Annotated in this window: 58 protein-coding genes and 1 tRNA gene (1 of these 59 cut by a window edge); 49 read left to right on the top strand and 10 right to left on the bottom strand. The window is 46.8% G+C overall.

Translation table 11 applies throughout. The annotated features are described in order from the left end of the window. The 4 genes in view from BUC50_RS07625 to BUC50_RS07610 are tightly spaced (at most 36 nt apart) and all read left to right on the top strand, a layout consistent with a single transcriptional unit that may run on beyond the window. Window positions 1–1,123 carry the 3' portion of a murein hydrolase activator EnvC family protein gene (locus BUC50_RS07625; RefSeq protein WP_273015352.1) on the top strand. It extends 92 nt beyond the left edge of the window, so the window shows 1,123 of its 1,215 coding nt (coding positions 93–1,215); the start codon falls outside the window, past its left edge; it ends in the stop codon at window positions 1,121–1,123. Between the two features lie 36 nt (window positions 1,124–1,159). Further along, window positions 1,160–2,368, top strand: coding sequence for a S41 family peptidase (locus BUC50_RS07620; protein ID WP_286677306.1), 1,209 nt, complete (start codon window positions 1,160–1,162; stop codon window positions 2,366–2,368). 15 nt (window positions 2,369–2,383) lie between these two features. Further along, window positions 2,384–3,415 (top strand): divergent polysaccharide deacetylase family protein, encoded by a 1,032-nt coding sequence (locus BUC50_RS07615; RefSeq protein ID WP_013048835.1) that lies wholly within the window; start codon window positions 2,384–2,386, stop codon window positions 3,413–3,415. A 2-nt stretch (window positions 3,416–3,417) separates the two neighbouring features. Continuing rightward, complete coding sequence (locus tag BUC50_RS07610) at window positions 3,418–4,704, top strand: adenylosuccinate synthase (RefSeq protein WP_013048834.1); 1,287 nt, start codon at window positions 3,418–3,420, stop codon at window positions 4,702–4,704. Window positions 4,705–4,846: 142 nt separating this feature from the next. Here BUC50_RS07610 and BUC50_RS07605 read toward each other — a convergent pair. Then, window positions 4,847–4,921 (bottom strand) — tRNA-Val (locus BUC50_RS07605). Between the two features lie 99 nt (window positions 4,922–5,020). On the opposite strand from BUC50_RS07605, the gene BUC50_RS07600 reads away from it, so the two are divergent. Together BUC50_RS07600 and BUC50_RS07595 are read left to right on the top strand one after the other, a co-directional pair. Then, window positions 5,021–5,446: a hypothetical protein gene (locus BUC50_RS07600; RefSeq protein WP_013048833.1), complete on the top strand. Its 426-nt coding sequence runs from the start codon at window positions 5,021–5,023 to the stop codon at window positions 5,444–5,446. Window positions 5,447–5,516: 70 nt separating this feature from the next. Beyond that, window positions 5,517–7,139 carry a carbon starvation CstA family protein gene (locus tag BUC50_RS07595; protein ID WP_013048832.1) on the top strand — a complete coding sequence of 541 codons (1,623 nt, stop codon included), beginning with the start codon at window positions 5,517–5,519 and terminating at the stop codon, window positions 7,137–7,139. Between the two features lie 48 nt (window positions 7,140–7,187). Here BUC50_RS07595 and BUC50_RS07590 read toward each other — a convergent pair whose 3' ends face one another. Further along, on the bottom strand, window positions 7,188–7,364 hold the full coding sequence (locus BUC50_RS07590) for a TFIIB-type zinc ribbon-containing protein (protein WP_013048831.1): 177 nt from the start codon (window positions 7,362–7,364) through the stop codon (window positions 7,188–7,190). Window positions 7,365–7,501: 137 nt separating this feature from the next. Here BUC50_RS07590 and BUC50_RS07585 point away from each other — a divergent pair, with 137 nt between their 5' ends. Genes BUC50_RS07585 through BUC50_RS07575 form a run of 3 tightly spaced genes read left to right on the top strand, consistent with a single transcriptional unit; the run spans window position 7,502 to window position 10,715 of the window. Further along, window positions 7,502–9,247, top strand: coding sequence for a 2-oxoacid:acceptor oxidoreductase subunit alpha (locus BUC50_RS07585; protein ID WP_013048830.1), 1,746 nt, complete (start codon window positions 7,502–7,504; stop codon window positions 9,245–9,247). Then, the gene (locus BUC50_RS07580; RefSeq protein ID WP_286677305.1) at window positions 9,244–10,104 is read left to right on the top strand and encodes a thiamine pyrophosphate-dependent enzyme; all 861 of its coding nucleotides are present in this window, start codon (window positions 9,244–9,246) and stop codon (window positions 10,102–10,104) included. The genes BUC50_RS07585 and BUC50_RS07580 overlap by 4 nt, the downstream gene beginning before the upstream one ends. 32 nt (window positions 10,105–10,136) lie before the next feature. Beyond that, on the top strand, window positions 10,137–10,715 hold the full coding sequence (locus BUC50_RS07575) for a redoxin domain-containing protein (RefSeq protein ID WP_213701000.1): 579 nt from the start codon (window positions 10,137–10,139) through the stop codon (window positions 10,713–10,715). Between the two features lie 50 nt (window positions 10,716–10,765). On the opposite strand, the gene BUC50_RS07570 is transcribed toward BUC50_RS07575, so the two are convergent. The 4 genes from BUC50_RS07570 to BUC50_RS07555 form a co-directional block, all read right to left on the bottom strand. Next, window positions 10,766–11,521: a hypothetical protein gene (locus BUC50_RS07570; RefSeq protein ID WP_286677304.1), complete on the bottom strand. Its 756-nt coding sequence runs from the start codon at window positions 11,519–11,521 to the stop codon at window positions 10,766–10,768. 19 nt (window positions 11,522–11,540) lie between these two features. Then, window positions 11,541–12,032, bottom strand: a complete 492-nt coding sequence (gene folK / locus BUC50_RS07565; protein ID WP_013048826.1) for a 2-amino-4-hydroxy-6-hydroxymethyldihydropteridine diphosphokinase — start codon at window positions 12,030–12,032, stop codon at window positions 11,541–11,543. Beyond that, window positions 12,032–13,255 carry a dihydropteroate synthase gene (gene folP, locus BUC50_RS07560; RefSeq protein ID WP_013048825.1) on the bottom strand — a complete coding sequence of 408 codons (1,224 nt, stop codon included), beginning with the start codon at window positions 13,253–13,255 and terminating at the stop codon, window positions 12,032–12,034. Before folP ends, folK begins: the two co-directional genes overlap by 1 nt. 86 nt (window positions 13,256–13,341) lie before the next feature. Further along, window positions 13,342–13,992, bottom strand: coding sequence for a histidine phosphatase family protein (locus tag BUC50_RS07555; protein WP_013048824.1), 651 nt, complete (start codon window positions 13,990–13,992; stop codon window positions 13,342–13,344). 179 nt (window positions 13,993–14,171) lie between these two features. Here BUC50_RS07555 and hrcA point away from each other — a divergent pair, with 179 nt between their 5' ends. From hrcA to BUC50_RS07415, 28 genes are all read left to right on the top strand, one after another. After that, window positions 14,172–15,191 carry a heat-inducible transcriptional repressor HrcA gene (gene hrcA, locus BUC50_RS07550; RefSeq protein WP_273312488.1) on the top strand — a complete coding sequence of 340 codons (1,020 nt, stop codon included), beginning with the start codon at window positions 14,172–14,174 and terminating at the stop codon, window positions 15,189–15,191. A gap of 20 nt (window positions 15,192–15,211) precedes the next feature. Next, on the top strand, window positions 15,212–15,823 hold the full coding sequence (locus tag BUC50_RS07545; protein ID WP_013048822.1) for a nucleotide exchange factor GrpE: 612 nt from the start codon (window positions 15,212–15,214) through the stop codon (window positions 15,821–15,823). Window positions 15,824–15,881: 58 nt separating this feature from the next. After that, the gene (gene dnaK, locus BUC50_RS07540) at window positions 15,882–17,705 is read left to right on the top strand and encodes a molecular chaperone DnaK (protein WP_273312490.1); all 1,824 of its coding nucleotides are present in this window, start codon (window positions 15,882–15,884) and stop codon (window positions 17,703–17,705) included. Window positions 17,706–17,718: 13 nt separating this feature from the next. Beyond that, complete coding sequence (gene dnaJ, locus BUC50_RS07535; RefSeq protein ID WP_213700031.1) at window positions 17,719–18,861, top strand: molecular chaperone DnaJ; 1,143 nt, start codon at window positions 17,719–17,721, stop codon at window positions 18,859–18,861. 103 nt (window positions 18,862–18,964) lie between these two features. Further along, a complete protein-coding gene (locus BUC50_RS07530) occupies window positions 18,965–19,831 on the top strand; it encodes a 50S ribosomal protein L11 methyltransferase (RefSeq protein ID WP_013048819.1) in 867 nt (288 codons plus the stop codon). After that, window positions 19,828–21,132 (top strand): tRNA (N(6)-L-threonylcarbamoyladenosine(37)-C(2))-methylthiotransferase MtaB, encoded by a 1,305-nt coding sequence (mtaB, locus tag BUC50_RS07525; RefSeq protein ID WP_286677303.1) that lies wholly within the window; start codon window positions 19,828–19,830, stop codon window positions 21,130–21,132. The genes BUC50_RS07530 and mtaB overlap by 4 nt, the downstream gene beginning before the upstream one ends. A 184-nt stretch (window positions 21,133–21,316) precedes the next feature. Beyond that, window positions 21,317–21,658, top strand: a complete 342-nt coding sequence (locus BUC50_RS07520) for a histidine triad nucleotide-binding protein (RefSeq protein ID WP_013048817.1) — start codon at window positions 21,317–21,319, stop codon at window positions 21,656–21,658. 34 nt (window positions 21,659–21,692) lie between these two features. Next, window positions 21,693–21,881, top strand: coding sequence for a 30S ribosomal protein S21 (gene rpsU, locus BUC50_RS07515; RefSeq protein ID WP_013048816.1), 189 nt, complete (start codon window positions 21,693–21,695; stop codon window positions 21,879–21,881). A 6-nt stretch (window positions 21,882–21,887) separates the two neighbouring features. Next, on the top strand, window positions 21,888–22,352 hold the full coding sequence (locus BUC50_RS07510; protein ID WP_013048815.1) for a GatB/YqeY domain-containing protein: 465 nt from the start codon (window positions 21,888–21,890) through the stop codon (window positions 22,350–22,352). A 71-nt stretch (window positions 22,353–22,423) separates the two neighbouring features. Further along, a complete protein-coding gene (nrdR, locus tag BUC50_RS07505; protein WP_013048814.1) occupies window positions 22,424–22,885 on the top strand; it encodes a transcriptional regulator NrdR in 462 nt (153 codons plus the stop codon). Window positions 22,886–23,018: 133 nt separating this feature from the next. Continuing rightward, window positions 23,019–24,152, top strand: coding sequence for an ABC transporter substrate-binding protein (locus tag BUC50_RS07500; protein WP_013048813.1), 1,134 nt, complete (start codon window positions 23,019–23,021; stop codon window positions 24,150–24,152). A gap of 95 nt (window positions 24,153–24,247) precedes the next feature. Then, window positions 24,248–25,141 (top strand): branched-chain amino acid ABC transporter permease, encoded by an 894-nt coding sequence (locus tag BUC50_RS07495; protein ID WP_013048812.1) that lies wholly within the window; start codon window positions 24,248–24,250, stop codon window positions 25,139–25,141. Then, window positions 25,141–26,187: a branched-chain amino acid ABC transporter permease gene (locus tag BUC50_RS07490; protein WP_273015326.1), complete on the top strand. Its 1,047-nt coding sequence runs from the start codon at window positions 25,141–25,143 to the stop codon at window positions 26,185–26,187. Before BUC50_RS07495 ends, BUC50_RS07490 begins: the two co-directional genes overlap by 1 nt. Continuing rightward, window positions 26,184–26,972 (top strand): ABC transporter ATP-binding protein, encoded by a 789-nt coding sequence (locus BUC50_RS07485; RefSeq protein ID WP_273312497.1) that lies wholly within the window; start codon window positions 26,184–26,186, stop codon window positions 26,970–26,972. The genes BUC50_RS07490 and BUC50_RS07485 overlap by 4 nt, the downstream gene beginning before the upstream one ends. Further along, entirely contained in the window at window positions 26,965–27,684 is a 720-nt protein-coding gene (locus tag BUC50_RS07480; protein WP_286677302.1) for an ABC transporter ATP-binding protein, read from the top strand. Before BUC50_RS07485 ends, BUC50_RS07480 begins: the two co-directional genes overlap by 8 nt. Window positions 27,685–27,810: 126 nt before the next feature. Beyond that, window positions 27,811–28,380, top strand: a complete 570-nt coding sequence (gene pgsA / locus BUC50_RS07475) for a CDP-diacylglycerol--glycerol-3-phosphate 3-phosphatidyltransferase (RefSeq protein ID WP_286677301.1) — start codon at window positions 27,811–27,813, stop codon at window positions 28,378–28,380. Window positions 28,381–28,396: 16 nt separating this feature from the next. Continuing rightward, window positions 28,397–29,653 carry a M20 family metallo-hydrolase gene (locus BUC50_RS07470; RefSeq protein ID WP_273015322.1) on the top strand — a complete coding sequence of 419 codons (1,257 nt, stop codon included), beginning with the start codon at window positions 28,397–28,399 and terminating at the stop codon, window positions 29,651–29,653. Window positions 29,654–29,702: 49 nt separating this feature from the next. Beyond that, a complete protein-coding gene (gene secA, locus BUC50_RS07465; protein WP_286677300.1) occupies window positions 29,703–32,378 on the top strand; it encodes a preprotein translocase subunit SecA in 2,676 nt (891 codons plus the stop codon). A 25-nt stretch (window positions 32,379–32,403) separates the two neighbouring features. After that, window positions 32,404–34,227 (top strand): hypothetical protein, encoded by a 1,824-nt coding sequence (locus BUC50_RS07460; RefSeq protein ID WP_286677299.1) that lies wholly within the window; start codon window positions 32,404–32,406, stop codon window positions 34,225–34,227. Between the two features lie 21 nt (window positions 34,228–34,248). Next, entirely contained in the window at window positions 34,249–35,925 is a 1,677-nt protein-coding gene (gene argS / locus BUC50_RS07455; RefSeq protein WP_013048804.1) for an arginine--tRNA ligase, read from the top strand. A 4-nt stretch (window positions 35,926–35,929) separates the two neighbouring features. Then, on the top strand, window positions 35,930–36,235 hold the full coding sequence (locus BUC50_RS07450) for a hypothetical protein (protein ID WP_013048803.1): 306 nt from the start codon (window positions 35,930–35,932) through the stop codon (window positions 36,233–36,235). 78 nt (window positions 36,236–36,313) lie between these two features. Beyond that, complete coding sequence (gene rpsF, locus BUC50_RS07445; RefSeq protein WP_013048802.1) at window positions 36,314–36,598, top strand: 30S ribosomal protein S6; 285 nt, start codon at window positions 36,314–36,316, stop codon at window positions 36,596–36,598. 12 nt (window positions 36,599–36,610) lie between these two features. Continuing rightward, window positions 36,611–37,102 (top strand): single-stranded DNA-binding protein, encoded by a 492-nt coding sequence (locus tag BUC50_RS07440; RefSeq protein ID WP_013048801.1) that lies wholly within the window; start codon window positions 36,611–36,613, stop codon window positions 37,100–37,102. A gap of 15 nt (window positions 37,103–37,117) precedes the next feature. Continuing rightward, window positions 37,118–37,381 (top strand): 30S ribosomal protein S18, encoded by a 264-nt coding sequence (gene rpsR, locus BUC50_RS07435; protein WP_013048800.1) that lies wholly within the window; start codon window positions 37,118–37,120, stop codon window positions 37,379–37,381. A gap of 90 nt (window positions 37,382–37,471) precedes the next feature. Further along, complete coding sequence (locus tag BUC50_RS07430) at window positions 37,472–38,425, top strand: YybS family protein (protein WP_013048799.1); 954 nt, start codon at window positions 37,472–37,474, stop codon at window positions 38,423–38,425. A gap of 2 nt (window positions 38,426–38,427) precedes the next feature. Next, on the top strand, window positions 38,428–38,874 hold the full coding sequence (gene rplI, locus BUC50_RS07425; protein WP_013048798.1) for a 50S ribosomal protein L9: 447 nt from the start codon (window positions 38,428–38,430) through the stop codon (window positions 38,872–38,874). A gap of 2 nt (window positions 38,875–38,876) precedes the next feature. Further along, window positions 38,877–40,229, top strand: a complete 1,353-nt coding sequence (gene dnaB, locus BUC50_RS07420) for a replicative DNA helicase (protein WP_013048797.1) — start codon at window positions 38,877–38,879, stop codon at window positions 40,227–40,229. 87 nt (window positions 40,230–40,316) lie between these two features. Beyond that, entirely contained in the window at window positions 40,317–41,975 is a 1,659-nt protein-coding gene (locus BUC50_RS07415; protein ID WP_169302815.1) for an O-antigen ligase family protein, read from the top strand. A 49-nt stretch (window positions 41,976–42,024) separates the two neighbouring features. On the opposite strand, the gene BUC50_RS07410 is transcribed toward BUC50_RS07415, so the two are convergent. Further along, on the bottom strand, window positions 42,025–44,136 hold the full coding sequence (locus BUC50_RS07410) for a glutamine synthetase III family protein (RefSeq protein WP_013048795.1): 2,112 nt from the start codon (window positions 44,134–44,136) through the stop codon (window positions 42,025–42,027). A 322-nt stretch (window positions 44,137–44,458) separates the two neighbouring features. On the opposite strand from BUC50_RS07410, the gene queD reads away from it, so the two are divergent. The 11 genes from queD to BUC50_RS07355 all read left to right on the top strand — a co-directional run bounded on the left by queD (window position 44,459) and on the right by BUC50_RS07355 (window position 54,052). Next, window positions 44,459–44,827, top strand: coding sequence for a 6-carboxytetrahydropterin synthase QueD (gene queD, locus BUC50_RS07405; protein ID WP_013048794.1), 369 nt, complete (start codon window positions 44,459–44,461; stop codon window positions 44,825–44,827). Beyond that, window positions 44,820–45,605 (top strand): GTP cyclohydrolase FolE2, encoded by a 786-nt coding sequence (gene folE2, locus BUC50_RS07400; RefSeq protein ID WP_013048793.1) that lies wholly within the window; start codon window positions 44,820–44,822, stop codon window positions 45,603–45,605. The genes queD and folE2 overlap by 8 nt, the downstream gene beginning before the upstream one ends. After that, entirely contained in the window at window positions 45,602–46,576 is a 975-nt protein-coding gene (locus BUC50_RS07395) for a 2-hydroxyacid dehydrogenase (RefSeq protein ID WP_013048792.1), read from the top strand. The genes folE2 and BUC50_RS07395 overlap by 4 nt, the downstream gene beginning before the upstream one ends. Before the next feature lie 3 nt (window positions 46,577–46,579). Next, the gene (locus BUC50_RS07390; protein ID WP_013048791.1) at window positions 46,580–47,509 is read left to right on the top strand and encodes an HlyD family efflux transporter periplasmic adaptor subunit; all 930 of its coding nucleotides are present in this window, start codon (window positions 46,580–46,582) and stop codon (window positions 47,507–47,509) included. Beyond that, window positions 47,503–48,207, top strand: coding sequence for a YggS family pyridoxal phosphate-dependent enzyme (locus tag BUC50_RS07385; RefSeq protein ID WP_013048790.1), 705 nt, complete (start codon window positions 47,503–47,505; stop codon window positions 48,205–48,207). Before BUC50_RS07390 ends, BUC50_RS07385 begins: the two co-directional genes overlap by 7 nt. 26 nt (window positions 48,208–48,233) lie before the next feature. Continuing rightward, entirely contained in the window at window positions 48,234–48,635 is a 402-nt protein-coding gene (gene sepF, locus BUC50_RS07380; RefSeq protein WP_013048789.1) for a cell division protein SepF, read from the top strand. After that, window positions 48,628–49,095, top strand: coding sequence for a DivIVA domain-containing protein (locus BUC50_RS07375; protein WP_013048788.1), 468 nt, complete (start codon window positions 48,628–48,630; stop codon window positions 49,093–49,095). Before sepF ends, BUC50_RS07375 begins: the two co-directional genes overlap by 8 nt. 5 nt (window positions 49,096–49,100) lie before the next feature. Continuing rightward, window positions 49,101–51,188: an ATP-dependent DNA helicase RecG gene (recG, locus tag BUC50_RS07370; protein WP_013048787.1), complete on the top strand. Its 2,088-nt coding sequence runs from the start codon at window positions 49,101–49,103 to the stop codon at window positions 51,186–51,188. Further along, window positions 51,185–51,619 (top strand): regulatory protein RecX, encoded by a 435-nt coding sequence (locus BUC50_RS07365; protein ID WP_213700735.1) that lies wholly within the window; start codon window positions 51,185–51,187, stop codon window positions 51,617–51,619. The genes recG and BUC50_RS07365 overlap by 4 nt, the downstream gene beginning before the upstream one ends. Window positions 51,620–51,709: 90 nt before the next feature. Continuing rightward, a complete protein-coding gene (gene rny / locus BUC50_RS07360; protein WP_273015114.1) occupies window positions 51,710–53,251 on the top strand; it encodes a ribonuclease Y in 1,542 nt (513 codons plus the stop codon). A gap of 12 nt (window positions 53,252–53,263) precedes the next feature. Next, complete coding sequence (locus BUC50_RS07355) at window positions 53,264–54,052, top strand: TIGR00282 family metallophosphoesterase (RefSeq protein ID WP_213700733.1); 789 nt, start codon at window positions 53,264–53,266, stop codon at window positions 54,050–54,052. A 70-nt stretch (window positions 54,053–54,122) separates the two neighbouring features. On the opposite strand, the gene hypE is transcribed toward BUC50_RS07355, so the two are convergent. The 3 genes from hypE to BUC50_RS07340 are packed head-to-tail and all read right to left on the bottom strand — an operon-like array spanning window position 54,123 to window position 56,447. Further along, window positions 54,123–55,049 carry a hydrogenase expression/formation protein HypE gene (gene hypE, locus BUC50_RS07350; protein ID WP_352397012.1) on the bottom strand — a complete coding sequence of 309 codons (927 nt, stop codon included), beginning with the start codon at window positions 55,047–55,049 and terminating at the stop codon, window positions 54,123–54,125. Window positions 55,050–55,069: 20 nt separating this feature from the next. Further along, entirely contained in the window at window positions 55,070–56,248 is a 1,179-nt protein-coding gene (gene hypD / locus BUC50_RS07345; protein WP_273311874.1) for a hydrogenase formation protein HypD, read from the bottom strand. Further along, complete coding sequence (locus tag BUC50_RS07340) at window positions 56,205–56,447, bottom strand: HypC/HybG/HupF family hydrogenase formation chaperone (protein ID WP_013048781.1); 243 nt, start codon at window positions 56,445–56,447, stop codon at window positions 56,205–56,207. Before BUC50_RS07340 ends, hypD begins: the two co-directional genes overlap by 44 nt. 333 nt (window positions 56,448–56,780) lie before the next feature. On the opposite strand from BUC50_RS07340, the gene BUC50_RS07335 reads away from it, so the two are divergent. Next, window positions 56,781–57,251: a sodium-dependent transporter gene (locus BUC50_RS07335; protein WP_502686064.1), complete on the top strand. Its 471-nt coding sequence runs from the start codon at window positions 56,781–56,783 to the stop codon at window positions 57,249–57,251. The last annotated feature ends 74 nt before the right edge of the window (window positions 57,252–57,325 follow it).

Here is a 57,325-nt window from a genome sequence, read left to right as displayed (position 1 = left end):
CACTCAGGAGCTTGAACAGCAGATAGCAGAAGAAGAGCGGCGTATGACGATTATTGAACGGAGAGCTGCTTATTACGAAGACCTCATTAAAAAAGCAGGAGAAAAGGAGAGGGGCATCCTCGGCCAGATTACCCAATACGATCAGAAAAAGCAAAAGACAGAACAGCAGATCAAGGTTTTGGAATTAAAGCAGGCCAAGGCACAGCGAAGAATAAAGGAACTGAACGAAGACATAAAAAAAACAGATGCTCGAATAGAGGAAATAAAAGGATATTTGAGAGAGCGTTTTGTTGCCATCTACAAATACGGAGGAATGGCAGAAATAGATCTTCTTTTAACAGCATCAACGGCTCATGAAGCTATGTCTACTTCTATACTTCTTGGTAAAATAGCCAGAGAAGATGAAAAAATGATCGATGACCTGGCCCTTAGCCGGGAGAAAATAGAGGCATCTAAAAAGGAACTTGAGGAACAGAAGGCCCTTTTTGAGTCTCAGGAGAAAAAACTGCAGGGCGAACGGAAGCGTTATAAGGCAGAGATAGAGAAAAGAAATGCCCTTTTGGGAAAGTTAAGGAAGGAAAAAGCTCTTCATGAGCAGGCGGCCCGGGAACTTCAGCAGGCCCAGCAGGAAGTAGGAAATACGATTCGCCGTCTTATGCGTCAGAAACAGGAGCTTATTGCCAAAGAACGCGAACGTAATGAGAAGCCTACAAGAGTTATTGCCTATGTCCCTGTCGGGGGACGGCTGGATTGGCCTCTTCGAGGAGAAGTCTCAGAAACCTTTGGCAAGAGGGTTCATCCTGTTTTTAAAACAACGACTATGCATACGGGGATCGATATCAGGGCACCAAGAGGAACAGCGGTAAGAGCAGCAGGTCCCGGAGAAGTTCTCTATGTTGGGTGGCTTCGAGGCTACGGACAGATCATTATTATAGATCATGGCAGGGATTTGAGCACTGTATATGCCCACCTATCCAGCACAGGTGTAGATGAAGGACAGGGAGTGTCAAAGGGGCAAGTGATCGGCCATGTTGGAAGTACCGGGGTGAGTACGGGGCCCCACCTCCATTTCGAAGTGCGTGTTAATGGCGACGCGCGGGATCCGATGAAATATTTGCAATAACCATCTCAGTAACGAGAAAAGGAGCAAAGACATAGCATGTTCAAACGATTAAGAGGCGTTGCCTTCGGACTGATTTTAGGGGTAGTTCTTACAGGAGTTCTTTTGGGAGCCCATGCTTCAGACTTGGAGGATCTGGCCCGTTTCGTGCCTTTCAAACTTGAAAGCCTCTGGCTTATAAAGCAGGCCCGGGCTATTATAGAAACTTACCAGATAGATAGCGAAGAAAAGAAAAAAGAAGAAAGGGACCTTGTCTACGGTGCAATGAAAGGCCTTGTTCAGGCCTACGGCGACCCTTATACCCGATTCGTAAGCCCCGAAGAACTGAAGGAAGAAGAGATTGAAATGGAGGGTGAATACGGGGGACTCGGCATTTATCTTGGTCATAGGGATGGAAAGACCTTGGTCATTAGCCCCATAGAAGATACGCCTGCTGACAGGGCCGGATTGAAGCCGGGAGACGAAATAGTCAAGATAGGCGAAGATGTTATTATTGGCTGGGAATCCCAGCAAGTGGTAAAACGTCTTCGTGGCGCGGCAGGTACCTCTGTGATTATCTGGGTGCGCCGCGAGGGCGAAGAAAAATTGCTTCGTTTTGATTTGATGAGAGAAAACATTAAGCTTGTTTCCGTCCGTTCGGAAATGTTTGAAAAAGACACAGGATATATAAGACTTTCACAGTTTAAGCAGAAAACAGGGGATGAAGTGCGATCCGCCATTGTTGAGCTTGAGGGAAAGGGCGCTAAGGGGCTGATCCTTGACCTTCGCAACAATGGTGGCGGCCTTCTAAGCGCTGCAGTGGATGTAAGCGATCTTTTCCTCGATGGGAGCCTGGTGGTGGGAATGGAAGGCCGTGTAGAACGGGCGAACGATAAGCTGTATGCCCGGCCGGGGGTATTGACAGAGCTCCCTCTGGTTGTGTTGATCAACGAAGGCAGTGCGAGCGCATCCGAAATAGTGGCAGGAGCCCTTATGGACCATGAGAGAGCAGTGGTCGTTGGAAAGAAGAGCTTTGGGAAAGGGTCTGTACAAACCCTCTTCAACCTGTCAGACGGTTCGGGGCTTTATGTTACCATAGCTCGATATCACACTCCTTCAAATAAGGTGATAGACAACATCGGCTTGACCCCTCAGATTGCTGTGGAGGGGGAATACAATCCGGATCGCAAAAAGGACGTGCAGTTGAAACGTGCTATAGAAGAGCTCGTGAAGCTTGAAAAAGGAACGTCTCCTTTTTTGAAGAAGTAATCAGAGGAAAAATTTATGGTGAAAAAAAGATGGAAAAAAAGGGGGAGGTCCATTGACCTCCTCTTTATCCTGTCTAGCGTTTTTGTTTTATTTTTAGCTCTTTTTCTTTTAACATCGACTAAACAAGAGAAAAAGCATGATGTGCGGCAAGTGCCGATCCCTATATCATCAGAAAAGAAGACTGAGCCTCTGTCTGCTGATCTATGGAAAGACAAGAAGAGCGTGATGGAATCACAATCTGAGCCTGCATTTGGTTCTGCCTCTAGTGGTGATATTGTTACACACTCTAACTTTGACCGCGAAAAAGAGATTAATACAGAAATCAAGGCAGAGGCAGAAGGTGAGAATAGAGATGAGGGGGAGCCGCTTCCTGTAATTGCTATCGTAATTGATGACTTTGGTTTTTCCTATTCGCTGGCAGAAAAAATTGCGGCTATAGATCTCCCTGTTACGTGGGCCATTATTCCCTATCAACGATTCACTCATGAAACAGCCCGGCTTGCCGCGTCAAAAAATATTCCTTATTTAGTGCACATGCCTATGGAAGCATTGGCAGACAAGTCCCAGGGAGCCTCACTTATAGGAGTTGGTATGTCGGCTCCGGCGCTCTCTAAAGTGGTGCGGGACGTTTTTGCCCTTTTGCCAGGTGCAGTGGGGATGAACAATCACAGAGGCTCGAAAGCCACAAGTGATAAGAAAACAATGGAAGCCTTGATGGAAACCCTTAGGCCATTAGAAAAGGTTTTTGTTGACAGTCGCACCTCTTCGTGTTCTGTTGCCTATGATATGGCCCTTTGTTATGGGATTCCAGCAGTGTATAATTCAGTGTTTCTTGACCATGAAAAAGATATTGAATTTATGAGAAAACAATTTCAGAGGGCGATTACTATCGCGAAGAGAAGAGGATGGGTTTTGGCAATATGCCATAACAGACCTGATACAATCCCTTTTTTACAGGAACTTTGCGATTCTAATATAAACGTCGTAAAATTTGTAACGGTGCCTGAACTTCTCGAAGAAGAAAAGGGCACGATGAGGAGGCCTTGAAAGTGAAAGGACGAGTAGAGATTATTATAGGAGCCCAGTGGGGTGATGAGGGTAAAGGGCGTGTAGTTGACGCTCTGGGGAATCGGGTGGAGGTTTTCGCCCGTTACCAGGGAGGGGCCAACGCCGGGCACACGGTGATTGTCGAAGATGAAAAATACGTATTCCACCTTTTGCCGTCAGGGATGCTTTATCCTTGTAAATTATGTGTAGTGGGAAATGGAGTCGTGGTGGATCCGGAACAGCTCCTTAAGGAGCTCCACACCCTTCAGGAACAGGGAAAAGATAGGGCTCGTCTGATGATAAGCGGGTCGGCTCATGTAGTAATGCCTTACCACAAAATACTTGATAAAGCTGACGAGCAGTTCAGGAGCAAGGATAAAAAGATAGGGACAACGGGACGGGGCATTGGACCCTGTTATGTTGATAAATTCAATCGTTGCGGAATTCGCATTGAAGATCTTTTTGATCCCGATATATTGCGGGAAAAACTTTCCTTTAACCTTGAGCTGAAAAATCTTTTGCTGACGAAAGTCTATAATGCGGAGCCAGTAGCCTTTGATGACATATATGCCCAGGCCCGAGCCTGGGGCAAAGCCCTGGAACCCTATGTTGCCGATGTATCCTTGGCATTGAGGGAAGCGATGCTTGAAGGTAAAGGGATTTTATTCGAAGGAGCCCAGGGAACCCTCCTTGACGTTGATCACGGAACATATCCCTTCGTAACAAGTTCTTCCCCCATTGCTGCTGGAGGCTGTGTAGGATTAGGAGTAGGTCCGTCAGATGTTGACAGGGTTATCGGTGTCGTTAAGGCCTATTGTACAAGGGTGGGGGAAGGCCCCTTCCCTACAGAGGACCTTGGGGACCATGGCCAGACTTTACGGGATAGGGGCGGAGAATATGGTGCGACCACAGGTCGACCACGCCGTTGCGGATGGCTTGATATGGTAGCTCTTAAATACGCAGTGCGTGTAAATGGCATGAGTTCCATAGCTCTCACGAAACTTGATGTTTTGACAGGTTTTGAAAAAATCAAGATATGTACTCATTATGAGGTGAATGGGGAGAAGCATGAAAACTATCTGACGAATACTTCCCTGCTAGCAAAAGCTTCGCCAGTTTACACCACTTTGGACGGCTGGAAAGAGGATATCTCTGGATGCAGAGACTTCGAAAAGCTGCCCGAAGCGGCTCGACGATATGTAGAGTATATAGAAAAAGAAACAGGGGTTCCGGTACAGCTCATAGGCGTTGGGCCAGGGCGAAGCCAAACTATACTCAGAGGTCTTTAATAAAAAGGCTGGATAAAATGCGGACTCCCATATCATATGGGTGTCCGCATTTTATATGTGCGCTATTTTTATAAAAAACTAAAAAAGATAAATATTTCTATCGAAATGGAGTTATAATAAATTAGTACATTTAAAAAAGAAATGGTGGGCGACACAGGGTTCGAACCTGTGACCTCTTCCGTGTGAAGGAAGCGCTCTTCCACTGAGCTAGTCACCCACGACAGAGCGTATTATAGCTGTCTTGCTTCATTATTTCAACCCACAGCGAAAAAAATTATTTGTATGTTGTATAATATTCGCACAGGGGTGATCGTAGATGGTTGACATGTCTTTTTTAGATAAAAGCATGGATTTATGGACCTATTGGGGATTCGAACCCTGGTCTTATAAGCAGATGAAGGGTGTATCTCGAAAGATAACCTTCGTAAAAGATTCCTTTTTAGGAGAAGTCGGCCGATACTACGCATACGACTATGTAGTCTGGGCCCATCAGGGAGTACGTGATGCAGCAGATATCTTTTCTACGTGGAAGCCCTTGCCTGATGTAATGACCCAAAGATTTCTTTTCATCGAACAGATCCCGACCTTTAAAAAGAAAGTCAAAACATTTTTTTGGGGTTTCAGAGGTTTTCTTGAAGTGTATTCTTATGTGCCCGGTGCAGTCTGGGATCCCAAAATTAAAGACCTTGCTCCTTTAGTCAATAAGGCGAAGGACATGGTTAATTCTCAAACTTGGGGGTGATGGCGCCCACAGAATCAGGGATTTGTGCGGATAGTTTTTTATTTCCAAATCTTTTGGGAGGTGAAGAAAAATGTTAGCGATGCTATTTATTTTTTCATTAGTGTTTTTTGCAGTCGTATATCGTATTCATGGACGGTATATGGCTCGAATTTATGACCTTAATGACGATAATCCTACCCCAGCTGAAACTATGTATGATGGCATCGACTACTGTCCTGCCCATCCGGCAGTATTGCTGGGACACCACTTTGCATCCATAGCGGGGGCGGGACCGATTGTTGGCCCCATAACTGCAGCCAGTATGTTTGGGTGGCTCCCGGCGTATTTGTGGTGCCTTCTTGGCTCTGCTTTTCTCGGTGGTCCACATGACATGGGGGCTCTTGTTTCTTCTATGCGCCATAACGGCAAGTCAGTAGGTGAGGTTGTTGACCATTGGGTGGGCAAGCGCGGAAAGTTCTTCTTCCTTGTTTTTACTATTTTAACTCTTATTCTCGTTGTCGCGGTCTTTTTGCAGCTCTCTGCCAATACCTTTGCCGCTGACACTGCTGTTGCCTTTTCGAGTGTTCTTTACATCTTTATGGCTGTTATCTTTGGTGTTCTTGTCTATAAATACAACACTCCCCTCTGGCTTATGACGCTGGTCATGGTACCTGTTGTCATTGGAGCCTGCTGGTACGGAAACTATGCCACCTGGGTTGCGGGGGTTTTCACATACTCTATGCCCACATGGCGATGGATATTGGCTGTTTATATTCTTCTCGCATCTGTATTGCCTGTATGGCTTCTGTTGCAGCCACGGGACTATCTTGCATCATTCTTCCTTTATTTCGCAGTTATTGTTGGGGCTATCGGAATGGTTTTCGGCGGAAAATTCGAAGTTCAGCTCCCCGCTTTCAAAGGATTTGTCGCGGGCGATCAATATATGTGGCCCATGCTTTTTGTCATAGTGGCCTGTGGTGCCATTTCCGGATTTCACTCTCTTGTAGGAAGCGGTACGACTTCAAAACAGCTTCGGCGTGAAACAGACAGCACCCTGGTCGGGTTCGGATCGATGCTTCTTGAGGGGGTTGTGGCTGTCATCGCTATCGGGACAATTATGATTAGCGGGAAAATATTAGAAGGAGGACCCGTTGTTACCTACGCTAACGGCTTTGGCCAATTTGCGGGGCTTCTTGGCATTGATCCAAAAATAGGAGCATCTCTTGGAGGATTGGCCATTAACTCTTTCTTGCTGACATCTCTTGACACGGCAACCCGTCTGACTCGGTATCAGATACAAGAGCTTACGAATATGAAAGTCGATAAATATACGTCAACCATTGTAGCCATAGCTGCCGCCATGGCTTTGCTGCTGGTGAAAACCGTTGGTCCGGATGGAAAAGCAATTCCGGCCTGGGCTGCTATTTGGCCTATGTTTGGAGCGGCGAACCAGCTAGTTGCTGCCCTGGCTCTTTTGGCAGTGGGGGTCTGGGTGGTTAAGGGATTGAAGAAGGATAACTCTTTCCTTATGATTCCCATGTGGTTTATGTTGGCGACTACAGTTGCCGCCTTGCTCTTCATGATCAAAGAAAAACTGACTGGAGTTCCGAACTATCTACTGGTATCCATTTCTATTATCCTTCTAGTCTTGGCTATCCTTATGGTTCGAGAATCCTTCCGCGCTTTAAAAGTAAAAGATGAATCAAAAGCGTAAATAGAGAGGGGTCGGAACTTTCTCTAAAGTTCCGACCCCTCTCATATGTCAATTGTTAGGGCCGCCAACGCTGAATGATTTACTGTTCCAGGATTTGCCTCGTTTTAAAGGCTCTCCTTCTAGTTTCGAAAGATAACGACTTCCGCAATAGACACATTTCATAACGACTTCTGTCGTTTCCAATTCGAATTCTTTTTTGCATTCAAGGCACTTAAACTTGGCCACACACAAACACCTCCGTTTAGATATTCTATGATGGCTTCTCTATTATAGTAGATTTTCTTTTTTCATAAAGTGCTTTAGCCTGAATAGTGTAAACTTGTACTATAACAATATGCCACAAAAGAGAGAGGAGGCGTCACATGAGCAGAATCCCTTTGCGCAAAGCTGCAAAAGATATTTCCATCGTACTGTGCGGAGCTGCTGGACAAGGTGTTCAGACAGTGGAGGAGTTGTTGATAGGAGCTTTTCGGCAAGCGGGGTATAGTGTCTTTGCCAGCAGGGAATATATGTCTCGAGTCAGGGGGGGAAACAATTCTACAGAAATCAGAATATCTTCGTGGCCAATACGGGCCTTTGTTGACCGTATCGACATTCTAATGCCCTTAAGCCCTGGTATTCGCGATAACATTCTGCGACGCATCTCAGAAGAGACGGTGATTATATGCGACAGTAAAGAAATGGGCGGGGAAGGAGAGAGCCTGGGAGGTTCTTTGGTCGATGTAGACATTGTCCAGATTGCCAAGGACATTGGAGGTAGGATTTTTGCAAACTTTGTTGCTGCCGGGGTGATTATAGGCCTTATAGAGGGAGGCCTGGAATGGGCAAAAGGTTTTTGCGACGAGAGATTTGCCGGAAAAAAAGAAGATATCGCGGAAAAGAACAAAATTGCTCTAGAGAGAGGATATGAAGTGGGGCGTGCCCTTGTAAAAGGAGATTCCATACTCCTTCCACCAGAAGCAGTTATGCGTTCAGCTCATAGAGTGGTGATGAATGGCACCGATGCCATTTCTCTGGGGGCTCTTGCCGGAGGATGTTCTTTTATAACAGCCTATCCCATGTCCCCAGCCACGGGAGTTTTAACCTACATGGCACAAAAGGCAGAGGAAATGGGGATTGTTGTAGAACAGGCTGAGGACGAATTAGCAGCGATCAACATGGCTTTAGGGGCTTCCTATGCAGGAGCGAGGGCAATGGTTTCCACTTCAGGAGGCGGTTTTGACCTCATGTGTGAAGGAATTAGCCTGGCGGGAGTGATGGAGTCACCTGTGGTTATACATCTTGCGCAACGTCCTGGCCCGGCTACTGGGATGGCTACTCGAACGGAACAGGGAGATCTGGATGTGGCATTATGCGGGGGCCATGGAGAGTTTCCAAGGGCTGTACTGGCACCAGCCACTCTGGAAGAAGCTTTCAGGTTGGGAGCAAAAGCTTTTTATCTGGCTGAAACATATCAAATTCCTGTGATACTTATGACAGATCAATATTTTCTCAATTCTTATTACGATATCCCCATTCCTGATGTGAAAGCTGCCGTAATCCCCTCTGCGATTATTGAAACGGAAGAAGATTATCGGCGTTATGAAATTACAAGTAACGGCATTTCTCCAAGAGGCATTCCTGGCTATGGCAAAGGCATTGTAGGTGCAGATAGTCACGAACATGATGAGGTCGGACATGTGTATGAAGACTTTGATCTTCGTGAACGTATGGTGCGAAAGCGTTTCAGAAAACTGGAAAAGATGAAGGTTGAAGCGGAAGAGCCATTATTTGTGGGCCCATCGGACTATAGAACTCTTATTATAGGGTGGGGTTCAACTTTTCATATTCTTGAAGAGGCTCTTGATTATATTGGGCGTTCGGATGTGGCTCTCATGCATTTTCAGCAACTTTACCCCCTTCCGGAAAATCTAGGAGAGAGACTTGAACAAGCTCAAAGGATCGTTGTTGTAGAGGGAAATAATAGAGGGCAATTTGCCCGCCTTTTAAAGAGTGAAATTGGCAGGGAGCCAGACTATGTGCTTGGATATTACTCTGGTTTGCAATTTTCAGTAGAACAGATAGCGAGAGATCTGGACTCATGTTTTATAGGGGAGGTGTTGTCGTGAACTCGACAATCTTTGATCTTCCGTCTGCTGATATGTCATGGTGTCCCGGATGTGGAGATTTCCTCATACTTGATGCCTTAAAGATAGCTTTTACAAGGTTGGGATGGAAACCTGCGGATGTGGTTATCGTTACTGGAATTGGACAAGCGGCAAAGACTCCTCATTTTATGAAATGTCATTTTTTCAATGGACTTCACGGCAGGGCACTCTCAAACGCTACAGGAATTAAAGCGGCAAACCCTTTATTGAATGTAGTCGCTATTGGCGGTGATGGCGATATGTATGGAGAAGGAGGAAATCACTTTATCCATACTATTCGAAGAAACCCTGACATTACAAACATTGTTTATGACAACATGGTTTATGGCTTGACAAAAGGTCAGGCGTCCCCAACAAGTTTTCTCGGTTTTAAAACGCCTGTTCAGGTACATGGTGTAACGTCTGTGCCCTTTAATCCCTTAGCTGTGGCCATTGTTCTTGGTGCCACCTTTGTGGCCCGGGCCTTTGCCGGTGATGTAGAAGAAACGGCGTTTCTTATAGAACAGGCTGTTCAACATAAAGGATATGCTTTGCTTGATATTTTTCAACCATGCGTATCCTTTAACAAGGTGAATACGTATAAGTGGTTTAAAGAGAATACCTATTATATTGGCGACAGCCATAATTCTGCCGATCAGAAAGCAGCCCTGGCTCTGGCCCTTAAAAGTGATAGCTTTCCCCTTGGGGTTCTATATCGCCAGGAAGGCAGAGCTGCCTTTGAAGAGAATATGGACGCTTATAAAGGGGATAAAGCTCCTTTGTTTAAGAGAATGGCAAAAATTAAGACTATTGAAGGTTGTATTACATCTATGGCATAATAGGTGTACTTTTTAAAGGGGGGGAAGTCCATATGCTAGATCTGATCCAGATGGGGTATGAAGGTCCCGATTTTTGTCTGAAAGATCAATTTGGAACATATGTAACCCTTTCTTCGCTAAAAGGAAGAAATATACTGCTTTCATTTCATCCTTTAGCCTGGACAGAGGTCTGTCAAGCCCAGGTTAACTCTATAGATGCTCATATAAAGCTCTTTGAAAGGCTTAACACCCTGCCCTTTGCCCTGAGTGTAGATTCCTTTGCGGCGAAAAAAGCCTGGAGTGATGCCCTTGGCATAAAAAAACTTCAATTTCTTTCTGATTTCTGGCCCCATGGAGATGTTGCCAGGCAATATGGGGTGTTTGTAGAGAAAGAGGGGTTTTCAGCGAGGGCAAATATCATTCTTAATGAGAAGCACGAAGTGATCTTTGCCAAGGGCTACGAATTAGGGGAAGTTCCTAATCTCCGGGAAATAATTTTTCTGCTTAAAGACTATACCCAGACTGAGATCCCTAACCTTGATATGGAGATACAGAGATGTCTGAAAGACGCTATGGGGAGAACAGTCTGTATGAAGGACAGCCGGTCAAAAGGGATTGACGCCACAAATTAGCGTTACTTAAATACGTATAAGTGCAGTGAATCCCCCGGCGCAGCCGGGGGTCAGTTTTGCCAATTTATGCTGAGGACCTTTTTCCAATTAAAATTAATGATCGCTTCTCTGGAAGGTGATTGCCCCTTCCCCATTTTCTCAAAATCATCATAAAGCCTGTCATAGCCTGATCGAATGGTGCTATTTATTTCAGCTTTGCGAACGAGATCAGCAATGGGCAGAAGCTGGCGATAAACTTCTGGGACGAGGACAAAATTAGGCCCGTCTAGTGTGAGTCCAACAGTGTATACAAAAGTCAGAAGGGGTAATTTGTTTTGTTCCAGGTCTCCCAGTTCAGCATAGGCAGGAAGAGTAGGAGACATGTAAAGAAAGACATCGTCTGGTATGGTTAAATGAAGAGGCAATGAGTCCCAGCGAGACCGTCCTGCCGGCGTGACGGCAAGCCATGCCCTTGGAGTTTCCGTAAGGGCAGTGATCCAGAGGAAATAACTTTTTGTCGTATCAGGATCTGTAAAAGAAAGTTTCCAGATGAGATCTGCGCATAAGTCATTGTCCGCTATAGGTAAACACCAGGTGCTGTCTGTGATTCGCTTGCCCTGAAGGATCTTGAGGGGATGGAGGCCCGCAGGAGATCTAAGCCAGGCCTCTTCTATGATCCCTTTTCTATTCTGAACTGTCAGCGCAAGGGGATGTCCTGGCACTGAGTATACCTGGAGCGGATTTGCCGCTGCCAGGGCAGAGAGAGAAAGAAGAAGGCTAGCTGCCGCTACTATGATGGCAATTCTACAAATCTTCTTACATTGCATAAACGCCAAACACCTCCTGCTACAGACTGGATATTTTTAGCAATGTTTCATCTTGCGAGTGAATATCTTCTGCCAGTTTTTTTACAGAAACCTTCAACAGGGGATGTATCCAATCCGGAGCTATTTGCGCAAGGGGCATAAGAACAAAAGCTCTTTTATGCATTTCCGGGTGGGGAACCTTGAGCGTTGAGCTATCCAGCACTTCACCGTTTTCCAGAAGTAAAAGATCGATATCTATTTCCCGGGGTCCCCATCGCAATCTGTGGACACGTCCCATTTCCTGTTCTATAGACTTTACAACGGAGAGTAACTCTTCAAGATCAAATTTTGTATCAACAACGATACAGGCGTTTAAAAAACGGGGTTGATCTGTCACTCCCATAGGCGCCGTTTCAAAAATGTCACTTTTAGCAATGATGACAACGCCCTTTTCCTTGAGAAGCTGTACTGCTTTCCTCAAGTTATTCATTCGGTCGCCGACGTTGCTTCCAATACCTAGCGCTAGGCGCATCACAATTCTGCCTCCCTTATGGCATCGATCACTTCTAAAACGTCATGGCTTGCCTCTACGTCATGAACCCGCACAAGTTCAACCTTTTCTCCAGCACAATAGGCAGAAACGGCCATGGTCCCATAAAGGCGTGACTCAGGGTTTTCTTTATTAAGGATGTTCTTGATAAATCCTTTCCTTGAATGACCTATAAGAAGTGGGCGCCCAAGACTTCGAAAGGATTGGATAGACTTAAGGATACGGAGATTGTCCTGTAAACGTTTCCCAAATCCGATCCCAGGGTCAATTATAACGCGATCTGCCGAAACCCCCACATTTTCCAGTTCTTGGAGTTTCTTTTCAAAATAATCAATGGATTCTTCAACGACATTGTTGTAAAAAGGATTTGACTGCATGGTTTGGGGTGTGCCTTGGATATGGGACAACACATAGGGAAGCCCTGTTTCGGCAACTGCCTGAAGCATGTCGCTGTCGAGGGTAAACCCTGATATATCATTAATGATATCTGCTCCATTCTCTGCTGCGACCCTTGCGATATTCCCTTTATACGTGTCTACAGAGATAACCTGTTCAGGAAATTTTTTTCTAAGAGCTCGAAGTACTGGGAGCAGACGGCCTTTTTCTTCTGTTTCTGAAATTGGTTCGGATCCGGGTCGGGTAGACTCTGCCCCTATGTCGAGGATATGGGCGCCCGCGTCGATCATTTTTTGAGCCCTTATAAGAATCTCTTCTATGTCGGCAGTGAAAAGCCGGCTGTCTGAGTAAAAGGAATCCGGAGTTATGTTAAGGATGCCCATGATCTTCGTTTTCCCTTTGCCGAGACCAAGGGTGCGGCCGCCTGGCAGGGTAATGTCCCACGCGGCAATATGGCTTTTCCGAAAGGCGGCATAAAGGGCTTTGCGCAGTGTATCAAGTCCCCAGCATGACATGGCTTCCAGCTTGGGGAAGATAGCCTTGTACTGGCCTTCTGTTCCAATTAACAGAACGTCGCTTCTCTTCGTTCTTCCATCAATAACGTTGCGGTGCACTATAGCATCGCCCCCTCGGGCGAGCATTTCCTGCTTTAAATAGGCGGCTGCGCGAAAATCGACCTGGGGGATCCAAAAGGAAAGAACTTCCCTTTTGGGCAAAAAGTACGCCGCGGATCGGGGGTCAGCTCCGATCTTTGCTATTAATGATAAAAGATCGTCGCTATTAAGTATCTTTAATTCGTATGTAGCCAATGCACAGATCCCTTTCTCAGAATATTTTTAAAGAAGGTGAAGCACAAAGATAATAAGTCCTCTTGATGAGGAGGTCAAGAAAAAGGTTAAATCCACTCGGTGACAACCTTCTTTAGATGGGATGTCTGATTTAAACAGAAAAGGCCGTATCCTCGTTTAGGGTCATAGATAAGGACGCTGTATGAAGCGGTGTCCATATGTATTTTCCAGAAATAGGGTACAGGTATTCCCAGACAAGCGGCGATAAGGGGTTTAAGAACAGTGCGGTGGGAAACGAGGACAAAGGTTGTTCCTTCATGTTTTACCACAAGTTCCTTTAGAGCAGCAAAAGATCGCTGCTGTATCTCAATGAGTGTTTCGGCCCCAGGCAGGGCAAGCCTTTCAGGGCTGGTCAACCATATATTCCATTCATGGGAGTATTCAAAAGCAATCTCTGATTTGAGACGTCCTTCCCAGCTGCTAAAATATATATTGTTGAGCCCTTCATGAATCATAACTTCATTCTTGCTGCAGGCGTCAGCTATTTCAGAGGCTGTCTGCCGTGCCCTCAATAGCGGACTCGAATATATAGCCGAAGGGGAGAAGGGGATGATGGCTTTCCCAAGATCTCTTGCCTGTTCCAGCCCCCGTTCATTCAGTGGGTAGTCGATCCGACCCCTGAATCGTTCCTCTCTGTTCCCTTGGCATTCTCCGTGCCGGGCTAAAAGAATTGTCGTATGTTTATATTGGGTAGCCATCATAAAGCCTCCTTATTGTTATCTATGTCAACCTTTATAACAGAAAATTGAAGGAAGAACAAAAAGGTTGACCAGTCTTGACAATACTTCTAAGGGTTGATAATCTACCTTTTGTAAATAGTGAGGCTAGCACTCATTGACACAGAGTGCTAATACACCCTCAAAAGGAGGGGAGATTCATGCTTACCGAGCGGCAACTCGAGATTGTTCTAGCCGTTGTATATGAGTATATCCAGACTGGAGAGCCTGCTGGTTCCAGAACTATTGCCCGTAAATATCTGAGAGGGTGCAGTGCCGCTACTGTTCGTAATGAAATGTACGATCTTGAGCAGATGGGGTACTTCTATCAGCCTCATACTTCTGCAGGGCGTCTTCCTACATCCAGGGCCTATCGCCTTTACGTTGATTCCATATTACATAGAAGAAGGGTTCCCCCAATAGGATTTGAACACTGGCGGAATGGCATAAGCGATCAGAAGCAGGGGATAGAATCCCTTCTTTCATATGCCTCTCAACTTCTCGGTCGTGTTACAAATTATGTGGGAGTGGCTGCTATTTCTTCCCTTCACGAAGTGGAGATACAGAGGGTTGATTTTTTGTGTCTTGGTGGCAATGCCGTTTTGGTCATACTTATTCTCGAAGGCGGGCTTGTCCACCATAATACGGTAACGTTACCTTGCGAACTCTCACAGGATTCTCTGGATGAGCTGGCTAGGCGGATTAACATGGTAGCTGTGGGGCATCCGTGGTCAGAAGTCCGCGAAGTGTTGTACTCTTACGTACTCGAGGGGCTTGAAAAGCTTTCCAGTGCATGCCGTGCCGCAATCCTTCAGATGGACGCCTTATTACAAAAATATAATTACAAGCTCTTTACTGGCGGCGCTCAGCATATTTTAAGCTTGCCGGATTTTCAGGATGTCAGCAAACTTCAGGCCGTGATATCCCTTCTCGAGGAAGAGTCGTCCCTCGTTGAAATGGTGGGGCGATGCTCAGTTGGCGGAGAAGTCTGCGTGACTATCGGGGACGAAAACCTGGAAGTCGGCATGCAAAATTGTTCTGTTCTTATGGTTCCGTCCCGCAAGAGAGGGCGCAAAACTGTTTTGGGCATTATTGGCCCCATGAGAATGGATTATGAAAAAACCATTGCTGTTCTTGAAGCGATGATGGCAGATATTGAAGAAGACGATACGAATTCATAAAATAAGGAGGTTTGTGTTCTATGACCCCTGGAGATAAGGATTTTCAGGCTCAGGATTCTCCTATGGAAGAGGCAGTAGAAAAGGTAGAGACTGCAGAGCTTCCTCAAGAAAAGATCCTTGAAATTGTAACAAGGGAAAAAGAAGAAATGGAAAAAGTTATAGAAGAGCTTAAAAGTGAGAATGAAGCATTGAGAACTGCTGCCGCCTCAGCCAGAGCCGATTTCCATAACTTCAAAAATAGAGTGGATAGAGAAAAGGAACGGTACATTCGTTTGGCTGGAGAGCGGATTGTTTTGCTGCTTTTGCCAGTTCTCGATAACCTCGACAGGGCTTTGAGCCAGTCAGAGAAAACTGAGGAACAGGATATTCGAACGGGAGTTGCTATGGTTCGCCGCCAATTCCTATCGGTGCTTGAGAGTGTTGGGGTTTCTGAGATCCCTACAGAGGGAGAAGTTTTTTCTCCGGCTTGCCACGAGGCCGTAGGAATAGAGGATGTGGAAGATCCTGAAAAAGATGGGATTGTTATATTGGAACTTCAGAAAGGCTACAGAATGGCCGACAAGGTGATTCGAGCCTCCAGAGTTAAGGTTGGCAAATATAGAGGAAACAAAGAAGCGAATCAAGATGCTTAGTATAGAGCTCAATTAAGAATTTCGCAGAGAATTATACTCTTTTCTAGAGGTGATATGTATGTCAAAGGTAGTGGGAATAGACCTAGGAACGACCAACAGCTGTATAGCTGTTAAAGAAGGAGATAACATAACTATTATATCGAATGCGGAGGGGGCGCGAACAACGCCCTCAGTGGTAGCTTTCACTAAGGATGGGGAACGGCTCGTTGGTCAGCTGGCCAAACGGCAGACCATCGTTAATGCGGATCGCACCATCCTTTCTATTAAAAGGGACATGGGAAGTGAAAAAACAGTTCAGATTGACGGCAAAGCCTACACTCCACAGGAGATTTCTGCCATGATACTGCAGAAATTGAAACGGGATGCTGAGGATTATATTGGCGAACCTGTGACAAAGGCAGTTATAACGGTTCCGGCTTATTTTACCGATGCTCAGCGCCAGGCGACGAAGGATGCCGGTACCATTGCCGGACTTGAAGTGCTTCGGATTATCAATGAACCCACCGCGGCAAGCCTTGCCTATGGAGATTCAAAGCAGGGAGAAAGCAAGCTGCTTGTTTTTGACCTGGGCGGCGGAACCTTTGATGTATCCATTCTTGACGTAGGTGAGGGCGTGTGCGAAGTGCTTGCCACCTCCGGCGACAATATGTTGGGCGGCGACGATTGGGATAGTCGTATCGTAGGGTGGATGGTCGCTGAATTCAAGAAACTGGAAGGCATTGACCTGAAGAATGACCGCATGGCGCTGCAGCGCTTGCGAGAAGCGGCGGAGAAGGCCAAGGTAGAACTTTCCTCCATGCCGGAAACTACCATATCCCTGCCCTTTATTACGGCAAATGAAACTGGGCCTAAACATCTCGAAATGTCCCTTTCCCGGGCCAAGTTCGAAGAGCTGACTCAGGACCTTATGGCCAGGGTGGAAGGTCCTGTAAATCGGGTATTGAGCGATTCAGGCCTTTCCGCAAAGGATTTGGATAAGATATTGCTCGTTGGCGGTTCCACCAGAATGCCCATGGTGCAGAAGAAAATTAAGGATCTTCTTGGCAAAGAACCCACGAAAGGCATCAATCCAGACGAATGCGTTGCGGCTGGCGCCGCTCTTCAGGGTGCTATTATGACGGGAGACCATCATGATATAGTTCTCGTGGACGTAACCCCTCTCTCTTTAGGTCTCGAGACCCTTGGCGGTGTGTTTACCAAGATCATCGAACGAAATACAGCCATCCCTACATCACGGAGCCAGGTCTTTACCACTGCGGCTGATAATCAGAACCAGGTAGAGATCTTGGTATTGCAGGGAGAGCGCCCTATGGCGGCAGATAATGTAAAACTTGGAAGCTTTGTGCTCGACGGGATTCCGGCAGCTCCTCGGGGCGTTCCCCAGATAGAAGTGACTTTCAATATCGATACAAACGGAATTCTTAACGTTTCAGCAAAAGATAAAGGCACAGGCAAGGAGCAGCGGATCACCATTCAGTCTTCACGGCTTTCTGATGAAGAAATAGAGAAGATGAAAAGCCAGGCAGAAGAGCACGAAAGTGAAGATAGGGAGAGAATAGAAGCAGCTGAACTCAAAAATGAGGCAGACGGCATAATATATCAGGCAGAAAAACTTATCCGGGATCATGGCGACAAAATCTCAGCTGAAGAGAAGGGCAAGATCAATACAGCTGTTGAAGAGATAAAGAAAGCTCTTGAAAGCGGCGATCTGGAGAAGATGAAAGCTGCCAAGGAAACCTTGATAAAAGAAATTCAGGAGTTTTCTGAGCGGTTGTATAGCCAGGCAAATGCCTCCTCCAGTGCCGAAGGAGAAGGAACTCAGGAAGCTTCAGGCGCCGGAGAGACCGTAGACGCAGAGTTCAGCGATCAGGGTCAGGCGTAAGGGGTGATTTGAAGTGCCATCTCCCGGTACGCAGGAAGATCTATACGAAATACTTGGCGTTCCCCGGGATGCCTCGTCAGCTGATATTAAAAAGGCCTATCGTCAGCTTGTTCGGAAATATCACCCTGATGCAAATCCAGGTAATGCCGATGCTGAGGAGAAATTCAAGAAGATTAATATGGCCTATGAGGTCTTAAGCGACGCTCAGAAGCGTGCCCAGTATGATCAGTTTGGTACTGTGGGCGATATGCCTCCAGGCGGTAGTCCCTTCGATGGTTTTGGCGGAATGGGGGATGTTTTCGGAGATCTCTTTGAAAATATATTCGGTGGGGGAATGGGGCGGCGCCGAGCCGATCCCCGAGCACCCCGCCAAGGCGCGGATCTTGAAATGAGAGTTACAATCAGTCTTAAAGACGCTGCTCTTGGGCTAGATCATGAAGTGGAGATCCCCCGGTGGGATAATTGCGCTCGGTGTAACGGAAGCGGCGCGGAACCGGGGACGTCGCCAGAGAGATGTTCACGCTGTGGAGGTACGGGCCAGGTGGAAATTCGCCAGCAAACTCCTTTTGGGCAGTTTGTTTCTGTTTCTCCCTGTCCTGAATGTGGCGGGTCTGGCCAATTTATCAGGAATAAGTGTTCTTCTTGTAACGGCCAGGGACGGACGCGGAACCTCCATCGTGTTAAAGTGAAAATTCCAGCCGGTGTGGACGTTGGCACAAGGTTGCGCATCCATGGTGAAGGCGAGGCTGGCATTAACGGCGGTCCGCCAGGGGATCTTTATCTTGTCGTTAACATAGAAGACCATCCCGTCTTTAAGAGAGACGGGTCAGATCTTCATAAGAAAGAGGCCATTGCTTTTCCAACGGCAGCCCTGGGAGGGATGATTCGCCTGGAAACGTTGATAGATGGGGTAGAGGAATTGGAGGTTCCTTCGGGAACCCAGCCAGGAAAAGTCTTCCGTATTCGCGGCAAAGGAATGCCCAGACTTAGAGGAGGCCGAGGCCGGGGAGACCTGTTCATCCATGTAACGGTAGAAGTTCCCACCCGTCTTACAGAAAAACAAAAAGCGTTGATTGAAGGTTTGGCCAAGGAGATGGAGCTTGAAGTAAAGGACGAAGGTCTGTTTTCTAAGTTTAGAAACCTTTTCGGTTCTTGAGAAAGGGCTGCATTTTTGAATTCTTCGTGGTAGACTCAAAACTTGCCGGGGGGGCCTACGCCTCCCCGTTTTTTACCAAAGTTTTTATAGAGGAGGACGAATTATGGCCGGAGCAGAAAGTTTCTGGTGGTATATAACCCTGGAAGGAGAAACAGGACTTGAAGAGGAAATGGTTTCTCTCGCCGATCTTTCTGGCGGAATAGGCTCTGAAGAGCATGAAAGCCCCGAAAAGATTCTTCTCCGCATCTATTATCGAACCTCCCATGACCTAGGCTACTGGCTTGATGAGCTCAATCGTATTATTGAGCCTCTATCAGGCATAACTGCCGTCGATATGGGGAAAATAGAAAATCGGCAATGGCATACTGAATGGAAAGAGGCTTTTCCTCCTTTGCCGGTAGGGGAGGAGTTTGTTGTCCTCGCACCCTGGCATCGGGGTTCGGAACCCAGGGACCGCATACCGCTTTACATCTATCCTGGCTCCGCATTTGGCACAGGGTATCATGAGAGTACTCAAATAGCTTTGACCCTTTTGGAACGCCATATGAAACCACACTGGGATGTGGCTGATATCGGAACAGGGTCAGGCATTCTCTTTATTGGGGCGATCCGCCTTGGTGCCGGCAAGGTCTATGCGAGGGACCTGGATCCCGCTGTTTTGGACGAAGTGCTGAATAATATGGAGCTGAACGGCATATTCAGAGAAGAAGTAGATTTGAAAGAAGGAGACTTGCTTAAAGATTTTAACCACCAGGTCAACCTGTTAATGGCGAACATTATCATTGAGCCCCTTATTTCGATGGTGCCTCATGTCCCCGCAGTGTTAAAAGATGACGGGATTGCTATTTTTTCAGGACTTCTAGTTAAAGAAAAGATAATGTTTACGGAGGCCATTGGCAAAGCGGGTTTGAAGATCATAGATGAACTTGAACAAAATGAGTGGTGGGGAGTGGCAGTAACCAGAAAATGAAGGGCGCCTTGCAAGGAAAAAAGATCAATATTATGGCCATGGGGTGCCGCTCCAATCAGTCTGAAGCGGATTCCCTGGCCTCCATGTTAAAGAGGACAGGTGCCGAAATAGTGAAGGCGCCGCCCTATGATGCCGCAGTCCTGATCACATGTACTGTGACGGCAATTGCGGATAAAAAAAGTCGCCAGCTTCTCAGGCGGCTGCGAAGGCAATCTCCTGAAGCTCTTCTTGTGGCTACGGGCTGCTGGGCTCAAAAGGCAGACCCTAATCTTGCCCAGCGCCTTGGGGTTGACCTTCTTGTGGGCAACAGGCAGAAATGGCAGATTCCCTCACTGTTGAACCACGCTCTCGGGGAAAAAAGACCATTACCCTTAACTATTGTGAGAAATGATATTCTTCATAGCGAAGAATGGGATCATCTTTTCCAATTCCAGCCCCTTCTTCACAGCAGGGCCTTTGTCAAGATTCAGGACGGATGTAATCATTTTTGTTCCTATTGTGTCATTCCCTTTGTTAGGGGGAAACCTGTAAGCAGGCCATTGAACAGCGTGCTTGAAGAGGTTCGCTCCATAGCGGATTCAGGATGCACTGAAGTTGTACTTACAGGCGTCCATCTCGGTCTCTACGGCCAGTTCGGGGAAGTTTCCCTAGGGGAATTGGTACGACAGGCAGGAGCAATTCCGGGGGTCGAACGTATTCGTTTCGGATCCCTGGAACCCTTTGGGATAAATGACGAATTGCTTTCAGCGCTGGCTGAGACGCCTCAGTTTTGCCCCCATCTCCATCTCCCCCTCCAAAGTGGCGATGACACTGTATTGCAGAGAATGAGACGGGGATACTCTCCATTGGAATATATGGCTTCTGTGGAGAGGGCGCGGCATTATCTCGGCTCTCGAATACATATCAGTACAGATGTTCTTGTGGGTTTTCCAGGAGAGGATGAAAGGGCCTTCGCTAACACCCTGTCTTTTATGAAAGAAGTCGCTTTTGGAAAGGTTCATGTTTTCCCTTACTCCTCTAGAGAGGGGACCAGGGCGGCATCTTTTGATGATCACCTTCCCAGACATGTTGTGCAGGAACGGGTCCATAAGGTCATGGAAATGGGAGAACAGCTTTTTAGAGAATATTGTTCTCAGTGGGTTGGAGAAGAAATTTCTGTGTTCATAGAAGATGCTGCGGAAACTGGATCCACAGGCCTGACCCCCTTTTTTGTGAAAGCGGTTGTTCCCCAAATGGTCTCGCCGGGGCGCATTATAAAAACTTTGACCAGGTCATATGATTCAGAACAACTTTATGGATAGTACTTATTTATAGTTTATGATTAATTTTTGACTGGTATAATAAAGAGTGTAAACGAACTGATTTGTTGAAGTCTTGAAAATTATTTCTTAGTTTGCCTGTTTTAAAGGGAACAGTTTGGGTTAAGTCTATTGTCCAGAAGAAAAATCTAGTATAGAATAACCTGAAGTTGAGAGGTGGGTTTTAGTGAGCAGGAATTGTCTCTTCTGTAAAATAGCCGAAAAAGCTTTGGACGCCCGAATAGTTTATGAAAATTCTAAGGTTATAGCTTTTGAAGATGTTAATCCTCAGGCTCCTGTTCACGTGCTTGTTATTCCCAAAAAGCACGTAGGGTCTGCTGCCGAAGTTCTCGAAGGTGAGGTTTGGGCAGATCTTATGGGAGCAGCAACAGAAGTTGCCCGGGAACTTGATCTGGGTGATGGCGGTTATAGGCTGGTTATTAACTGTGGTGCACAAGCCGGACAAACAATCCCCCACCTTCATGTTCACCTGTTGGCGGGACGATCGTTCCGCTGGCCACCAGGTTAGTCAATGTGGGTGGCATAGAAAGGGGGGATCCTGTATGACAACGATCATTCGGAAAGATAACGAGTCCCTTGAAGATGCGCTCAGGCGCTTCAAGCGTGAGGTTTCGAAAGTTGGAACCCTTCGAGAGGCACGGAAACGTGAGCATTATGAGAAACCGAGCGAAGTGAAAAAAGCAAAGAGGGCCGAAGCGGCCAGAAAACGACGGAGCAGATCCAGGGGGTAAGTTAAGGTGAGCAATCTGTCGGAACGTATTCAGAAAGATCTCGTTGCAGCTATGAAAACAAGACATGAGCTTGAGCTTTCTGTGTTACGAATGTTGAAATCAGAAATACAAAAGGCTCAGACGGAAAAGGGCCGTACGACGGAACTTGCTGACGATGATATTGTTGCCCTTATCCAGCGTCTCATTAAACAGAGACAAGAAGCCGCGGAGCAATATACCGCAGGGGGAGCTGCCGAGCGAGCCGCAGAAGAGTTGCGTGAAGCTGTGTTTCTTGAAACATATCTTCCAGAGCAGCTTTCTGACAAAGAGCTTGATGAAATGATTGAAAGGGCTGCAGCTGCTGTCAAAGCTACGGGTCCCAAGGATATGGGCCGTGTAATGGGCCGTTTAATGGGGGAAATCCGTGGTAGGGCAGAGGGGAAAAGGGTCAAATCCAGGGTCCAATCCTATCTGCAGTCTCTTGTAGATTAGTTCTTCATGTAAAATAAAAGCCGGGTTTGTGCCCGGCTTTTATTTTTACAGATATTGGAGGAGAGTTATCTATGAGATGTCCCAAGTGTGGAGCTATGGAAACTCGGGTAATTGAGACTCGTACCGCGGACGAGGGACGGGTGGTGCGCCGTAGGCGAGAATGCCCTGAATGCCTGGCCCGATTTACAACCTATGAAAAGGTAGAGGAAAAGAGAACGTTGCGGGTCATTAAAAAAAATGGCAGCAGGGAAATTTTCGACCGTGAAAAAATCACTAGAGGAATCAGCAAGGCCTGTGAGAAGCTTCCCGTATCTTTAGAACAGATTGAAGAAGTAGCTTCCAGAATAGAAGAAAGTTTTCGGTCTGGCGGATATGGTGAAATTCCGGTTTCTCTCATAGGGGAGCGAGTAATGGAGGAACTGAAGCAGTTAAATAAGGTTGCCTACGTTCGTTTTGCTTCTGTTTACCGTGAGTTTACAGATCTGTCAAGCTTTCAGCGAGAGATATCCCGGCTTTCCGGGGAAAAAGATTAGCTGCTTTATCATAAGTTACTTCCCAGTGGGAATTTAATCCATTGCCAGACTCAATATTCGTGTATAATTATATAGGCTTTATGTGTCATAGATTCTTTCTCTTTTAATAATATTAAAAGGAGGGGTTTGATTTATGAAGCTGCGAAGGATTGGGTTAGCGTTAGCAATGGTTCTGCTGTTGGGAGGAATGGCCTTTGCTCAAGACACGATTCGCATAGGAGTTTTTCTTCCTCTGACAGGGCAAAATGCTTTTGGCGGCCAGCTTGAGCTGGATGGCGTGAGAATGGCTCACGAAGAAGTCGCGGAAGTGTTAGGCAAGAAAGTAGAACTCATAGTAGTGGATAACAAGTCAGACAAAGTCGAGTCCGCAAATGCGGTAAAAAGACTGATCGAGAAAGAAAAAGTTGTTGCCATTATCGGAACCTATGGATCCTCTCTTGCTATGGCTGGCGGAGAAGTGGCAGAAAAAGCAGGGATCCCCGTTATGGGGACATCTTGTACAAACCCGCTCGTAACCCAGGGTAAAAAATATTATTTCCGCGCATGCTTTATAGATCCCTACCAGGGCGCCGCCGCCGCAACTTATGCTATCAGGGAACTCGGGGCGAAAAAAGCCGCAACTCTCGTTGATGTTTCTAATGACTATAGTGTAGGTTTGGCTGGATTTTTTAAACAGTCCTTTTTGAAATTGGGGGCAGAGATTGTTGCAGAGCTTAAGTACAACACAGGCGACCAGGATTTCACGGCGCAGCTTACAGAAATAATCAGCAAAAAACCTGACATTATGTTTATTCCTTCTTACTTCGCCGAAGGCGCTATCATTATGAAACAGGCTGCCGAACTTGGTGCAGAATTCAAGATCATGGGCGGCGATGCCATGGATAACCCCGAAATAGTCGCTATTGGTGGAGAGGCCGTTGAAGGTTTCATGCACACCACTTTCCCCTATGACCCTTCAATGACTGACATGAACCCCCTCGCGAAACAATTTACCGAAAACTGGAAGAAAGGTCACCCAGACAAAGATCCCAACGTCAATGCCGCTCTTGGATACGATTCCTACCTTTTGGTTATCGACGCTATCAAGCGAGCCGGCGCTGCGGAGCCCGAAGCCATCACCAAGGCTATGGCTGAAACCAAGGATTTCCCGGGTGTAACTGGAAACACTACCATCAACGAAACTCATGATGCTGAAAAAGAAGTGGGTATCGTTATGATCAAGGATGGTAAAAAGACCTTTATCGGAACAGTAAAACCTGAAATGTAATAGTTCCTTTCGTGTTGCTTTTCAGATTATTTTAATTTCTATGAAGGCAGGAAGGAAACCTTTCCTTCCTGCCTTTTCTCAAGGGGGATGTTGCTGTGAGCCTGAATATGTTTATTCAGCATCTATTTAATGCCATTACCCTCGGCTCTCTTTATGGCCTTATAGCAATAGGTTACACCATGGTTTATGGCATCTTGCGACTTATTAACTTCGCCCATGGTGATATTTTTATGCTTGGTGCCTATTTTGTGTTTTTCTCTGTCTCCCTAGCCAAGTTGCCATGGGGTATTGCGGTTGCTCTCGCAGTTATCCTTTCTACGTTCTGCGGGATTCTGGTAGATAGAATTGCCTATCGCCCTCTTCGAAACGCGCCCCGAATATCCGCCCTTATCAGCGCGATTGGCGTTTCCTTCTTTATAGAGAATTTGGGCCTTGTGGTCTTCACAGGTCTGCCGCGACCTGTTGTGCAGCCTGCTTGGCTGGTGAAGATCATTAAGGTGAGTGGAGTTCGTATACTGCCTTTGGCTATAGTTGTTCCGGTCGTTACCTTCTCGCTTGTTTTGGGGTTGCTCTGGATTGTCTATAAAACCAAGCCAGGACTGGCTATGCGGGCCATCTCTAAAGATATTGAAACAACGCGGCTCATGGGGGTTTCGGTGGATAAAGTCATAGCTCTTACCTTTGCCCTAGGTTCAGCTTTGGCAGCGGCTTCAGGGATTATGTGGGCCTTGAGATATCCCCAAATCCACCCATTTATGGGAGTAATTCCAGGATTTAAGGCATTTATAGCTGCTGTTTTTGGTGGCATAGGTTCCATTCAGGGAGCAGTCCTTGGGGGTATGATCCTCGGCATCATTGAGATTATGGTGGTCGCATTCTTCCCCGCTCTTTCTGGATATCGGGATGCTTTTGCCTTTATTCTTCTGATCGTTATCCTCCTCATAAGGCCGACTGGTCTTATGGGGGAGAAGTTGGAGGACAAGATCTGATGGATAAAAAGACGAGAAACTTCATATTGAATTTATGCGGCATTGGTGTGCTGGGTCTTTTCCTTTACTGGGCACAGGGAAATCTGGATGGCTACAAGATACAGGTTCTTAATCTAGTTGCTGTCAATGCTATTCTGGCTCTCAGTCTTAATTTGATTTATGGGTTTACGGGGATGTTTTCCCTTGGCCATGCTGGTTTTATGGCTATTGGCGCCTATGTGTGCGCCATATTGATCTTAAGCCCAGCTCAGAAACAGGCCTTGTGGATTCTGGAACCGATCATATGGCCATTTTCAGTCATAGGCGCGCCTTTTGTTGTCGCAGTCTTTATTGGGGGGCTTATTGCCAGTTTCTTCGGTCTCCTTATCGCTATTCCGGTTTTGCGTCTTGGTGGCGACTATCTTGGTATTGCAACCCTCGGTTTTGCAGAAATTATCCGTGTTGTCTTGACAAACCTGACCCCTATTACAAACGGGGCTCTTGGAATTAAAGGCATTCCGTCCTATGCGAACATTTGGTGGAACTACGGATGGCTGCTCTTTACCCTCTATTTCATGGTTAAGTTTCTCAACAGCAATTTCGGTAATGTTTTGAAGGCCATTCGTGACGATGAGATTGCCGCAAAGAACATGGGTATAGATACTTTTAGGTATAGAGTCATCTCCTTTACCATCGGGGCCTTTTTTGCTGGCATTGGAGGCGCTCTTATGGGAAGCCTCATTACCACCATTGATCCCAAAATGTTTATTTTCTTGCTGACTTTCAACGTGCTCATGATTACTGTCGCTGGGGGGTTGGGGTCTCTTTCCGGGAGTATTCTGGGCAGTTTTATCATTACTATCTTGCTTGAATGGCTCCGTTTTGTCGAAAATCCCCTCACCATAGGATCCTTTGAAATTCCTGGCATTCCGGGGATGCGTATGGTTATTTTCTCCCTCGCCCTGATCTTCATAATCCTCTTCAGGCGAGAAGGCATAATGGGGATGAGAGAGATTACATGGGACGGCATCTTTGCCCGCTTCAACAAAGGGGGGAAGGCGGAATGAACCAGCCTAAAGCTGTGCTTGAAACAAAGGGGCTCACCATGTGTTTCGGCGGGTTAACGGCAGTAAACGCTTTTAATATGGCCGTTCCGAAGGGAAGCATTGTTGGGCTGATAGGTCCTAATGGCGCGGGGAAGACTACTGTTTTTAATATGATTACAGGTTTTTATAAGCCCACAGAGGGCAATATCTTCTTCAATGAAGATAATATTACAGGTTTTCCTCCGAACAAGGTATGTGAGTCGGGCATTGCCCGAACATTTCAGAATATACGTCTTTTTTCCAATGAGACGGTTTTGCAGAATGTTATGATAGGCTGCCATGTACGGCAGAAAAGCAAGTGGTGGATGGCTCCTTTCCCAGTGCCATCCATGATTCAGGAAGAGAAGGAAATTCGTGAAAAGTCTATGAAGTTGCTGGAATCTGTGTCTTTGGCTCAACATGCCAACGTACTTTCGAGCTCTCTGCCTTATGGAGCGCAACGTCGTCTTGAAATAGCCAGGGCTCTCGCCACAGATCCGAGCTTCTTGCTTCTTGATGAACCCGCGGCAGGCATGAACCCGCTGGAAACTGTTGACCTCATGTCCTTTATACGCAGAATTCGCGACGAGTTTAATTTAACTATCCTTCTTATCGAACATGATATGAAGGTTGTTATGGGAATTTGCGAATATATCTGGGTTCTTGATTACGGCAAACTCATAGCGGAAGGAAATCCAGACGAGATACAGTCTAACCCTAGGGTTATAGAAGCCTACCTTGGAGAGGAGTACGTGAAAAATGCTTAAAATAGAGGAACTTCACGTTTACTATGGAGGAATTCATGCCGTAAAAGGCATAAGTCTTCATATTCTCAAGGGGAAGATAGTTACGTTGATTGGCGCAAATGGAGCCGGTAAGAGCAGTACTATTCGGAGCATAGCCGGCCTTGTCCGGTCTGCGAAGGGAAAGATTCTCTACACCAGTAATGAAGGGGTTGAAGAGAATATATTAGGGAAGGCCCCTGAATTCATAGTAAAAAAAGGCATTGCCATGAGCCCCGAGGGGCGGCGTATCCTCCCCCATCTAACAGTGGAGGAAAACCTTCTTTTAGGCGCCTACATCAGAAATGATAAAGAGGGAATTGAAAAGGACATGGACCACGTGTATTCTCTGTTCCCACGCCTTAGAGAGAGGGCATGGCAGAAGGGGGGAACTCTATCGGGAGGGGAACAGCAAATGCTTGCTGTGGGCAGAGCTCTTATGAGCCGCCCAGACCTTGTGATGATGGACGAGCCTTCCCTTGGCCTTGCACCCATGCTTGTTAAGGAAGTGTTTGATATAATTCGGGAAATAAACGCTCAGGGGAAAACAGTTCTTCTTGTTGAGCAAAATGCTTTTGCTGCGTTGAAAGTCGCTCATTATGCCTATATTCTTGAGGTTGGCAGTATTGTTCTCTCTGGCCCGGGTGAGGATTTGCTGAAAAATCCAAGAGTTAAAGAGGCATATCTAGGTGGCTAAGAATAGGTAGTATAATATTTACAGCTAAAAAGCAGGGGCCGAGTCTTGCCGGCCCCTGCTTTGTGTCATAATATGGAGAAGCGCAGTGTGGCACCGATAATTTGGTTGAGGAGGCGACAAGACTAAATGTCTGCCCTGAATGTTCCGAACATGTTAAGTCTGTTACGAGTTTTCCTGACTCCCTTAGTAGTTATCTTTTTGACCCTGAAAATAAGCACTCCAGTTCTTATCCTTGAAAAACTGGGAACCGAGGTAAGCTATGGGGACCTTATTGCTGGATTTGTCTTTATTCTTGCGGCTCTCACTGATACTGCCGATGGTTACATTGCCCGTAAAAAAGGCATCGTTACCAACCTTGGCAAATTTATAGACCCTCTGGCGGATAAGATTCTTGTGGTCGCGGCTTTAATCTCCCTCGTAGAATTACAACGTTTACCTGCATGGATAGTGGTGGTCATTATCTCCCGGGATTTTGTTGTTACGGGCATCCGTCTTGTAGCTGCGGCAGAAGGGATAGTTATCGCCGCCTCACCTATGGGCAAACTCAAAACGGTAAGTCAGATCATTGCCATATCGCTGTTAATATTCAATTTCCCAGGGGGGCTCCTCGCTATGTGGGTGGCCATGATTCTCACAGTGTGGTCTGGCATGGAATATCTCATAAAAGGGCGAAACATCATTTTTGACGCTTCGTAAGAAGGTGGATTTCCATATGGGAGAAAATATAGTTGCCTATATAGACAGAATGAAAAATCAAATGGTTGAAAGTCTGGGCCAGCTTATTGGCTTCCCCGCTATCTCTCCTCATGACGGAGGGATAGGAGAGGTCGAAAAAGCGCGCTTTATTGCGAAGCTTCTACTAGAAAAAGGCCTTCCGGAAGCAGAATGGCATAATGCCCCTGATGAGAAGGCGCCAGAAAAGTATCGCCCTAATCTTATAGTGCGTATTCCAGGCAGAACAAAAAAACGCCTTTGGATCATCACACACATGGATGTGGTTCCAGAGGGAGATTCCACCCTTTGGAACACTAGCCCTTTCAAGGCTTCTATAAAAGACGGCCGTATATTTGGGCGGGGCAGCAGTGACAATGGGCAAGAGCTCATAGCCAGTATTTTTGCCGCTGCGGCATTGAAAGAGCAGAATATTGTGCCGGAATACGAGGTATGCCTCTGCTTTGTAGCGGATGAAGAACTGGGCAGTCTATACGGCATACAGTACCTTATCAAAGAAGGGCTTTTCAGTTCAGATGACCTTGTGGTTGTTCCGGATGGTGGAAATGAACGGGGTGATTTTATTGAAGTTGCAGAAAAAAGCATCCTGTGGGTCCAATGGACAGTGACAGGGAAACAGGTTCATGGGAGCAGGCCTGACCTTGGTCTAAACGCTTGCCGAATTGCAAATGAATTTGCCATGAAACTTGATGGAGCCCTCCACGAAGCCTTCCCAGAAAAGAATGAGCTTTTTTCTCCCCCCCTTTCCACTTTTGAGCCTACTCGGCGATTAGCCAACGTGAGCAACGTAAACACTATTCCCGGCAAAGAGGTCTTCTGTCTTGATTGTCGCATACTGCCTTCGATCAATGTAGATGAAGTGTTGAAGGTTATGGAGCATATTGCCCATTCGGAGGAGCAGAAAAGTGGTGCCGAAATCGACATAACCGTACTCCAGCGAACCGATTCCACAAGCCCCACCCCATCTGATGCGCTTGTGGTTAAGCTTCTTTCAGAAGCGGTTAAGGAAGTTTATTCTTTTGCGCCGGTGATAGGCGGGGTAGGGGGCGGGACCTGTGCTGCCTATTTTAGAAAAAATGGCGTTCCGGCAGTTGTCTGGGGGCAAGAAGCTGATGTGGCCCATATGCCAAATGAATATTGTGAAATTACCCATCTCGTGAATGAGACAAAAGTTTTTGCCCTTATGATGGCAGGCAGTAAAAATACTTTTGACCCGTTACTCCCGGACGGCATATAATAAACTCTTGTGGAACGATCATCGTATATTATTTATTGAGGTGAAGTAAATGTTGAAAGGCCTAAAGCGCGTTCTTGGTTTAGACCCCAATGAACGGGCGCTGAAAAGATATCGTCAGATAGCTGATGATATCAACGGGCTGGAGCCAGAGTATAGTGCGAAAAGTGATGAAGACCTTCGCTCTTTGGTTGCAGACTTCAAAAGACGAGCTAACGAAGGAGAAAGCCTTGACAATCTTCTTGTAGAGGTTTTTGCCCTTGTAAGGGAAGTTTCAAGGAGAACTCTTGGCCTCCGCCATTTCGACGTACAGCTAATGGGAGGCATGGCTCTTCACGAAGGCAAGATAACAGAAATGAAGACTGGTGAAGGGAAGACACTTGTGGCCACCCTTGCGGTAGTGCTTAATGCCCTTTCCGGCAATGGAGTACATGTGGTTACAGTGAATGACTACCTGGCGAAGCGTGACGCAGAATGGATGGGACCTATCTATCGTTTTCTCGGCCTCTCCGTAAAGTGTATTTATGCTTATATGGATCAGGAAGAAAGAAAAGAAGCGTATCTTTCTGACGTAACTTACGGAACGAACAGTGAGTTTGGCTTCGACTATCTTCGAGATAATATGGCTGTGGCTAAAGATCAGCTTGTCCAGCGGGGGCATCATTTTTGCATTGTTGACGAAGTTGACTCTATTTTGATTGACGAAGCTCGAACCCCTCTTATCATTTCCGGCCCATCAGAAGACAACGTAGAGATGTACACTACTGCGGATCAGATCGCAAGGCAACTCAAAGAGGGTCGGGATTTCGAAAAAGACGAGAAAGAGCGGAACGTAGCCTTTACAGAAGATGGAATAGCTCGCTGTGAGAACTTGCTTAAAATGCCCGGGCTTTTTTCTGATGCTGCCAGTTCCGATCTTGCCCACCGAATAGTGCAGGCCGTTAAAGCCCACGTGCTTTTTCAAAAAGACGTTCATTACGTTGTAAAAGATGGAGAAATTATAATCGTAGATGAATTTACCGGCCGGCTAATGTTTGGCCGACGCTATTCTGATGGGTTGCATCAGGCCATCGAGGCGAAGGAAAAAGTCAGAGTTGGCAGAGAAAGCCAGACTCTTGCCACCATAACTTTGCAGAATTATTTCCGGATGTACAGGAAACTGGCGGGAATGACCGGTACTGCTGTTACTGAATCAGAGGAGTTTAAAGAGATCTATGGTTTGGATGTCATTGTGGTACCTACCAATAAGCCTATGGTGCGAAGCGATTTCCCTGATGTAATCTACCGCACATCCCTTGAAAAATTCCACGCCGTGGCAGAGGAAGTGGAAGAGACCTATGGTAATGGTCAGCCGGTACTTGTGGGAACAACATCCATTGAGAACTCAGAACGCATTAGCAAGTTGCTGAAAGCCCGTAAAATTCCTCACCAGGTCCTGAATGCCAAATATCACGAAAAAGAAGCTCAGATCGTTGCGCAGGCGGGGCGGTTTGGAGCGGTTACCGTGGCGACGAACATGGCTGGCCGAGGTACTGATATTGTATTGGGCGGGAACCCAGATTTCCTGGCAAAAGAAACTCTCCGAAAAGAAGGCAACGTTGAAGATCCGGATCTTTCAAAATATCAGCAGCTTCTTGAAGAGTATCGGCAGATATGCGCTAAAGAACGGGATGAGGTTCTTGATAAAGGCGGTCTCAAGATCATAGGTACGGAGCGTCACGAATCGAGAAGGATTGATAACCAGCTGAGGGGCCGGTCCGGCCGACAGGGAGATCCGGGATCAAGCCGTTTTTATCTCTCACTTGAAGATGATCTTTTAAGACTCTTTGGTTCCGAGCGTATTCAGGGCATAATGGAAAAATTAGGCATGGAAGAAGGGGAAGCTATAGAACACAACCTTCTTACGAAAGCTATCGAATCGGCCCAGAAGAAAGTGGAGCAAATGCATTTTGATATACGCCGTCAGCTTTTGTCCTATGACAATGTCATGAACCAGCAGAGGGAAGCCGTGTATGGTGAGCGCCACAGAATTCTCGAAGACAAAAACATTATTGACCACACACGTGATGTGGTAACTGGTGTTGTAGATGATGTGCTGAATCATTATTTCCCCGAAGAAGGGGAACCTGAACCAGAGCGGGCGGAAGCGAGACTAAGGGGACTTTTCGGCCCGGGTTTCGAAACCTATTTAAAAAGTGTTGACAGCAGCCGTCTCTTACCGGAAGTGTCTGAACAGATAAAGCAGGAAGTGGAGTCCCGTTTCATTCGGAAGATAGAGAATCTTGGCCCTTTGGTAGCAGATGAGCTGATGAGATTCATCGTCCTCCATACCCTTGATACGAGCTGGAAAGATCATCTCCTCGCAATGGACGAGCTGAGGAGGGGTATCGGACTGCGAGCCATAGGTCAAAAAGATCCTCTTCTTGAATACCAGTTTGAATCATATAACCTTTTTCAATCTATGATGGGACGGGTGCGAGAGTCTATTTCCGAGCTGGCTTTCAGGGTTACGGTTGTTTCTGAGGAAACTCGCAGAAGTTTTGATCGGCAAAGCCTTAGAGAGAGCAGAGACTTTGCTATGCCAATCCTTTCGAGGGAGGTTCCCGGAGCCGGAGTGGGTACAGAAAAACATCAACCCATACGGAAGGGGCCCAAAGTAGGGCGCAATGATCCTTGTCCGTGCGGAAGCGGCAAAAAGTATAAGCATTGCTGCGGCAAAAATGCCTAATGATAACAAGAGGAGGGTAACGGGTATGGGTCGGAACATTTTAAAAATAGCTTTGAATGTGGCCATTCTGGCGATTTTGGCGGGGACAGTATTGCTTTCGCCAGCTATGGCGGCTTCGGATATTGACATACAGCGACTTGTTCAGGAAGCCCCGGATTTTTCCCTTTATGAAAAGGCACAAGGTATCGTCTGGTTGAAGGACCACCACTACACGTTGCTTGCCGATGGCAGTATGGAGACTGATATCTGCTGGGTAGTGCTTGTGCGGGATACTATTGACCCTTCTTGGCAGGATTGGTCTTTGCCAGCTCCCGAAGGAGGTTCTGTAGAAATTATGAAGGCGGAAGTGTACGATCCTGCTTCCGCTCTGTTGATAAAAACGGCAGAAGTTTCTTCTCAGGAAGTGGAAGGCCGTTCCCTTTATCATGTGCATTTCCCGGCAAGAGATGAAGTAATCTGGGTTCTTTCCTATAAGGTTCGATCACCTCGAAAACTAGGGGTGGATGGCTATGTGAGAACAGGCCTGACCCTCCCCCTATGGGAGCAGTTCATTACAGTGGACGTGCCCGCTGGTTCATCATTCTCCTGGCTTGCCAGTGAGAACGACGAACCAGCGCTCCAGAAACAGGCTGGGCGAGATCGATATCTATGGCATATAGTCAATCGCCCCATATGGCGAGGGACATCTCTTCTAAGCTCTTTCGAACCTTTTATAGCCTTTAGCATGCAGCAGGGGGAAGATGCTTATTATCGCCTTTTTCAGTCAATGGAAGGTGTTACTGTACCCGATGCCCCTGCATCGGTGGTTTCCATAGCAAAAAATGCAAACCATATGAAAGCCGGTAATGAAATTATTCAGTATGTAAAGAATCAGCCGTCCTTTCCGGATTTCGTGGCGGATAATCTTTTGAGGACAGTGATCCCTGAGAAAGGTGCCTGGTCGGATTGGGAAAAGACAATCATTCTCGCCCGATGGCTGCCCCTCGCGGGGTGGCAGGTGAATCTGAAATGGGTCACAGCGGCAGATATTGCAAAGGATACGCCTGTAACCAGGGGTTTTCTTCTAAAGCCGATCCTTGAAGCTTCTATCCCTGGCAGCGGCACTTTCTATTTCGACATTCGGCAGGGGCTTTCTTTGGGCAACACCCCTCCCTCTCTATGGGGCAGCAGGATATGCGGCATTGTTGACAGAAAACTTACATCCGATGTTATTCAGGGAGGCGGCGCAGCGGATCATCGACTTTCCCTTCGCTGGAATCTGAACCTTGACGAGAGCGGTTATCTTTCCGGGCATGCCTCTTTCTTGTTGCGAAACGGATGGGCGGGACTTTTCTTTGGAGGGAAGACACCTGATATTTCAACGGCTGCCTCTATTCTTTCAAACAGCACGGGGCTCCAGTTCGATAGCGGACAAGGGGAAATAAAGAAGCTGAAATATGGCTATGAAATAATCTTCCCCGTAAAGGTGTTTGGAGCGATTACTGGAGCTTCAGGTAAGCAGATGCTGGTAAAGCTTCCAACTTTTACTCCGCGATGCCTGAAGGAACTCGTGACTGTCCGCTCTCCTTTTTCCGTGCAGTTTCCATTTGCTGTAGAGATGGAATATGACCTTCGCATTCCTGATTCCATGAGCGTTCTTGCCCTTCCAGGTACGTCAGGTAAAGATATGGGAAAAGTAAAGTATTATGAAAATCTGACCTATAAAAAGAAAAAACATACAGTGAATGGTAGCGCCAGAGTAGTTGTGTCTGTGGATCGTTTTGATGGTTCCTTGGCCTCTGCCCTTAGCGAATCCCTGCGGCGTTTTGCCGATTTTAATACGAAGACACTGCCCCTGCGTGCAAAGTAAGTCTTTATCGGAGGTGTAAGAATGGCAGATGTATTGCGGACCCTTCGCCAGCTTCTGGATGAAGCGGTCCTATCCATGGCAGAAGAAAAAAATGTTGCAATTGATGATATTCCTGAGTTTGCTATTGAAAAACCGAAAAACGAGGGGCACGGAGATTGGGCAACAAACGCGGCCATGCAGCTGGCGAGAATATTCCATGACAATCCGAGAAAACTGGCCGAGCAAATTGTGAGCCGGTTGGCTGATTGTGATTATTTTACGGCGGTAGAAATTGCCGGTCCAGGTTTTATCAATTTTCGCCTCTCTAAAAAGTGGATGGGGGAAGTTGTAAAAGATATTATTACCCTTGACGATGATTACGGTCGCCAGAATATAGGCGGAGGAGAAAAGGTTCAGGTGGAATTTGTAAGCGCCAATCCTACCGGCCCCCTTCATGTGGGTCATGGTCGGGGTGCCGCTGTTGGTGACATTATTGCAAGGATCCTTGACTTTACCGGGTGGCAGGTGGAGAAAGAATATTATATTAATGATGCCGGATTGCAGATGGAGATTCTGGGGCGTTCAACACAGTCCAGATACTTCAAGCTTCTAAACTGCCCGGAACGTGCTCCATTTCCGGAAGATGCCTATAAAGGCGAGTATATATACGACCTAGCGAGGGAGATCATCGACCAGGAGGGGGACCGTTTCCTTTCTTTGCCCCTTGAAGAGAGCCTCGGTTTCTTTCAGACCTACGCAGCAGGCCGCATCCTGGAAGGCATTAAAAAAGACCTTGCAGATTTTGGCGTTGCATATGATGTCTGGTTTTCAGAGAAGAGTCTCTACGACAGGAATTTAGTTCCCCAGGCTATGGAGATGCTCAATAAACATGGGTACGCCTATGAGGAAGAAGGGGCGCTCTGGTTTAGGGCCACAGCCTTCGGAGATGAAAAGGATCGCGTTCTCATTCGGAATAACGGTGTGCCAACCTATTTCGCCTCAGATATTACCTATCATATGGAAAAATTTAGTCGGGGCTTTCAAAGGGTGATTGACGTTTGGGGAGCTGACCATCATGGATATGTCCCCCGAATGAAAGCGGGAGTGGAGGCTCTGGGCAAGGAAAGAGGAAGTCTTGAAGTCGTACTGATCCAGTTCGTAAATCTTTTGCGAGGCGGCGAACAAGTTGCTATGTCTACCCGTTCAGGACAATTTGTAACATTAAGGGACGTTATGGATGAAGTCGGTGTAGATGCAACGAGATATTTCTTTGTTATGAGGCGGAGCGACAGCCATCTTGATTTTGATCTGGAGCTGGCCAAGCAATCCTCTAATGAAAATCCAGTGTACTATGTTCAGTACGCCCATGCGCGCATTTGCAGCGTTCTCAAAGAGGCAGAAAACAGGCATATCCCAATGCCCGGTCTTGCTGGGTTTAACCCAGAGCTTCTTGTTTCTGACGAAGAGAAAAAACTAGTCAATCGTCTTTCCCTCTTCCCCCAGGAAGTGAAACGGGCTGCTTTGGACCGCGCTCCCCATGTGATTGTAAGTTTTGCCTATGATCTGGCAGCGGACTTTCATTCTTTTTATAATGCCAATCGCATACTTGGGGAACGTCAGGATATTATGGATATGCGGCTTTTGCTTGTGCAAGCATCGAAGTCTGTGCTTTCCCGCTCTTTAAAACTTCTTGGAGTGAGTGCTCCGGAAAGGATGTAAAGGCATGCCGCGGTTACGGTGGGTTCTTTTAACGGTTGTCCTGTTTCTTATAACAGCCATTATGGGAACAGCCTATATCGTGGAACTTCGCGACATACGCCGCCTTTCAGTTTTAGTGGATACCCGAATGAACTATTTAATGGAAAAAAGCCGGACGATCCAGGAATGCCGTGAAAAGATCGAATTTTATAAAACTCAGGAAGGGATGGCCCATCTGGCGAGAGACCAGTATAACCTGGTTTTTCCAGGTGAGCGGATCTATAGAATTGTTGTAACGTCAGATGATACCTTGCCCGAGAATAAACAGTAGCGTATAATACACGGGCATGTGTCCCTGTCTCTTTTTAAGAAAAGAGACCACTTAGACCAAAGGGAGGAGGTGAGTTACGTGCGGCCATACGAAATGATGATTCTTGTCAATGCAGATCTCGAAGAACCTAAAGAAGAGGTTTCTAAAGTGGAAGAGGTCGTACGAAGCCTCGGTGGAGAGCTTTCAAAAACCGATATATGGGGAAAAAGAAAGCTGGCTTATCCAGTAAATGAGCACACCGATGGTTTCTATGCTGTCATGACCTTTAAGCTCAACCCTGACGAAATAACAGAGCTTGAACGATTGCTGAGCTTGCGGCAGAATGTGCACCGGCAGATGATCGTCCGTCTTGACGAAGAATAAGGAGGAGATCTTTTGGCCAGGGGATTCAACAAAGTCATACTTATGGGAAATCTGTCTCGTGATCCTGAAATTCGTTACACTACGTCCAAACAGGCAGTAGCAAGGTTGAACGTAGCTGTTGACCGTCAATGGAAAGGCCGAAGCGGAGAAGTGCAGAACCAGGTCGATTTTATCCCAGTTGTTGTCTGGGGGGCTCAAGCTGAGAACTGCGAACGGTACCTCCGCAAGGGACGTCCGGTTTTGATAGAGGGACGTCTCCAGGTGAGGAGTTACGATGACAAATCAGGTGAACGCCGCTGGATGACCGAGGTAATCGCTGCTTCAGTAATCTTTTTAGGCAGTGCTCCCAGAGATGATGAGAATAAAGGAAGCCCTTATGGTGGAGGAAACGATAATTTTGGAAGTATCCGCGATAAAGGTTTCGGTGGAGAAGAGTTCCCTCTTGACATCTCCGAAATGGGAGAACCTGATTCCGGGGATGATGAAGCAGATATTCCCTTTTAGAGAGGAGGAACAACTATGGCTGTAAGTGGAGGCGCTTCAAAGGGGCCAAGAGCTCCGAGAAGAGGCGGCAAGAGACGGCCAAAGGTTTGTTTTTACTGTGTCGACAAAATTGATTATGTTGACTATAAAGATGTAGAACGCCTGAGGAAGTACATTAGCGAACGAGGCAAGATCATGCCGAGACGAGTTACCGGAAATTGCGCCAAACATCAGCGGCAGCTGACAACAGCAATTAAAAGAGCTCGTTTTATGGCGCTTTTGCCCTACTCTGTAGATTAAACGGCAGAATAATAAGATTTTTCAGGGGGGTGGCCGCGGCTTCTCCCCTTCTTTTTTAAGCACAACTAGTGCGTGAAAGGATGTTTTTGCGTGACACCAACGAGAAGCCTTGTGGAATCATCCCTTCTTGTAGGGCTGGCAGTCGTACTTTTTCTCGCGGCTCAATTTCTTCCTGTCGTCGGAATTGTTTTTTCCTTTCTTTGTCCGGCCCCTCTCGTAGTAATGGGCCTGAGACACGACATAAAAAAGGCCCTTCTTGGTGTAGCTGTAGCTACAGGTCTTATTACGATCTTTATGGGGCCCATAGGTGCGCTGTTCTTTATTCTTGGTTTTGGTGTATTAGGGGTGGGGCTTGGCATTCTTGCAAAACGTTTTACCAGGGGAGTTGAGATTATTCTTTATGGAATACTTCTCTCTCTGGGAAGCAAGTTGCTTCTCATGGTTATCGCGAGCAAAGTAATGGGAGTAAATCCTTTTTCCATAGATCCTGTAGAGGTGGAAACCATGTTCAATAAGATATTCGCCTTCTACGCAGGAAAAGGGCTTTCCCCGGAGACAATTGAATCTATGAAGCAGCAGGTAATGATGTCTCTGAAGATAATTCCCCTTGTTTTTCCCGCACTTCTTACATTAGCCGCCTCTGTTGATTGCTATCTTAGCTACGTCATTAGCAGTGCGGTGATAAGGAGGGTTGGAAGCGGGGTTCTTCCGCCTTTGCCGCCTTTCTCCAACTGGCGGTTCCCAAAAAGTATTTTTTGGGCTCTGCTAGTATCTATGGTTTTTTCTATGGTGGGAATGCAACAAGGGCAGACTAGCCTGCTATTCCGTATGGGGATGAACTTAAAACTCCTTGTCAATATTATTTTTCTACTTCAGGGGTTGTCGGTCATCTGGTATTATCTTTCATTGAAGGGTATAGGGGCTGTTGTTAAATGGATTGCGCTACTACTTATAGTTTTTATCCCATTCCTTTCGAATGTTTCACTGATCCTTGGAGTGGCAGATATGTGGTTTGATTTCAGGTCACGAATCAGGAGGGAATAGCAATGAAGGTGATCTTGAAAGAAGATGTTGCAAAACTTGGCAGTAAAGGCGACCTTATCGAGACATCCGACGGATATGCTCGAAATTACCTTTTTCCAAGAGGTTTGGCGGAAGAGGCAACACCCGCCAAGCTGAAAGAGTGGAAGAAAGTGAAGGAAGCCCGAGAAAGAAAAGAAGAAAAAATGCTGGCCGAAGCTCAGGCAAAAAGCCGGAAGCTTCAAGGGAAGCGGGTTATTGTAAAAGCGAGCGCCGGAGAATCGGGGAAACTTTTTGGAAGCGTAACAAATGGTCATATAGAGGAAGCCCTGAAAAATCAGCTGGATGTATCAATTGATAAGAAAGACATCAGGCTTGATGAAAATATTCGAAATACGGGAAATTATTCCTTTACGGTCAAGCTCTATCAAGGGGTAGAAGCTCGTATGACCGTCAAAGTTGAGGCTGAATAGTAGTGGGTGAAAATATATATAATCGAGTGCCTCCGTCAAGTCTTGAGGCAGAGCGCGCCGTATTAGGGGCTTGCCTTGTTGATAGGGAAGCCCTCAACATGGTGATGGAGACGCTTGTCCCTGATGATTTTTATGATTTAAACCATCGCCTGGCCTTTGATATTATTTGTGATATGGCACAGCGGGATAAACCTGTAGATGCCCTGACCTTCCTGGAAGAGTCAACCAAGCGCGAACTAGTAGAAAAAATCGGAGGGCAGCCCTTTATAGCAGGACTTGTCAACGGTGTGACCACCACTGCAAATGCGGAGTATTATGCCTTGATTGTGAAAGATAAGTCTATACATCGCCGTCTGATCTCTGCTGGAAACACCATTGTTCATCTCGGCTACTCTGAAGAGCGGGAAGTGGACGAGATTCTGGAAGAGGCGGAAAAAGCAGTTTTCGAAATAGCTCAGAAGAGGAACAGAACGAATTTCAGACCCATCTCTGATGTGTTAGGCAAAACATTCCAGATCATAGAAACCCAGTATCGAAAATCCGATCAGGATGTAACCGGTTTTTCTACCGGTTTTTATCAATTCGACAGAATGACAGGAGGCCTGCAGCCTGGCAGCCTTAATATCATAGCTGCCCGTCCCTCTATGGGGAAAACGGCATTGGCCTTGAATATCGCCCAATATGGTGGAGTTGAACGAAAGGAGCCTATCCTCATTTTCAGTCTTGAAATGAGCGCTGAGCAGCTTGTCCAGAGGATGCTCGGATCTGAAGCCAAGGTGAATATTCATGACATTAGAAATGGTTCCTTTGCTGAAAAGGACTGGGAAAAACTTGCCGATGCCGCTGGCCGTCTCTCTCAGGCCCCACTTTTTATAGACGATAGTTCAATGCTTTCCACTCTCGAATTTAGGGCCAGGGCCAGACGGTTCAAATCCCGTTTTGAAAATCTGGGACTCATAGTGGTTGACTACCTTCAGCTCATGAGTTTTGCTCGCCGCATCGATAGCAAACAGCAGGAAGTCGCGGAAATATCGAGGGCCTTAAAGGGAGTGGCTCGTGAGCTTGATGTTCCAGTTATAGCCCTTTCCCAGCTTTCCCGCGCAGTGGAACAGCGAAACGAGAAAATGCCCCAGCTGTCTGACCTTCGCGATAGTGGCGCTATAGAGCAGGACGCCGACTTGGTCATGCTCTTATACCGGCCTGGATATTATGACACGGCAGCCTCTCCAGAAGAAGAAGATAACAGGGCAACCATCCGGATAGCCAAACATCGTAATGGGCCTACAGGCGACGTGAATCTTGTGTTCTTAAAAGAATATACAAGATTTGTAAATGTTGAAAGAACCTTCATGTAGCAGGTCAGTAAGTTGCGAAGACAGGCTATGGATAGAATAAACAAAATGAAAGATCCGTCTTTCTCTAATGAAAGCCCCTCATTTTTAATGGAGGGCTTTTTATTTTCCTGCTTTTTTGCCATGCTCATTTTCCCAAATATGGTTTTCTCAGGCAACCACTGGTTTCAGAGCTTACATCTTCTAAAATGGGTTACGGCTTTTGTTCCCATTGCTCTGATAGTATTGGTTCTTTGGGCCAGTTCTTTTAATAAAAGGGTCGTTTTTTTCTTTTCTGTTGACTTCTTCGCCCTTATATGGCTTGCCTTTTTGGTTTATATAACATTGCAGCCTCTTTGGGTTCCCATATCTTCCCCCCCAACATTCTTGCGAAGCTGGTTCTTCTTCGCCGGGCTTTGGGTTCTTTATGTTGTTGCTTCGAATTTTTTCTCTATGGAGTTTCTCTCTTTTATGTTGTGGGGAAGTGCCATTAGCGGTACTTTGAGCGTTTTTTTCGCAGAATTGCAGCTTCGGGGAATGAATGGCTTCTTTCCTTTTATTCTAGCTACACCAGGACATTACATCGCTAATACCGGTCAACAAAACATGTTAGGGCTGTGGCTGGCTATTTGTGTACTTAACACCATGTATCTTTATATAAAAAAGAAAACTATTGTTTCAGGTATCCCGATCATCATTTTTATGGCGGTGATAGAGTGGGGGCTTTGGAATACCACAAGCCGCTCCGCAATTTTTGGAATTGGGGCGGGCATCATCTTTATGCTGATAATGTCATTGAGGACCCAGTCTAGGGAGATTCAGAAGAAATCTTTAGCAGTGATTCTTATTTTTTTTGTCATACTGGGAGTTACCATTGAAATGAATAAGGGGAGAATAGGGACCCTGAGGCAAAAATTTGCAGATGTTCTTGAGAATCCGGCTTCCGTTGGCAAAAGAGACAGCATCTGGCTTACTTCTTGGTATATGTTTCGATCCCACCCCCTTCAGGGGGTAGGTCTAGGCCAGTATAAATGGCATTATCTAGAAGCTCAGCGCTCTATGCGTGCTCTTCACCCTGAAAAAGCCTGGCAATTCACTTACTGGGCCCATAATGAATACCTTCAGTGGTTATGTGAAACAGGGATTGTGGGGGGATTGTGGCTTTTGCTTCTTGCAGGTTGGTGGCTCTGGAGTTTTGGGGGGATAATATGGAGAAAAATTCGTCTCCCTCATGAGATTTTGTGGGGAACATCTCTTATCGCTCTTATTTTAGGCACAGGTCTATGGACCCGCCCTTTCCATCGTATCGAAAACGTTCTATGGATGGTTGTGGCTTTTGCGATAGCCAATAAGGAGATTCTTGGCACCCAGCCGTTGTTTTCTTTTTTTAGAAAAAGCAAGAAAGCTTTTTTTACTCTGCTTGGCGTGGGTGTCCTTTTGGGGCTTCTATTCCTTGGTCAAGGTATGTACGGGGATTATCTTTTGAGCTCTTCCTTCAATGTTAAGGACGTGGATTTGCAGAGAGACTATCTAGAAAGGGCCGGCAAATCTTTTATGGTGCAAGATCTTGCTCAAAAGCAATTGGCCTATCATTACTTAAATACGGGAGAGCGTCTGCGGAATCCGCAAATGGTCTCCGCGGGGCTCAACCGTCTTTATGATGTTTTTCAACACGAACCTCATGGAAAGGATCTAGGTATCCTTTTAAACTGGGGGCACAGGTTGAATAACGAAACCCTTCTCAATGAACTGTCTCCTTATACCCAATAAAGGGGACAGAAATATATCCATCACTGTCCCCTTTATTACGTTGCCTGGTTTATGAAATGTAAAGCAGATCCCTATAGGTAGGATAGGGCCAGACACTGGCTGCAGTTATAGACTCGGCAGCATCGCACATGCCCCTGATGGCTTCGTACAGGGGCAGGCCCTCTTCGGTGAGTACCTGGGCCTGCTTCTCTATGGGCTTGTCCTGAATGGTTTTGCGCAGGTTGTCAAGGTGTTCAATAGAGGTGAGAAGTCCGCTTTTCAATGTGCAGAGACGTTCGGTAAACCCCATCCAGGGCTGAGTATCAATATTGATCTTGCCCTCAATGGCAGAAAGGGACTGGCCTTCTAAAACTATCTGTTTTGTAAGGGCTGGCAGAATTCCTTCCCATACCATAGAGTGCAAAATTCCCATCTCGATCTCCACAGTCTTTATATATTGTTCAAGTCTTATTTCATAATAGGCTGACGTTTCTCTGTCTGTCATAACATGAAGATCAGATAAAAGTTGACGGTGTTCTGGCACAAGATAGAGGGCCAGGGCCTCAGGCGTAGTGTTGGCAATGGAAAGGCCTCTCCTTCGCGCTTCGTCATGCCACTCCTGGCTATAGGCATTTCCTTCAAAACGGATGTTCCTGCTTTCTTGAGCGGCATATCGAATGGCTTCAAGGGCCGCATCCACCACATCTCCCCCACCAAGGCGCGCTTCGATCCTAGAGCACATCTGGTCAAGCCCCCACGCCCAGATGCTTAAGATCATGGTGAGAGGGCCGGCGATGGATTGCGATGCTCCAGGGGCCCTGAACTCAAATTTGTTGCCGGTAAAGGCTATAGGCGCCGTTCTGTTCCTATCCGTATTGTCAGCCCGAATCTCTGGCAAACGATTGAGTCCCAGGTCTATAAGGCTTTTCCCTGGAAAAGACTCAGGAAGACCCTGTTCGATTCGTTCCATAATCGTGGCAAGGGTGTTTCCAAGATATACGCTCATAATAGGCGGCGGAGCCTCGTGTCCGCCAAGACGGTGCATGTTTCCCGGCGAGGCTATGGATGCCCGAAGCAAAGGGCTGTAGCGGGAAAGCCCAAGAAGAAGAGCGGAAAGAAAGGTCAAAAACTGAATGTTCTTCCGATGGTTGGTAGACGGTTTCAAAACGTTCTTCCCATCGCTGTCCTGTATTGAGAAATTAATATGCTTTCCGCTCCCATTCAGACCAGCGAAAGGTTTTTCATGAAGCAGGAGCATAAGATCGTGGCGGCGGGCCATCTTCCGCATGGTTTCCATAACAAGTTGGTTCTGATCGCAGGCGAGGTTCGCTTCAGAGAATTGAGGGGCAAATTCGAATTGGCAGGGAGCCGCTTCGTTATGGCGAGTGGTGATAACGACCCCAAGACGATAGAGATCGCGCTCTACATCTTCCATATAGGCGAGGACCCTGGGGGGGATGGCTCCAAAATAGTGATCTTCCATCTGTTGCCCTTTAGGGGGTTGGCAGCCAATGATCGTGCGGCCGCAGAATTGAAGATCTGGGCGCTTGCGAGCTCTTTCACCATCCACAAGAAAGTATTCCTGTTCAGCCCCTACCGTAACCTTGGCCCACCGTAATCCGCGGTTCCCAAAAAGCTTGAGAAGACGAAGGGCCCTGCTTTCTACCGCATCGAGAGATTTCATCAGAGGAGTCTTGAGGTCAAGGGGGGTGCCATCGTAGGATATAAAGACAGAGGGGATGCACAGTGTTCCCCCTTTACGGCTAGTGACAACAAATGCTGGACTTGTGGGATCCCAGGCGCTGTATCCTCGCGCTTCAAAGGTGGAGCGAATGCCGCCGGAAGGGAAAGACGAGGCATCCGGTTCACTTTGTACTAATTCCTTTCCCTTAAAAGACTCCATGGGCAGCCCATTTTCATCTGCTGAAAGGAAAGCCATGTGTTTTTCAGCGGTGAGATCTGTGCGGGGGTGGAACCAGTGGGTATAGTGAGTGGCTCCTTTTGATAACGCCCATTCTTTCATGGCAGCTGCCACCATATCCGCAATACTGGCATCTAGTTTCTGCCCAACCTCGATAGATGCGATGAGAGTATCGTATATATCCCTTGGGAGGCGCTCTCTCATGGCTCTTCTGTCAAAAACATACATCCCGAAAATATCCCGCGGCTTATCGTATGGCATCATAATCCCTTCTCACTTATAGAGTGGATATTACAAAAAAATGATGCTGATTTATAGCACCAAAAATAAACGGAGTCAATAGTTTTCATATTTAATGTTTAAAAAATAGATTGGTGCGTATAAAAGGTGGATAAAGAGGTTTTTGGAGTATAAGGAGCTATGATTAATCATGTTATTTGAGAAAATTCATGCTTAAAGAAGAGCCTATGATTTCATGCTTGCCCTGAAAACCATGAAGGTATATTTTCTCAGCGAGGGAGAGGGGGTTTTTTGGTGTAAAATCTAATAGACAATATATTAGAAAGAAAGGAGCTTAGACACAATGCTTCTTAAAAAAGAATTTGTATTCGATGCCGCCCATAACCTAATCCATTACAAGGGGAAGTGCGAAAAACTTCATGGCCATACCTATCGCATGGTAGTGATCATTGAAGGCATACCAGACCATGAAGGCATGGTCATTGATTTCTGTGAAGTTTCTTCCCTCGTTAAAGAGCGGGTCATTTCACGTCTTGACCACGCGTATATCAATGATATTATCCCCCAGCCTTCGGCGGAAAATATTGCGGTATGGGTCTGGAAAGAAATAGAGGGTTTTCTGCGACGACCTAACTGCCATTTGGAGGCAGTAGAAATTTGGGAGACAGCGACCAGTGGAGTAGTCGTTAGAAAGGAAGACATCAATGCGTGACGTGCAGAACGAGCGAGACTCAAGAAAAATTCCCATTGACCTTGTGGGGGTGAGAAACCTCTCTTACCCCATTATAGTTCTCGATAGACAGCAGAATGAGCAGCGAACAGTGGCGGAGATCTCCATGGCTGTTTCCTTGCCCCATCACTATCGGGGCACACATATGAGTCGTTTTATTGAAGTTCTTGAGGAATTCCAGGGGAAAGTGACACTTTCACAAATGGAGCATATTACGGAGCATCTTCGGAAGGTCCTTCACGCAGACCGGGCTGAGATCACTTTTCAATTTCCCTATTTTATGCGCCGTTACGCCCCGGTAACCAATCTTCCAAGTTATTCCCGTTATGATGTGACATTCTGGTCTCAGAAATCGGATACCTTTGATCTTGTGACCACAGTTTCAGTTCCTGTACAGACACTGTGTCCCTGCTCAAAAGAAATCTCTGAGGCGGGTGCCCATAATCAGCGGGGCAGAATAGACATATCAGCCCGCATGAAAAATTTTGTCTGGATCGAAGAGCTTGTTGAAATTGCAGAACGCTGCGGTTCTGCTCCTCTTCACACTTTGCTGAAAAGAGAAGATGAAAAATATGTAACAGAGGAGGCCTATAACAACGCTAAATTCGTAGAAGACGTGCTCCGTGACACGGCCTTGGCACTTGAAGCTGAACCCCGCATATCCTGGTACAAAGTGAGAGTGGTCAGCTCTGAAAGCATTCATAATCACGATGCTTTTGCAGAGCTTGAAAGACATGTGGCTCATGGGGGGTCCATATGAATATACTCTTTGGGGACAAGGCCTTTCTGCGATTGAGGGATAGTCTTTTTCCTGCTTTTAAGGAACATTCTCTGGATGTGGCAGGCGACGGAGAACTCGAGCAGAAACTTCCATGGGCGGATGTGCTTGTCATCCGTCCTATGAATATTACAAAAAGTCTTCTCCAACATGGAACAAACCTTAAAATGGTTCAGCAGTGGGGTGCGGGTGTGGAAGGCCTTAACATTCAGGACTGTACGGATTTGGGCATATATGCCTGCAACATACCATCCAGGGGCACTGGTAATGGGGAAGGAGTTGCAGAAATGGCCATTCTCCATATGATGCTTCTAGGAAGGCGATATCATCGATCCCGAGAAAAACTCTTGGAGGGCAAGGTCTTTACACCTCCAGGGACAGTTCTGTGGGGCAAAAAAGCCTGTGTCATCGGTCTTGGCAATCTGGGACACTGTCTGGTAGAGCGTTTGAAGGGCCTTGGGATGACTGTGGCAGGAGTCAACCGCACCTATAGGGACGAGTTCTTCCAATGGGGCGTAGACACCTTCCACCTTTTGACAGAAATAGAAAAGGCAGTGACTGGATGCCGGTTTGTCATTGTTGCCCTGGCATTGACGCCCGAAACGAGGCATACTATTGGCGAGTCTTTTTTTCAGGCTATGGACAGAGATGCCTTTTTTATTAATGTAGCTCGTGGAGATATTGTGGAACGGGAAGCTTTTGACAAGGCTATCCAAAATCAATGGATTGCCGGGGCGGGGCTTGATGTATTTTGGAACGAGCCGCCCGATATTGCCGACCCCATCCTTCACCATCCTCTCATAACAACTACTCCTCACGTTGGCGGGGTAACAGATGCTTCCTTTCAGGGTGCCGTTGACTTTATAGTAGAAAACATCAAAAGGCTGTCAGATGGACGTGAACCATGTTCTTGTCTCAATGTCCAAGATATTAACAGAAGGAAGACGCTGTAATCGATGAATTTTAATTTTGGGGAAAAAAGAAAAGCCGTTGCCTATGGAGTTATGGTTTTATGTTTTATAACGGCAGCCATATGGGTTTATGGGCTTTGGTGGCGTAATTATGAGGTGACCCACCCTCGTATCACTCAGGCTGTTCCTCATTCTTATGAGGAAGAAATGCCTTTTTCAGGAATGCTTTTATGGGAAGAAATCATTGTAACCACCCCAGTTGGGGGAAATGTGGCCTATACTGTTCCTGAAAGTGGTGGGAGAGTGAGTCAGGGAGATGTCATAGCAACTGTGGGTGAAGAATCACGTCAACAGCTTCGCGCGCCCCTGACAGGCTACTTTGTTCCCGGTCTCGATGGCTTTGAGGGGAGATTAAGTTATCAGTCCCTTTGGGCGGGAGAAGACAGGATTCCCCAAACCCCAGAGCTTTCGCTCTTTTCAATGGGACATACAGCAGAGAGGGGTGGCTTTATTGGAAAGCTTATCCCCATGCCTCAGGAGTTAAGAGCGGTAGGGTATGCGGATTTGACTCCAGCCCTTGATAAACAGTTAAAGCGGGGATTGATATCTTTACGTCGCGGTCCTAAAGACCCTCTGTACCAAGCGGAAGTACGGGTTGTGAGAAAAATGGGACATAGGGTGAAATTATATCTTTCCCTTCCCTTTTTTCCTGTTAATATTGTTAAAAAACGTTCTGTATCGTATCTTATTTCTACAGAAGAGCATGTTGGCGTGTCCATTCCCCAATCTGCTGTCATTTCGCGAGAGGGCAAATTAGGCGTCTTTATTGTGGAGGGAAATTACGCCAGATTTAAAGAGGTCAAAGGCATTCCCCTGACAGATCATCTTTTTTTCATTACAAGTGGACTTCAGCCAGGGAATATCGTTATTCTTAAAGCAGATCATGCCAGGGAGGGCAGAGTAGAGCTATGGTAACTATAGACATACGTAAAAATGTAGAACTTATTCGCAACAGTATCGAGGAAGGCGCTGCCAAAAGTGGGCGCCAGGCTCATGAGATAAAACTTATTGCCATAACAAAAAACCACGCGGTGGAAGAAATGGTAACGGCCATTCGGGATGCTGGCATTATGTACATTGGAGAGAACCGGGTTCAGGAGGCCCAGACAAAAATATGTTCGTGGCCTGAGGAGGTTCAGGCTCAATGGCACCTTGTGGGCCATCTTCAGCGGAACAAGGCGCGGAAGGCCCTTGAAATATTTCATACGATACAGTCATTGGAGTCCGAATCCCTTGCAGAGAGACTGGAACGCATATGTGTAGAAATGAACCGCACCGTCCAGGTGCTGCTAGAGGTAAATACGTCTGGAGAAACATCTAAACATGGTGTTGCGCCAAAGGATGTACAAGCACTTCTTGATTTTGTAATAGAAAAGTGTCCCTCTCTACATGTAGCTGGTTTTATGACCGTCGGCCCCCTTACAGATGATGAAAACAGAGTAAGGGAGGCTTTTGCGCTGCTCAGGAACCTGCGAGATGATCTGAGCTCTTCCACGGGAGTGTCCTTGCCGGAGCTTTCCATGGGTATGAGTGGAGATTTTCAGTGGGCCATTGAGGAGGGTAGTACCATGGTTCGGATCGGGACGGCTATTTTTGGTCCCCGATCATATTGACCGCTCTAATTACAGGAGGTGGTTCAATGTTTGAGCGCCTGATGGCTATGCTGGGGCTTGCCGAATACGACTATGATGATGTGGGGAACGAGGCAGCTCTGGAAGTACCGGTTCGTACCGAAGAAGATCTGGAGGAACGGCAGAAAAGGGTATTAAAAACTCCTCCCACCCAGGCACAAATAGTGATTTGCCGGGGTGAACTCTGCCTTGACCGGAGGGAAGAACTTGGAGAAGCTCTTCATAGAGGACTTATGGTCATTGTGGATTTGCGAAACATGGAACGGGATGTTGGGCAAAGCGTACTTGATTTTTTATGTGGAGTTGCATTTGCAATGCGTGGAGATGTGGTGCGAGTGTCGCCTGGAGTTTTTATAGCTTCTCCGCGTAAGGGGATAACAGAGGAATGGAAGGAGGAACATCGTGCCTGATCTTATAACGGCCCTTGATATTGAAAGTAAGACTTTTTCAAGATCTATTCGCGGGTATGACCCCGATCAGGTTGATGAATTTCTCGATCAAATAGCAGAAACTCTTCGTCTGATGGCTCAGCAGATAACAGACCTGGAGCGGGAAGCCTTGCTCTATGAAGGGCAATTAAAAGAGTATAACAATCTGAAAGACACATTGCAGGAAACTCTTCTTATGGCTCAGAAAAGTGCTGAAGCCAAAACGGAAGCGGCGAAACAGGAGGCCGACGCGATTATTTCTGAAGCTCGGGCCAAAAGTGAGCGCATAGTGTTCGAGGCTATGAACGAGCGGGATCTTCATCGGCGGGAAGCTGCTAGTTTTGCAGACCTGAAGCGGGTATTCAAAGGAGATATGGTGGCTCTTTTATCGAAATTCTCTTCCATACTTAACTCCATTGAAGACAAACCGGAGGAGAGTTAAAGGGAGTGACGGAGAAAAAATTGCATCAGCAGTCTGTGCGCTATATTAAAGGGGTAGGGGCGGTAAGAGAAAAGCAATTGAACCGCCTTGGCATTCAGACTGCTGAAGATTTGATTCTATTTTTCCCACGCCGTTACGAAGACAGAAGAGGTTTAACCTCTTTGGCCAAATTGAGGCCGGAAACCACAGTTTCACTTCTTGTCCGCGTCGTAGCGGTAGAAAAGCGTCAAACATCCAGGAAAGGATTTGTCATTATTCAGGGACTTATGACAGACGGTCAGGATTTTCTTCGCGCAGTCTGGTTCAATAGAAAAGGACTGGAACGCTTGCTTACGCCAGGCAAAGAGGTTGCCTTGTATGGTCCAATAGATTGGAAATACGGACATCTTCAGATCACAAATCCTGAATTTGAAATCATAGAAGAAGGGGAAAGCCCTGAATCTATTGGTCAAGTGGTGCCAATCTATCCACTTACTGCTGGATTGCATCAGCGGTGGTTTCGCAAGCTCATTCGTTTTTGTCTTGATAATAGCCCATTTATTTTTGATCCGTTACCTGATTTTTTACGATTGAAACATGCTTTCCCTCCCCTCTATGACTCTATTCTAGAAATGCATTACCCCCAGGGGCGTGAAAGCTGGAAAAAGGCGAGAGATCGCCTGGCCTATCAGGAGCTCTTTGTGCTTCAGACAGGTATGGCTCTCCGACGAGGAGAGCGGTCCCGTCTGGCTGAAAAAGCTCCAATACTGCCAGAGAGCGGAAGACTGAAAGAGCGTTTCCTGAAAGAAATCTTTCCCTACCCTCTCACGGAAGCTCAGAAGAAAGTTTCTCTAGAAATAAGTCAGGATATGGCCCTTAATATCCCCATGCATCGCCTTCTTCAGGGGGATGTGGGGTCTGGCAAAACAGCAGTAGCTGTTCTGGCCCTCCTTCAAGCTGTGGAGGGAGGGTACCAGGGGGCTTTTATGGCTCCTACAGAAATATTGGCTCAACAACACTACTACAGGTTGCATTCTTTTCTGGAGCCCTTGGGGGTTTCGGTGGTGCTGCTCATAGGTTCTTTGAAAAACAGGGCGAGGGAATTGACATTGCAAAAGATCAGCACAGGTGAGGCCCACGTTGTGGTAGGAACTCACGCCCTGTTTTCTGACCCCGTCACCTTTTCAAATCTAGGGTTTGCCGTCATAGATGAACAGCATCGGTTTGGCGTGCTGCAAAAAAACGCCCTTCGCGCCAAGGGGGCCAATGAGGGGCAAGCTCCTCATATATTGGTCATGACAGCTACGCCTATTCCACGGACCCTCACCCTTTCAGTCTATGGGGATCTTTCTGTTTCAGTCATTGATGAAATGCCGCCAGGCAGAACACCCATACAGACGAGATGGCTTAAGAAAAAAGAAGAGGGACGGTTGTGGGCCTTTATACGGGAGAGGTGCTCCGCCAGGGAAAGGATATACTGGGTTTGCCCTCTCATAGATGAAAGTGAAACCCTTTCAGTGGCTTCGGTAACTGAGAGGTACGAATATCTCAAGAAACTTTTCCCGGATCTGAACGTAGGTCTTTTGCATGGTCAGCTTCCATCGAGTGAAAAAGAAACCATAATGAGGAGTTTTGCGAGGGGGCATCTTGACTTAATCGTTTCTACCACGGTTATTGAAGTAGGAGTTGATGTCCCCCAGGCCACTGTGATGGTCATAGAAGATGCTGATCGTTTTGGTCTCTCCCAACTTCATCAGCTTCGCGGGAGGGTGGGAAGGGGCGGGAACCAGAGCTACTGCGTTCTATTGAGCAATCCAACCACCAGGGAAGGTGTAGAAAGACTCAAGGTTATGTGTGCCACCACCGACGGTTTTAAAATAGCGGAAGCTGATTTGAGGCTTAGGGGACCGGGTGAGGTGTGTGGCGTCAGGCAGCATGGAATTACAGATTTCAGAGTGGCAGATCTCTTAAAGGATCGTTCTCTGCTCGACATGGCTAGAAAAGATGCTTTCAGTCTTGTGGAATGTGACCCTCGCCTTTCTGAAGAACAGGGACTTCTAGATTATGTTTTGAGAACGGTGGGAAAAAACCTTGAATTGGCGGGAATAGCATGAGTGACCGGAATCTTGAAAACTATCTTCAGCGATTGTTAACCCGTGGAGCCTATACATGTTGGCAAATACACGATAAACTCATAAAAAAGGGTGCAGCTGAAGAAGAAGCGGATAAATTAGTTGAGCAGTACAAAGAATTAGGCTTTCTTGATGATGAAGCTTATAGTATTCTTTTTGTGGCATCCCATAGAGGCTGGGGTGACCGGAAGTTGCGGGATGAGTTGCGCAGGCGAAAGGTGGCTCGCTGCGTGATTGAGAAAGTGCTTGAGGAGGCAGAGTCTGACGAAGTCCAGCGCGCCTGCATCTTAGCAGGAGAATGGAAAGACCATGATATTGACCCTCGTAGAATATGGGGGCGGTTGGTTCGTCGGGGTTTTTCTCCCAGTTCTTGCAGAATTGCTTTAGAAAGGACTTGTGAGCCCTTCTTTTGACCTGTAAAATAGAACCCTCAGCACTACGTGTGCAGTCTCCATTAAATATGACAGCACCTTGATAATAAAATGAGGAGTGATTGGCCAATTATGCAAATTATGACTGCTATTATAGGAATAGCTGCAGGCCTTGCTGCTGGAGTTGCAGCAGGGTTTATGCTTTCAAAAACTATTGGAGCAAAACATCTTGAAAACGCCAAACTAAGGGCAGAAACAATTCTTAAAGAGGCGGTTCAAGAAGGGGAACAGCGTAAACGGGAGAAATTGACAGAGGCCAGGGAAGAATCTTATAAACTTCGCCAGGAACTGGAAAGGGAGAACAAAGAGCGCCGATCGGAGCTGCAGAGAGCAGAACGGCGACTCGAACAAAAAGAAGAGAACCTCGATAAGAAAATTGACCGTATGAGCCATAAGGAAGAAGAGCTTCGCCTCCAAAAGGAAGAAGTGGAGAAGCAGTCGGCAGAAATAGAGCTTATTCGTCTTGAGCAAGTCAAACGCCTTGAAGAAATCGCTGAAATGTCCAGAGAAGACGCTCGTCAGGTTCTATTAAAAGAGACAGAAGAGAATGTCCAGCATGACTTGGGGATGTTGATTAAAGATCTGGAAGAAAAGACACGGCGTGATGCGGATAAGAAAGCTAAGGAAGTGCTCGTAACAGCAATACAGAGGTGTGCGGTTGAGCAGACATCAGAAGTAGCGGTAAGCGTAGTTCCTTTGCCTTCAGATGAGATGAAGGGTCGTATTATCGGACGGGAAGGTCGAAACATCCGTTCTTTTGAAACTCTGACAGGAGTGGACCTCATAGTGGACGATACGCCTGAAGCTGTTACGTTAAGCAGTTTCGATCCAGTGCGAAGAGAAGTAGCCCGTCTTTCACTTGAAAGGCTTGTGGCTGATGGGCGCATTCATCCAGCCCGAATAGAAGAACTTGTTGAAAAAGCGACCAGCGACGTCGAAGAGCAGATTCTTGAAGCGGGAGAAACGGCCCTTCTAGAAACTGGCATTAAAAACATGCACGATGAGTTGGTATGTCTTATTGGCCAGCTTCGATTCCGTTACAGTTATGGGCAAAATGCCCTTCAGCACAGCCTTGAGGTTTCTCACTTATCGGGAATTATAGCAGGAGAACTGGGGCTGGACGAAGAGATGGCCCGACGTGCCGGGTTGCTCCATGACATAGGAAAAGCTGTGGACCATCAGATTGAAGGCCCTCATGCTCTTATTGGATCTGATCTGGCAAAGCGCTACGGAGAAACACCAGAAATCATCAATGCCATAGCTGCCCATCACGAGGATGTGGAGCAGACTTCTGTATATGATGTTATAGTTGCTGCAGCTGATGCGGTGAGCGCATCTCGCCCCGGGGCCAGACGAGAGAGTCTTGATGCGTATATACGCAGACTTGAAAAACTTGAGGAAGTGGCAAAGTCATTTAAAGGGGTAAGCAAGGCTTTTGCCATTCAGGCTGGACGAGAGGTGCGAGTCATTGTTTCACCGAATGTAACGGATGAAGGGGTGGTTTACAAGACGGCCTATGACATTGCTCGAAAGATAGAAGAGGAAATGAAGTATCCCGGTCAGATTAAAGTTACAGTGACCAGGGAGGTTCGGGCAACAGAGTACGCGAAATAGGCCCTTTATGTTATGAGGATACTTTTCGTTGGTGATATTGTAGGGCGGCCGGGACGAAAGATCTTTTCGGCCCTGTTGCCTCTTCTAAGAAAAGAGTTTTCCAAAATTGATTTCGTGATCGTAAACGGAGAAAATGCAGCTGCTGGCAAAGGACTGACCGATAAGATCATGAATGAACTATTCGCTGCCGGGGTGGATGGCATTACCTCTGGCAACCACATATGGGATCGGTCTGATTTCTTTACGGTTCTTGACGGAGAGCCAAGAGTAATAAGACCGGCGAACTATCCTCCGGGATGCCCGGGGTTGGGATGGACCGTTCTTTCTAAGAATGGAATGAAGTTAGGACTCATAAACTTGCAGGGACGGGTCTTTATGCCTGATATAGATTGTCCCTTTCGCAAGGCTGACGAAGTTCTAGAAACGTTTGCAGACGTGCCGGTGCTTGTGGATTTTCATGCAGAGGCCACTTCTGAAAAGCGAGTGTTGGGATTTTATCTGGACGGCAGGGTTTCGGCTTTTCTGGGAACTCACACCCATGTCCAGACAGCTGATGAAGAGATTCTTCCAGGGGGAACGGCCTATATTTCTGACGTGGGGATGACGGGATCCTTTCAAAGCGCCATAGGTATGACACTTGAAAGTGTTCTACCCCGGTTCCTTACGAGTCTCCCATCCCGTTTTCAGGTGGCAAGTGGTGACCTCCGTCTCAATGCTGTGATAGTCGATGTGGATAATGAAACAAAAAAGGCTGTGTCAATACAGCGAATAGCCAGGTCCCTTTGTGAAACAGAGGCCTGATGGAAGTAAAATATAAAAAGGGGAACTCTCCTAGTCTGGAGAGTTCCCCTTTTTATATTTGTTGCTTTCTTTAGCAAATGCGCGGCAGCATTTCACCAACAGGCATATCCACAACCCTCATTCCGCCTATTTCCGTTTGAAGGGCCACCATCCCTGCGTGATCTTCTGTCACAGTTCCAATAACAGCGGCTTCCTCGCAGAGAGAGCTTTCTCGCAAAAGCCCCAAGGCCCTGTCAGCGTCATCAGGAGCTACCGCAATGGCAGCGCATCCTTCACAGGCAAGGTAGAGAGGGTCGAAGCCTAGAATATCACAAACTGATTGTACGGCTATCCTTATAGGAATCTGTTTTTCCACCAGGGTGATTCCTATATTGCGCCCTTCTGCCCACTCGCACATAACAGTTCCTAATCCGCCCCGGGTACAATCCCGCATGCAACGTAACCCTTTCAGGGCCAATAGGGGCTTTAAAGCTGGCCAGAGAGGGGCGCAGTCGCTTTTCAGGTCTTCTGGATTGAGATTGAACCGACTGGCACCTATGGCCGCTCCATGTCGTCCTATGGATGTGCTTGCAATAATCTTGTCTCCCGACTGCAAGCGGTCCATTCCCAAAGGTTCTTCCGTAATCTGTTCTCCCACAGCGCAGGTGGTAATGAAAAGACCTTCCACATGTCCTTTAGGAACAACTTTTGTATCACCGGCAACCAGCTGAATGTTAAGATCTTCGCAAACGCGGGCGGCGCTCTTCATATACCGCGCGAGCTCAGCCATGTGAAGTCCTTCCTCTGCGACTACGCTCATGGCTATAAAACGAGGGAGCACCCCTCGTACCGCCAAATCATTGGCACTTCCGCAAATCGCTAGTTCCCCAATATCACCGCCAGGGAAATCCCTGGGAGAAACTGTAAAACTGTCAATTGTGACGCCAATTTTCCCCCAGATGAGAGCACAATCCTCCAGGTTTGATGTAAGGTTCTGCTCAGGGAAAACTGAAAGAATGGTCTGTATTAGATTTTGTGTTAGTCGTCCGCCGCTTCCGTGGCCGAGGGTGACCTTTTCCAGGGGGATGCACCTCCTCTATTATATTTATAATAGGCCGAACATGATCCTTCACTTGAAACCATACATGGGCCCACAGGTGTCATGGGGGTGCATGCAGCAGCAAAAAGAGGGCATTTCAAGGGGGTTATGTGTCCAGCCAACACATCCCCACAACAACAGCCTGCAGGCGGTTTAGGAGTGGGAATGGTTATTCCAAAGCGCAGAAGGGCATCAAAGGCTGCAAACTCATCTTTCAGGGCATATCCGGAAGATGGAATGAGCCCTAATCCCCGCCATCGAGCGGAACAAGGAGTGAAAACTTTTGAAATCAAATCCAGGGCTTTCTGGTTTCCTTCTGGTCTCACTGCTCTGGGGTAAAGAGAATGGAGGGCCGTCTCTCCATTTGAATGCTGAAAGACCAGATCCGCTATGGCTAAAAGAATATCCATGGGTTCAAAACCTGCAATGGCACAGGGGACGCCATAGTGATCGGCTAGAAAGCGATAGGCTTTGTGACCTAAAATAACACTTACATGGCCAGGCAGTATAAAACCGTTAATCTTTAGATCAGGGTCTTTGACCAGTTGCTCAAGTACTGGCGGCGTCTGTTTATGATAGACAAGGATTGAAAAGTTTGTGATATTCTTTTCTGTAGCTTCTAGTATGGTTGCGGCAGTGGCAGGAGCTGTCGTTTCAAAACCGACGGCCAGAAAGACGATCTCGCGCTCTGGATTGTCCTCGGCAATTGATAAAGCCTGAGCGGCACTTGTTATAAGCCTGACATCTTTTCCATCGCTTTTCCGTTCCGAAAGAGAGCCTCGTGTTCCCGGTACGCGAAGCATATCCCCATATGTTGCCATAGTAATATCAGGCATGTCGAGAAGGTTTATGGCACAATCTATTTCCCCCTGGTCTGTTACGCAAACAGGGCATCCCGGTCCAGAGATCAGAGAAAGGCCTGGAGGAAGAACAGAGCGAATGCCAGAGCGAAAAATAGAAACGGTATGAGTACCGCAAACCTCCATGAAAGTCAGTGGTTTTGTGAGACGCTGGCCGATGGCTTCTATTACATGGTGCGCCGTATAAGAAGCTTCGATCTGGCCAGGCTTCCTATCAAAGGGTGACATGGCTTTTTTCTGAGTAGAGATGTATCTCATTCCAGAGGGCCTGTAATTCTATAGAGTCATTTTCTTCAAGTTTTTCGATGGCAAATCCGGCATGAACAAGCACTGTATCGCCAATATCGGCAGAGTCTATCAAGTCAACGCGAACTTCTACCTGTACAGAACCAGCAGTAGCTAAAACGGTATTATGGTCTAAAATTCTTTCAATAGTGTGGGGAACCGCAAGACACATCTTGCCAATCACTCCTTTCAGTGTATAATTCTACTCCATATTGCCCCTAACGCAATGGACAGAAAAAACAATCGGATATTTCAATCCTATATTTTTCAATGAAGGACTACAATTTTTAACCTCTTGATGTATAATTAAAACACCTTTTATATTTCTTGAATAATGTCAATTTTTGCTATTTTGCATACTTGACAGTGTTTCTGAAAATTCATGCGGGAGGTGAGGGAGCAAAAAATATCATATTTATTTATAGACGAGTGTCGATGGTTATGAGAGATCACCGGCGCGAGCTGGTGAAAGAGGACCAAATGAAAAAGGGGGGTTATGCGGAACATGAGCAATAATGGAGAAAGAGAACAGTGGGGAAGTAGAATAGGATTTATTCTTGCAGCGGCCGGCTCAGCCGTAGGGCTTGGTAACATTTGGAGGTTTCCTTATATTACCGGTCAATATGGTGGCGCGGCCTTTGTTTTTCTTTATGTAGCACTTGTTTTCGTTATCGGTTTCTCAGTTATGCTTGCGGAAATAGCCATAGGTCGTCGTGCCCAGCTCAATGCCGTGGGCTCCTTTAAAAAACTTAAGGGGGGCGCGTGGCCTCTCGTGGGTTGGATGGGTGTCGCAGCCGGGTTTATAATTCTGTCTTATTATGCTGTCATCGGCGGCTGGACTATTAAGTACTTTATTATCACGTGGACGGGGCTTATGGAGGCCGGCGCAGCAGGGAAGGCTGGAGATGTATTTGGCGGTTTTGTTACGAACACGCCCCAGGTCATTCTATACGGTAGTGCCTATAAGTTTGTGTAAACTTCCTCATAGTCGGTGAAGTAAAATATACTGACAACAGGAGGTTTTAACAATGGCCAAAAGGACAAGCCCAC

This window comes from Aminobacterium sp. EBM-42 (assembly GCF_001896635.1).
Taxonomy (GTDB): Bacteria; Synergistota; Synergistia; order Synergistales; family Aminobacteriaceae; genus Aminobacterium; species Aminobacterium colombiense.
This window is presented reverse-complemented; position numbering and strand designations above follow the sequence as displayed.

Excerpts from the sequence above, each read along its gene's own strand:
- pgsA (WP_286677301.1), top strand. The coding sequence starts at position 27,811 with ATGTCTGCCCTGAATGTTCCGAACATGTTAAGTCTGTTACGAGTTTTC.
- rplI (WP_013048798.1), top strand. The coding sequence starts at position 38,428 with ATGAAGGTGATCTTGAAAGAAGATGTTGCAAAACTTGGCAGTAAAGGC.
- BUC50_RS07480 (WP_286677302.1), top strand. The coding sequence starts at position 26,965 with ATGCTTAAAATAGAGGAACTTCACGTTTACTATGGAGGAATTCATGCC.
- nrdR (WP_013048814.1), top strand. The coding sequence starts at position 22,424 with ATGAGATGTCCCAAGTGTGGAGCTATGGAAACTCGGGTAATTGAGACT.
- BUC50_RS07555 (WP_013048824.1), bottom strand. The coding sequence starts at position 13,992 with ATGGCTACCCAATATAAACATACGACAATTCTTTTAGCCCGGCACGGA.
- BUC50_RS07575 (WP_213701000.1), top strand. The coding sequence starts at position 10,137 with ATGCTAGATCTGATCCAGATGGGGTATGAAGGTCCCGATTTTTGTCTG.
- BUC50_RS07460 (WP_286677299.1), top strand. The coding sequence starts at position 32,404 with ATGGGTCGGAACATTTTAAAAATAGCTTTGAATGTGGCCATTCTGGCG.
- BUC50_RS07335 (WP_502686064.1), top strand. The coding sequence starts at position 56,781 with ATGAGCAATAATGGAGAAAGAGAACAGTGGGGAAGTAGAATAGGATTT.
- BUC50_RS07390 (WP_013048791.1), top strand. The coding sequence starts at position 46,580 with ATGAATTTTAATTTTGGGGAAAAAAGAAAAGCCGTTGCCTATGGAGTT.
- BUC50_RS07620 (WP_286677306.1), top strand. The coding sequence starts at position 1,160 with ATGTTCAAACGATTAAGAGGCGTTGCCTTCGGACTGATTTTAGGGGTA.
- BUC50_RS07470 (WP_273015322.1), top strand. The coding sequence starts at position 28,397 with ATGGGAGAAAATATAGTTGCCTATATAGACAGAATGAAAAATCAAATG.
- sepF (WP_013048789.1), top strand. The coding sequence starts at position 48,234 with ATGTTTGAGCGCCTGATGGCTATGCTGGGGCTTGCCGAATACGACTAT.
- folK (WP_013048826.1), bottom strand. The coding sequence starts at position 12,032 with ATGCGCCTAGCGCTAGGTATTGGAAGCAACGTCGGCGACCGAATGAAT.
- BUC50_RS07410 (WP_013048795.1), bottom strand. The coding sequence starts at position 44,136 with ATGCCATACGATAAGCCGCGGGATATTTTCGGGATGTATGTTTTTGAC.
- BUC50_RS07545 (WP_013048822.1), top strand. The coding sequence starts at position 15,212 with ATGACCCCTGGAGATAAGGATTTTCAGGCTCAGGATTCTCCTATGGAA.
- BUC50_RS07395 (WP_013048792.1), top strand. The coding sequence starts at position 45,602 with ATGAATATACTCTTTGGGGACAAGGCCTTTCTGCGATTGAGGGATAGT.
- argS (WP_013048804.1), top strand. The coding sequence starts at position 34,249 with ATGGCAGATGTATTGCGGACCCTTCGCCAGCTTCTGGATGAAGCGGTC.
- dnaK (WP_273312490.1), top strand. The coding sequence starts at position 15,882 with ATGTCAAAGGTAGTGGGAATAGACCTAGGAACGACCAACAGCTGTATA.
- BUC50_RS07415 (WP_169302815.1), top strand. The coding sequence starts at position 40,317 with ATGGAGGGCTTTTTATTTTCCTGCTTTTTTGCCATGCTCATTTTCCCA.
- BUC50_RS07450 (WP_013048803.1), top strand. The coding sequence starts at position 35,930 with ATGCCGCGGTTACGGTGGGTTCTTTTAACGGTTGTCCTGTTTCTTATA.
- hrcA (WP_273312488.1), top strand. The coding sequence starts at position 14,172 with ATGCTTACCGAGCGGCAACTCGAGATTGTTCTAGCCGTTGTATATGAG.
- BUC50_RS07595 (WP_013048832.1), top strand. The coding sequence starts at position 5,517 with ATGTTAGCGATGCTATTTATTTTTTCATTAGTGTTTTTTGCAGTCGTA.
- mtaB (WP_286677303.1), top strand. The coding sequence starts at position 19,828 with ATGAAGGGCGCCTTGCAAGGAAAAAAGATCAATATTATGGCCATGGGG.
- BUC50_RS07500 (WP_013048813.1), top strand. The coding sequence starts at position 23,019 with ATGAAGCTGCGAAGGATTGGGTTAGCGTTAGCAATGGTTCTGCTGTTG.
- BUC50_RS07365 (WP_213700735.1), top strand. The coding sequence starts at position 51,185 with ATGAGTGACCGGAATCTTGAAAACTATCTTCAGCGATTGTTAACCCGT.
- BUC50_RS07355 (WP_213700733.1), top strand. The coding sequence starts at position 53,264 with ATGAGGATACTTTTCGTTGGTGATATTGTAGGGCGGCCGGGACGAAAG.
- rpsU (WP_013048816.1), top strand. The coding sequence starts at position 21,693 with ATGACAACGATCATTCGGAAAGATAACGAGTCCCTTGAAGATGCGCTC.
- hypD (WP_273311874.1), bottom strand. The coding sequence starts at position 56,248 with ATGAGATACATCTCTACTCAGAAAAAAGCCATGTCACCCTTTGATAGG.
- BUC50_RS07585 (WP_013048830.1), top strand. The coding sequence starts at position 7,502 with ATGAGCAGAATCCCTTTGCGCAAAGCTGCAAAAGATATTTCCATCGTA.
- queD (WP_013048794.1), top strand. The coding sequence starts at position 44,459 with ATGCTTCTTAAAAAAGAATTTGTATTCGATGCCGCCCATAACCTAATC.
- BUC50_RS07485 (WP_273312497.1), top strand. The coding sequence starts at position 26,184 with ATGAACCAGCCTAAAGCTGTGCTTGAAACAAAGGGGCTCACCATGTGT.
- BUC50_RS07385 (WP_013048790.1), top strand. The coding sequence starts at position 47,503 with ATGGTAACTATAGACATACGTAAAAATGTAGAACTTATTCGCAACAGT.
- rpsR (WP_013048800.1), top strand. The coding sequence starts at position 37,118 with ATGGCTGTAAGTGGAGGCGCTTCAAAGGGGCCAAGAGCTCCGAGAAGA.
- BUC50_RS07570 (WP_286677304.1), bottom strand. The coding sequence starts at position 11,521 with ATGCAATGTAAGAAGATTTGTAGAATTGCCATCATAGTAGCGGCAGCT.
- rny (WP_273015114.1), top strand. The coding sequence starts at position 51,710 with ATGCAAATTATGACTGCTATTATAGGAATAGCTGCAGGCCTTGCTGCT.
- secA (WP_286677300.1), top strand. The coding sequence starts at position 29,703 with ATGTTGAAAGGCCTAAAGCGCGTTCTTGGTTTAGACCCCAATGAACGG.
- BUC50_RS07615 (WP_013048835.1), top strand. The coding sequence starts at position 2,384 with ATGGTGAAAAAAAGATGGAAAAAAAGGGGGAGGTCCATTGACCTCCTC.
- folE2 (WP_013048793.1), top strand. The coding sequence starts at position 44,820 with ATGCGTGACGTGCAGAACGAGCGAGACTCAAGAAAAATTCCCATTGAC.
- BUC50_RS07340 (WP_013048781.1), bottom strand. The coding sequence starts at position 56,447 with ATGTGTCTTGCGGTTCCCCACACTATTGAAAGAATTTTAGACCATAAT.
- BUC50_RS07530 (WP_013048819.1), top strand. The coding sequence starts at position 18,965 with ATGGCCGGAGCAGAAAGTTTCTGGTGGTATATAACCCTGGAAGGAGAA.
- BUC50_RS07490 (WP_273015326.1), top strand. The coding sequence starts at position 25,141 with ATGGATAAAAAGACGAGAAACTTCATATTGAATTTATGCGGCATTGGT.
- BUC50_RS07600 (WP_013048833.1), top strand. The coding sequence starts at position 5,021 with ATGGTTGACATGTCTTTTTTAGATAAAAGCATGGATTTATGGACCTAT.